Source organism: Photorhabdus australis DSM 17609, assembly GCF_000711895.1.
GTDB lineage: Bacteria > Pseudomonadota > Gammaproteobacteria > Enterobacterales > Enterobacteriaceae > Photorhabdus > Photorhabdus australis.
This window is the reverse complement of record NZ_JONO01000029.1, coordinates 1-57,671: the sequence shown is the minus strand read 5'-3', so window position 1 is coordinate 57,671 and position 57,671 is coordinate 1. Positions and strand designations below refer to the sequence as shown.

Below are 57,671 nucleotides of genomic sequence, written 5' to 3'. Positions count from 1 at the left end.
TAAAGAAAGAATTCAATTGCTTTAATGAAATTGAGATTTTTGGGTTAAATATACTCGCTAGCATTTTAAAAAAACAAAGCCCAATTGAGGATGTGATTTCTTTTTTGAGGATGGAAAGACGTCTTCCTCTGTTTGTACAGCAGTTTTCTCATGCATTAATTTTACAGGCTAAAAAATGAAAGAAATCATAATGTTTTTGAATTTTTCTCAATATGTTCCATATTTTATATCAATATTTAACGGGAAGACAAAGCCATCCGTCAGTGGATGGCTCTGCTTTTCATTATCATTATTGGTAACAATAATAGCGTCTCTTTCTCTTGGAACTTATAGTGTAATTATTTCATGTGGTTTTAGCCTATTATGCCAAATAATTATTATGTGCATTGGCTTACGATATAATATGGCTCTGCGACCAGATAAAACTGAAAGACTTATATTGTTGATTATTTTTATAAGCATAATTGCATGGTTGGGTTCAGGAAGTCCATCATCAGCAATATATATAAACATATGCGTTGATATTATTGGCACAGTTCTTATTGTGAAAAAATTATATCAACTACCAGATACAGAATCATTCTCCACCTGGTTTATTGGCACTATTGGATCTGGACTTGCAGTCTGGTATTTTTCTATTTCTATAGATAGCCTGGTTAGTTATATCTACTTAGTAACCGTTTTCTCTTCTAATCTTATTATTATGGGACTAATAACATTTCAAAAAATAAAGTTTTTAGAGAAAAGAAAAAACGATAAAATTTTTTAAATTCCCCATCACTAAACAAAGCTTTTTTACGGTTTTGTTATGTAGATAACGTCAACAAGTATTATCAATATCCAAAACCAGATTTTCCATTCTGGATTTCACCGCCAAATAAATGGCTCAGGCAGTGTAACGCCAAGGATCTCCTCCCGTGCTATATGCCAGAAAAGACGGATACTGGCTTTAACTTGATGAGTTTCTTGCCCCAGCGCCTTAAAGATCAGGCCGCACTGATTAGGTAAGCGACTAGCGCCGCTGGCTATACCCGTTTCCGCATCGTACTGCGGCACTATGCGCGCCAGAATATTATCGTGATGAATTTGAGGCGTCAGCAGGATTACGTTACCAAACACATGAAATGGTCCCATTACTCCCACGCTATTTAGCGGTTGTTTTTTGGGTTCCAGTACATAACGCTCTGTAAACAATATTTTGTCATCGAAATCAGTTGCCGTAATACATGATGAGTAAACATCAAATTTAAATCCCTGATCCGCAGGGTGATATTTACGGCCAGACATGATTATCTCAGAATAAATTAGCGTTGCCGTTGGATGGATAACTATCTGAGTATCAGTGATAAACCGAGAGCCACTGTGAGGTATCACCGGATCAGGCATCATTTCCAAATAGCCTCCCCGCTCTATCTGGATGGTTTGTGCCTGCGCTGCGTAGTTATTCACCATTGAATGGATCTTGGTCGCTGATTGGGTGGTGACATGACCAAATGCATCCTGAGCGACATGAATATCCAGCGCTAACCTGTCTCCTTGCAATATACATCCCGATGTGGAGATCATAAATATGCATGGCATCTGTGGTAGTGCTTCATCCCAATACAATGCCCGCTGCACCAGATAAGGGACCTGACGCTCCATCTGAGCCAGAATACTGCGCTCATCACGCCGGGCAAACCCTAATCGTAGATAGCCACTTTTACCCACATCACCACTTGCCATCTGTGGAGGTTCATCCTGAAACAATGCAAATTCCGGGGCCTTGACACCAAGATCATGAACGCGTTGACGTGCTTCACTGCCATTTTGCTGCAAGCCGGTAGACGTCATTGTGTCGCCTGTAACGCATGAGTAAACAGGAAATCACGCATAATCATATCTACCAGCGCTTCAACACCCTCACCGGTTTTGCAATTAGTGAGGATATAGGGACGCTGACCGCGTACTACTCGAGTGTCACTCTCCATTACCGCCAAACTGGCACCGACATAAGGGGCCAAATCGATTTTATTGATCACCAGAATATCGGCCTGAACCAAACCGGGGCCATTCTTGCGCGGGATTTTCTCCCCTTCCGCCACATCAATCACATAAATATAAAAGTCTGCCAATGCAGGACTAAAAGTCAGTGTGAGATTATCACCACCACTTTCAATCAACACGACATCGCTGTCAGGAAAACGCGCTTCCATTTCCTCCACCGCAGCAATATTCATACTGGGATCTTCTCGTACTGCTGTGTGAGGGCAAGCACCGGTTTCTACACCAAGTATTTTCTCCTCATCCAAAATGCCTTTCAGTGTCCGCTTGACCTGTTTGGCATCCTCAGTAGTGACAATATCGTTGGTAATAATCAGCGGTTTTATTCCACGCTGGATCAAAATAGGTGTGATAACTTCAATAATGGCGGTCTTACCTGAACCCACTGGACCACCAATACCAATACGGGTAATTTTTTTCACAGAATTTCCTCACACGATTAAGACGTAGTTTAAAGCGATATCAGGGATCAAGTTAGTTACTGAATAGCCGGGTAAAAGCACTAACATGTAATGCTGCCAGTACATCTGTCACGGGTGCATAAGATGTCATCTGCTCAACTCCCCCTTTCTCCGCCTCGTCACAAAACAGCTCAATATCCTGATTCAACAAGAACAAAATACGTTGAATCTCAATATGGGTAATACGCATTAGACGTATGGCCGCACTGAGTATTGTCATTGCAACGCCATATTGATGCATAACGATCACTTCACGCGAAGTAGCGCCCAATGCACTCATGACCACCGCCAGGGTAATCGGATAAGTGCCGGCAGCAATATCGCCCTTTATTTGTGCCAGCCACCATGCAATCAACGACTCACCCGTTACCTCAACAGCCATTTCTGCTAACTTTTTCCCCATCCGCGTTACCATAGTGCGACTTTCTTCATTCAATTTGCGGTTAAGCACTGCCCAATCATGAGAGATAACGGCATCATGCTGGCCACTATTTAATGCCTGACAAGCAGCAGCGACCGCACGACCATCACAGCTAACAGCCTGTAACAGCGCTGTCCGGGTAAATTCGCTTAGCGTCGCCACGTCATAGACGATTTTACTTTGAATCGCTGATTCCAAACCGTTTGAGAAAGAAAACGCGCCAACAGGCAACACTGAATCCGCAAATTGCATGATTCTAATTAAGCAGAGAGCATTCATTTCAGTTTAATCACATGCTGATTGAGAAATGTGTTATCGACATGAACGTGTGTTGCGGAATCCTCTGCACCACCAAATAATAAACGTGCCTCAGCGTTATTAAGAGAAGGTAAGATTTCTTCTCCTTTGACAAAAGAGTAAGGCAATGCATGAAAACCATGAGTTTTCATGACTGAATCCATTACCTTAGTTGATACTGTCAGCGGAATATAAATTTGGTTATTTTTAATCACAGATTTCCAATGTTGATTACCCAAAGCGTGACCAAGTTCAAAACTGGTTTTCATTATCGTTTCTGCATCCATTGACAATAATGACTTCAGATGAATAACCATCACATCACGCAAACTCATCTGCACAACAACAGATAATCCTTTGGCTTCATCCCACAATAAAATATCGCCATCAGACAATACCTGATGACGGTCAAGAGAAATACCCAAATCCAACCCATTAAGCGTGGATTTACGGCAACGGCTTTTCTGAGCTTCCCATTGCGAAAGTACCAGGATATCCGGCGAGATCCCCTGTAAGCGATCTCGCCAGAAAACATCTTTTTTGGCATTACCAAGAATATGTTCAATAATAATCATTAAATAACCCTCTAAACGCGTGGATCGGTTAATCGGGCCAGAAAAATATTCTCTGACCAGACAGTAAAAAATAGATCAACTGAAAAAATAACGCTGATTTAACGCGACTGTCCTGACCGGTTTCACTGTGGCGTATTCACCATTCACCTTGACGGCAAAGGTTTCAGCATCCACTTCAATGGTTGGCGTTTCGGCATTACGTACCATATCTTGCTTAGAGATAGCCCGGCAGTTGCGTACCGCCATGACCTGGCGCGCCAAACCAAGCTGCTCTTTTACCCCTTGTTCCATTGCCGCCTGAGATACAAAAGTGACACAAGTTTCTTGAAGCGTTTTGCCTAATGCGCCAAACATCGGACGATAAAATGTCGGCTGTGGTGTCGGCAATGAAGCATTCGGGTCACCCATCACGGCCCAGTTAATCATACCGCCTTTGATGACTAACTTAGGTTTTGCACCGAAGAAACGCGGCTCCCATAATACAAGATCAGCCATTTTTCCCACTTCGACTGAACCAAGTACGTGGCTTATCCCCTGCGCAATCGCCGGATTAATCGTAATTTTGGCGACGTAACGTAATACCCGGAAATTATCGTTATCCGCTGCATCTTCCGGTAGCTTACCGCGTGCTGCTTTCATGGCATGGGCAGTTTGCATCACCCGTAGCCAGTTTTCTCCTACTCTCCCCATTGCCTGAGAGTCACTGGAGAACATCGACAATACCCCCATGTCATGTAAGACATTTTCCGCTGCAATGGTTTCCGAACGCACTCGGCTCTCAGAAAAGGCAACATCAGCCGGCACATTGGGATTAAGATTATGGCAAACCATAATCATATCAAACAGTTCTGCTTGACTATTGATTCCGTAAGGCAACGTGGGATTGGTGGAGCTGGGTAACACATTCATCTGGCTGGCAACTTTAATAATATCTGGTGCATGCCCGCCGCCAGCGCCTTCTGTGTGGAAAGTATGAATGGTGCGCCCTTCAAAGGCATCAATCGTGTCCTCAACATAACCCCCTTCATTTAAACTATCGGTATGCACCGCCACCTGAATATCCATTTCATCCGCCACTCGCAAGGCATGACGCAATGCAGAATTAGTTGCTCCCCAGTCTTCATGCACTTTTAATCCGGCAACACCGGCCTTAATCTGCTCCACTAATGGCATAGCCACCGCAGCATGGCCTTTTCCCAAAATACCTACGTTAACCGGTAAACTTTCAAAAGCACGTAACATACGGTGAATATGCCACGGACCCGCTGTGACCGTCGTTCCGTTAGTACCATCAGTGGGACCAACGCCACCACCAAAGAAAGTTGTCACACCATTGGACAAAGCATGTTCAGCTTGCTGGGGAGAAATGAAATGAATATGGGTATCAATACCTGCCGCCGTGAGGATCAGATGTTCACCGGATATTGCATCAGTACTGACGCCCACCACCATACCGGGCGTAACTCCATTCATCATACTGGGATTACCACTTTTACCTATCCCGACGATGCGGCCATCTTTTATACCGACATCGGCTTTAATGACACCCTGGCGTGCATCCAAAATAGTGACGTTGGTAATCACCAAATCCAGTACGTTCGCACTGGTCATACGGTTATCTGCACCCATGCCATCACGCAGCGATTTACCCCCGCCGTAGACTGACTCCTCTCCATAACCGCGCAGATCTTTTTCAATTTCAACAAACAGATTGGTATCACCCAAGCGAATCTTATCACCAATAGTCGGACCAAAAAGACCCACATATTCCTGCCGGGAAATGGTTGGCATAGTTTTATTCCTTTGTTCGAAAAATTTTCCGACGTTCGAATCCTACCTTGAATTTATGTGATGATTTTATAACCCAGTTCTATTACCTGGCATTACCCGGCATGTAACCATGTTTCCTCTACATGCTCAGCAGTAGCAACAAGGCGTTTACCTGCCCAACCATCAACTAGGTTATTAAATCCATAAACATTTTGTTTCCCACCAATCGGGATCAGCGACACTTCGATTTCATCACCGGGTTCAAAACGAATTGCAGTTGTTGCGGTGATATTGAGTCGTTTACCGAACGCCGCCGCGCGATTGAATTGCAGGGCTTTGTTCACCTCAAAAAAATGAAAATGAGATCCAACCTGAATAGGACGATCACCTGAATTACGAACTTTCAATTGAATAACCGGGCAATCTTCATTAAAGGAAATTGGGTCTTTAGCTAAGATATATCCCCCTAATGGAATAATGTCTTCTTTATTATTTTTCATCGGAAAATCTCTACGTTATAGACGTGAATCAAGACTATAAATTAATATTTTGTCTGGATAACTTTTCCTGCTATATAATCTATCCCAAAAATCATTGAATAGGATCATGCACAGTTATCAGCCGACTGCCATCAGTAAATATTGCTTCAACCTGCACATGCGGAATGAGATCAGCCACACCATCCATAACATCTTCTTTAGTTAAGACATGCCTTGAATCATTCATGACTTCTTCTAACGTTTTCCCCTCTCTAGCCCCTTCCAGGGCAGCAGCGGTAATAATAGCGACAGCTTCAGGGTAATTGAGTTTTAAGCCGCGAGACTTACGCTTTAATGCAACATCAGCCAGTGTATATACCATGAGTTTCTCAATTTCTCTTGGCGTTAATTGCATAAAACCCCCTAATAATTGGTTATTCCACACAGTTACAATATTATGTCAAAGCGGTTCTGAGTGCTGAGCAATATATCCTTTAGAAAAAAAGTTTTGACATAAGAATCATATTATGTCAATTAAGATATTCTCCTTGAAACAAGTTAGTCCTCTTACCTCTTATTTAAGTTTATCCAAGGTAATATTACAAGTTGACTATTATTATGGTTTAGCAGAAAACCGTACATTATTGCGTACAGAGGATACTGGCTGTTTTTGTCTCTTAGAAATCACCCGCAAACGGGTTTAATATTAATAGGTCTCTTATATGCATAAAAAACGCGCGTTTTCTCTTCTTGTTGTTCTGGTTGCTGCCAATATACTTGCCTGGATGTGGGCATTTATTGCTTTCCGTCATCATACAGTAATGATGGGGGCAGCTTTGTTGGCTTACGGTTATGGTCTACGCCATGCGGTAGATGCCGATCATATCGCCGCGATTGATAACGTCACTCGCAAACTAATGCAACAAGGTAAATCACCCATTGCGGTCGGCGCTTTCTTTTCTCTGGGACACTCGACCATTGTTATTCTGGCCTGCCTTGCCATCGTGCTGACCTCAATGGCTTTTAAAGATCAGATGGGTTGGGTCCATGATTATGGCGGTATTATTGGTACCTTAGTTTCTGCTTGTTTTCTGCTAGCAATAGCGTTGATTAATTTACTGATACTGAAAAGCGTTTATCAGAAGTTTCAGGAGATCAAACGTGGAAGGAATTTAGCTAAAAATAATTTAACCGAATTAGAAACAACGCCAGGAGGAATAATGACCCGTTTGTTCCACTCAGTCTTCCGATTGGTGAATAAAAGCTGGCATATGTATCTGGTCGGTTTTCTATTTGGCTTGGGTTTCGACACCGCTACCGAAGTTGGGTTGTTAAGTATATCCGCTGCCGGCTCTCTCAGCGGACTTCCGCTGTGGTCAATAATGGTCTTTCCTGCCCTATTTGCCAGCGGGATGGCGCTAATCGACTCACTGGATAATTTTGTTATGGTGGGAGCTTATGGCTGGGCTTTTTCCCAGCCAACGCGCAAGATCTACTACAACATGACTATTACCGCCGCCTCCGTCGCCGTAGCGTTATTTATCGGCGGACTGGAAGCACTCGGGCTTATCGCTGACCAGTGGGATTTACATGGCATTTTCTGGGACACCATTGGAGCATTGAACGACAATATGGGTAACGTTGGTTTTTGGGTCGTTGGAATTTTCATTTTGTTCTGGACATTATCAGTGATGAATTATCGCTGGCGGGGATACGACACGCTGGAGATTAAGTAACAAACACGAAATTCTTTACCCAATGCGCCGTAAAACCCCGTCCTTCAGCTGTCTTTCATAGGGTATAAATAAGAACAAAAATGCCGATCTTGAATATCGGCATTTTGCTGTAGAAGGAGAAGATTAATTTAATGCTTTAACGCTTCAATTTTATCCCGGCTCAGCCCGGTACTGGTGACAATAATGTCCAGACTCACGCCATGCCGTAATAAGGCCCGAGCCGTTTCCACTTTACCTTTCTCTCGGCCCAGTTCAATACCTTTCTCTCGGCCCAGTTCAATACCTTCCTCTCGGCCTAGTTCAATACCTTCCTCTCGGCCTAGTTCAATACCTTCTTCTCGGCCCAGTTCAATACCTCGCTCAAGCCCTTTTTGTTCAAGCTGTTCTGCAATAGTCATCAACATCGTTTCATGCTCCGGAGATTGTTCAATCAGTTGATGGACAAATTGGGAGAGATCCAGCGTATGCCCATTCAGTAAAATATAGTGTAACACCACATTGCGCTGCTCGGTTGTATTATACCCTGCATTCAGGAGTTCCACCAATTGGGGGACCCATTCCAGCATATCCCGGCAGCGAATATGTTTTTGCACCAGTTCCATCAGGGCAACGCCTTTATGCGTCAGGATCTCTTCATCGCTGAGTACACTGACGTCCACCAACGGAAACGCCTGACGGTATAAGTGGGTAGCCTGTTCAGGGAGCGTAAAACAATCCAACCACCGGTTTGAGTAAGGATATGGACGAACCTCACCATGATAAAACAGCAACGGCACCACCAAAGGGAGTTCGGTATGGCCTTTTTTCAGGTGGGCCGCCATGGCTGACATGGCATAATACATCAGCCGCCAGGCCATCAACGGGTCAGGGGTGGACTGATGTTCAATCAGACAATAGATATAGCCCTGTCCCCGAGCCGTTTCAACCGAGTACAGCACATCACTGTGCAGTTGACGTAAATGCCGATCCACAAAACTGCCGGGCTCCAGTTTCAATGTGGCTAAATCACACAACAGCTGGATCTCTTCGGGCAGGTAAAGGGATAAAAACTCCCTGGCCGTTTCAGGCTGCGTTAAAAAGTGCTTGAATAACGCATCATGGTGAGGCCGTTTTTCTTTCTTTGCCACAATCTGTTATCTCTGTCTTATCAGGTAATCATTACTACCCATTGTCTATCCCCGTCACCTATCTGTCTTTCAGAGAGTGTCGCAAAAGCTCTCCCTTATCAGCTAAGAACAGGGTTCCCATTCCAAACTCGGCTCCTTTATAACAACATTTAAAGAGAAGTACTTCCTGTCTACTATGCGATCAATAATGCTCTGGCGGAATTTCTTATTTTCATAAATTACACATGCCAGAGAAGCTTCACGATTTTGTTTCCTTTAATAAAAACTTTGATCATGCCTCAGGCACAGAGTTCCCTTCTTAAGCAAATCTCAGTTTAAATTAAAACCCCACAAAATATTTATGTGGGGTTTGTAAGTTACAATGATACGAAATCACAGTGCTCGCAGGATTGCTTCTACACTCACCTTCGCATCACCAAACAACATTTGGCTATTGTCTTTAAAGAATAGTGGGTTCTGCACACCAGCGTAACCGGTATTCATGGAGCGTTTGAACACAACAACGTTCTGTGCCTTCCAGACTTCCAATACGGGCATACCGGCAATCGGGCTGTTTGGATCTTCCTGTGCTGCCGGGTTAACGGTGTCGTTAGCACCTATGACCAATACCGTATCGGTATCAGAGAAATCATCATTGATTTCATCCATTTCCAAAACAACATCGTAAGGAACTTTTGCTTCAGCCAACAGTACATTCATATGTCCGGGCAGACGTCCCGCAACAGGATGAATACCAAAACGGACCTTAATTCCCTTTTCACGTAGTTTAGCGGTGATGTCATGTACCGGGTACTGTGCCTGCGCAACAGCCATACCATATCCCGGTGTGATAATGACAGAAGTTGAATTTTTCAGCAGCTCAGCAACTTCTTCAGCCGTGGTTTCGCGATATTCTCCCATCTCCTGATCATCACCGGTTGAAGAACCATCAGTACCAAACCCACCCGCGATAACACTGATAAAAGAACGGTTCATTGCCTTACACATGATGTAAGACAGAATCGCCCCCGAAGAACCTACCAATGCACCCGTTACAATCAGTAAATCATTGCTCAACATGAAACCCGCTGCCGCCGCTGCCCAACCTGAATAGGAGTTCAGCATTGAAACCACTACCGGCATATCGGCACCACCGATAGAAGCCACCAAGTGCCAACCAAATGCCAATGCAATGGCCGTCATGATCAACAGCGTGAATATTTGTAAACCAGTACTTTCCGTTTTCACAAAGGTAATTAGTAATACAAAAGAGATAACCAATGCCGCAAGGTTTAATTTATGGCGATTTGGCAACATCAGCGGCTTAGAAGAAATTTTCCCACATAATTTACCAAATGCGACAACAGAACCTGTGAAGGTAACCGCACCGATAAATACTCCCAGGAATACTTCTGTCAGATGGATATTTTCCATTACCGGCTCAGCAAAATTATCGTGAGCAATAAAACTGTTAAAACCGACTAATACAGCGGCTAAACCGACAAAGCTGTGCAAGATGGCGACCAGCTCCGGCATTTCAGTCATTTCAACTTTATTCGCCAGACGAATACCAATAACCGCACCAATCACCATCGCCAGAATAACCCAAACAACATTTCCAGTATCTGGCCCAAAGATTGTCGCAATCAATGCAATTGCCATCCCAGTAATACCAAAAATATTCCCGCGTTTGGAGCTTTCATGACGAGACAAGCCTGCAAGACTAAAAATAAATAAGATAGCAGCAACAATATATGCCGCTGTAACTACTCCACTCGACATAAATTACCCCTTAGTCCTTACGAAACATTTTCAGCATGCGTTGAGTCACAGTGAAACCACCGAAGATATTAATGCTGGCAATTAAAATAGCGATAAATGAAAAGAAACTGACCCATCCACCATCACCAATTTGTAATAACGCCCCAACGACAATAATCCCCGAAATCGCATTAGTTACCGACATCAGCGGTGTATGCAAAGCATGGCTGACATTCCAGACCACGTAATAACCCACCACACAGGCCAGTGCAAATACAGTAAAGTGAGACAAGAACTCTTTTGGCGCAACATTCGCTAACCAACCAAACAGAATAATAGCCAGTGCCAGTAAACCATATTTTAACCAAGGTGAAGTAGGTTGAGGTTTTGGCTTTTCTGCTTTGACCGGTGCCGGTTTTTCCTTCGACTGGACAGAAACCTGAATGGGTGGCGCTGGCCAAGTAATTTCCCCTTCTTTTACTACCGTCACACCGCGAATAACAACATCGTCAAAATCAATATCGATTTCGCCATTTTTCTCTTTACACAACAGCTTGAGCAGGTTAACCAGATTAGTACCGTATAGTTGTGAGGATTGTGTCGGCAAACGGCTTGGCAAGTCTGTGTAACCAATGATTTTCACCCCATTTGCTGTAACAACCAACTTGTCTGCTTGTGTTAATTCGCAGTTACCGCCCGTTTGAGCTGCCAGGTCAACAATCACGCTACCCGGCTTCATAGATTCAATCATCGCTTTAGTGATAAGACGTGGAGCCGGTTTTCCTGGGATAAGCGCAGTGGTTACAATAATATCAACCTCTTTTGCCTGTGCAGCAAAAAGCGCCATTTCAGCTTTAATAAAAGCTTCGGACATCACTTTTGCGTATCCATCACCACTGCCGGCTTCTTCTGCAAAATCCAGTTCCAGAAACTCAGCACCCATGCTCTGAACTTGTTCTTTTACCTCAGGGCGGGTATCAAACGCACGAACAATAGCCCCCAGACTACCCGCTGCACCAATAGCCGCTAAACCAGCAACACCAGCACCAATAATCATTACTTTGGCTGGCGGAACTTTTCCAGCGGCAGTGATCTGCCCCGTAAAGAAACGACCAAATTCATGAGCGGCTTCTACTATTGCACGGTAACCGGCAATATTCGCCATAGAACTTAGCGCATCCAGTGACTGTGCTCTGGAAATACGTGGTACCGAATCCATAGCCAAAACCGTGACTTTGCGATCAGACAATTTTTGCATTAGCTCAGGATTTTGTGCCGGCCAAACAAAGCTAACCAACGTACTCCCTTCTTTCATTAATGCAATTTCGTCATCCTCAGGAGCATTAACCTTCAGGATAATATTTGAGCACCAAATATCATGGCGATCAGTAATTTCAACCCCTACTTGTTGGTAAGCACTATCCTCAAAGCTGGCTAAATGCCCGGCTCCACTCTCAACAACGACATTGAATCCCAATTTCAGCAGTTGTTCCACAGTACCTGGTGTGGCGGCAACACGTGCTTCATTAGTCAGTCGCTCTTTTGGTACACCAATACGCATAATGTCCCCTTATTAAGGCTTAAGATTAATGACGATTATTGCTTGTTAAGGTCAATTTATCGACTAAATTAACTTTATTACTGCCATTAGCAAAATCTATCAACGAATATTTTAATAACCAACTGAAAGTACTATCGGTGATCCATCACTAATGAGTTAGGAAAATAGCTAAATAGTATTACTAAAATAAATTGAAATTTTAACCAGGTCATTCACTATGTTGATGAAAACTTATGGTTCCACATTCTATAAGTTTGTATTTATTCATACTGATAGCATAAATTCGTGGGACATTGGCTATTATTACATGTAATAATTGTGAACTATGCGATACACAACTATGTTCAGCAAGTTATAAATATTTAATGCGCAAGGCGGAAGGATTTTTTTATGAAGCTGAAAACAACGATCATCGCAGCCGCGGTGCTCTCATTAACTAGTATTACCGCTGCTCAGGCAGCTCAGGAATTATCCCCGGAGAAAGCAGCAGAACTGAAACCGTTTAAACGCATTACAGTGACAGGTCCTTTTAATGCTATTTATGAAGCTGCCGATGCCGTTTCCCGTCGAGCAGATAAAATGGGAGCGGATGGGTTCTATATCCAGAGCCTTGACGATCTAAATAATAGCGGCAACCTGCGCGTTGTAGCTGACCTGTATCACAAAGATGCAGAGAAATTTGACAATTCAACTAAATATCGCATGTTCCGTGGTATTAAAGAATTACCCAAAACAGAAGCTGTTACACTGGAACCATTCGATACGGTGACCATCAGTGGCTTTTATTCCAGTGAACCAGATTTGAATGACGCTATTGCAAAAGAAGCAAAGAAAAAAGGCGCTGATTCTTTCTTTATTGTGCGTCAGTTCTCAACCAATGATGGCGGCAATCAAACAGTTACAGCTTATGTTTACAAAGCAGATGCGCCAAAACGTCAAATTCAGGCTGATGAAGCCGTTATCCCGGCTGATTCAGACTCAGGACGTGCGGCGCTGGCCTCTGGCGGAGAAGCGGCTAAGAAAGTGGAAATTCCGGGGTTAGCCTCTTCAACATCAACCAGTAATTCTGTTGGCCGTTTCTTTGAAACTCAATATTCTAAAGGCGAGCGTTACACCGTCACGCTTCCTGATGGCACGAAAATCCAGGAATTAAATAAAGTCAGTGCCGCTCAGATGGCGCCTTTTGATTCCATCACTTTTTCAGGCTATTACAACAGCATGACTGATGTTTCTTATGAAGTTGCTAAACGTGCGGCAGCGAAAGGCGCTAAGTATTATCATATCACTCGTGAATGGCAATCCAGTGGTGGAACTTCTACTATTAGTGCAGATCTATTCAAGTAACCGATTCAACCTAAGAAAAAGGCACACATGGTAATCATATGTGCCTTTTTTACTGAAGGATAATCAAATTCTTAGCTAGCAGATTCTAGCTTCTGGCGAATGCAATCAATGGCGTTTTGTATAGTCACCATTTCTTCCGCTTCTGAATCATCAATAGTTATCCCGAAACGCTCTTCCAGAGCCATGATCAACTCAACATTGTCTAATGAGTCAGCTCCCAATTCCTCAAATGTCTGTGTGGTAAGAATCTGGGCTTCGGGTATTCCAAGTTGTTCTGCAACAACGCTTTTAACATGATTCTCTAAATTTTCCACGCTATTATTTTCCTAATGTACTAATACGCGGGGAAACTTATTGTTTCCCCATATCTCATTGATAAGATCAGCTATTTACACAACAGTTAGGTGAATAAATGCCCCTGAGAATCGGGCACTTTCCGGGATATAACATAAAAGACGTTGATCTTTCTTCAGTTTACCCGAATTAATAAGCTCTTCTAGCATGATATAAATAGAAACCGCCCCAGTATTCCCTTTAGTCGTTAAGTTAGTAAACCAGCGGCCCTGATCGATACTGAAATTAATATCATCAAGACCTGCTGACATCTTCATTCGGAAATATTCAGATGATATATGAGGTAAAAACCAATCAATGGAGTCTGCTGATAAATTACGCTTTTCTACAATTCTTCTCAAAGGTTCACTAAGCGTATATTTAACAACCCTCTCATTTAAGTGTCTAACATCTTGTTTGATACAGAAAACAGAGTAGGCAAGCCAGTCAGCTGGATTCATTTGCGACCAACCTCTTAAACTGCCATCCGCTAATTTTTCTGCACCAGCGTACATACATGTATCTAGCTCATTAGCAAAAGAGTACATGTCTATCCAATCAATTCGTAACGAAGTACCATCAGCCCGCGGTTTATTTTCCAGCAAAACAGCGCCAGCACCATCAGAAAGCATCCAACGCAGAAAATCTTTCTCAAAAGCAATTTCAGGACGCAGTTCCAATTCTGCAACTCGAGCGTCACTTTCATTCTGGAAATTACGCGCATGTAGTACAGATGAAACTGTTTCCGATGCTGTTGCAACCGCATTACTTGTCGTTCCCGAAAGCACAGACAAATAAGCATATTTCATCGCTGTCACGCCTACCATACAAGAGCCTGAAGTTGAAACAACTTCACAAGGTTCATTCTTAAGTTCACCATGAACCATAACGGCATGACCAGGTATAATTTGATCTGGGATAGCAGTACCTGCCGCCAGACTTTGCATATCATCTAAAGAAAAGTGTTCATCGACCAAACCTTTTACTGCTTCAGCCGCTAATTCAGCACTTGAATGAGTTGCTTCACCAGTTTCCGGATCCAAAGCATAATGGCGAAACTTGATACCATTATTACGCAGTACTATATGGCGAGATCTTGATGGTTTGTTACCAACAAAACCAAGGACAGATTCCATTGTGTCATTATCTATGGGGTTTCCCGGCATAAAAGCGGAAACTTTAGTGATATAAACGTTATTACTCATTTACTTATCTATCTCCTTTATTATCATAGCGGGCAGAACCGGATGGTTGTTCATAGTATTCTTGTAATTCATCAAGACGTTTCTTAAGTAATATTGTAAGTACACGGCGAACAACGATTGAAATAGGCAAAACAACTAACACCATCAGTACCAAATAGATCACAAACAGAGTTAATAAAGAACGCCTTACCCATTTTCCCCGTTTACCTACACGGTGAATAAAACCGGACCAAACTTTAAATCCTCGGTGTATAGAATGTTCACCGAAAATAAAAGATTTATTTACAAATACCGCTCCTAAACCTTTCAACATTGGGGCATCATCTTTCTCTTTATCCGCCTTAAGGGCTGTTACCAACGCATCCCCAAAACGTTTAGCTCCCTGGATATCTTCCTTTGACACTCCAGCTGGAGGTAAACAAGAAAAAGGTTGTTTTTTTCCAGTCATTAGCCATAGCGGAGTTGTGAATAATGTTATAAAGAAGTTCGTTTTATCAAAAAAAACCACGTTGTCGCGTAAATACGCTCCATTTTCATGTAAAAGTTTTTTGACTGTTTCTTGAGCCATCAACCACAAGTTTCGGCAAGCAATAACCGTTACTACCGGTTTGCCATTAAGCAACCGTTTTCCTTCTTTGCTCTTAAGAAATGCTGTTATTGGAAGAGATGGGGCCGAAAACCAAACCTGATAGCTTAATATCACCAGGTCAAAAGACTCCTCATCTTCCAGATGTAAAGGGGCTATCTCTGGTGAATCTAACTGTACTGTTTCAGGAAAAACATTAACAAACGCAGAAAACGACCAAGGAAATGGAAATTCTGGAATCGGTTTCAGAACAACTTCACGAATGTATATTTCATCAGATTCATGCAGAGGTGAGATCAGACTTTTCACCACCTCGATTAATTGACCACTTTGAGAATACGACACAACCAGAACACGTTTCATATGTTCTAACCTTATGAATATTCAATACTGAGCCATTCATTGGCGCCTAAAAGATAATAATTCTAATTCGAATAACAATTATCCCTAACTATCTGTCTGGGAATTTTTTTTGCATATATACATAATCATTCCAGAAAATTAAAAACATATACAAAAAAATAAGCTAATAAATGACGAGTTAATATTTTCACAAACAATATAAATCAAAGAAGTCTTTGTCAACATAATTTTCTAATTTTTATATAATAATAGTTTTATATCACATTAAAAAAGTTTAATTTGTCACTACTGAAAATAGTTAATAAAAATATATTAACCTCAATCCAAAATTAACAAAATCAATTAAAACAAACAAAATTTAAAAATAAAATCAATTGGTTAGCCCATATTTCCATTTTAAACCAATAAAAGCACAATATTATAACCAGACAATATTTAATGGATAAACCTGACTAATTAACATATAAACATGGAATTATTATTACCTGATTGAAATATTACATGGAAAAATAAAAATCAAATAGGATAATTCTATCTATTACAATTATTTCTATTAAATTTGATATTAATTGAAGAATTAAAATAAAAACTACTTAATTAGTAATAAGATCAATATGCTTTACTTATCATTTATTTCTCTTAACACAATAAGCAGCACTGTAAAGATTACTCACATAAATTTATAAGAGTAAGCCGTATGGCATCACGCTTTGACCATCATCAATTAGTGCATAAATTTTATGGTAATTTGCATAGAAAAGCATTGCATCCAGCACATCCCCTCCGTAAAATCGCCCACTAATTCTAGGTTTAACCAGTCTGTTTTTCCGTTCTGTACAGCTTGGACGCGATGAAAACCCAATACCCAATTCATCTGTTATGATCAGGGTAATGAACTGGCTAATCATGCAGTTTGTGTCATTTTAGGAACATATCTTTGGAAAAAAAACTAGGTCTTACAGCTCTTACTGCCTTGGTACTCAGTTCTATGGTCGGTGCTGGTGTTTTCAGCTTACCGCAGAATATGGCTGAAGTTGCCAGCCCAGCAGCATTAATGATCGGCTGGGGAATAACAGGTATCGGTATCCTGTTTCTGGCCACAACATTGTTACTTCTTTCCCGTCTTCGCCCAGATCTTGATGGGGGAATTTTCACTTATGCCAAAGAAGGCTTCGGTGAATTAATAGGCTTCTGTTCTGCCTGGGGATATTGGTTATGTGCAGTCGTTGCCAATGTTTCTTATCTGGTCATCGTTTTTGCCGCCTTAAGTTTTTTTACTGATAAAGAGGGGGTAGTCATTTTTGGTGACGGTAATACCTGGCAGTCCCTGTTGGGAGAATCTATTCTACTCTGGTTCGTACACTGGCTGGTACTTCGTGGCGTTCAAACCGCAGCCGGAATCAATAAACTGGCAACAATGGCAAAATTATTACCTTTAGGTGCTTTCATCATTCTTGCTGCGATAGCATTTAAGATGGATGTCTTTGATCTTGACTTTAAAGGTATTGACCTGGGTGTTCCTGTCTGGCAACAAGTAAAAGATACTATGTTAATCACCCTTTGGGTTTTTATTGGTATCGAAGGTGCTGTTGTCGTTTCGGCCAGAGCAAAAAAACGCGCCGATGTTGGTATTGCCACCATGCTAGCCGTAATCACTGCATTAGGAATATACATATTAGTTACCCTACTCGCTCTTGGATTAATACCACGGTCTGAGCTGGCAGAAATACGTAATCCATCAATGGCAAATCTGATGGTAGGACTTGTTGGTCCTTTAGGCGAAATAATTATTGCTGCTGGATTGATTATCTCCGTTTGCGGCGCTTACCTGAGTTGGACAATCATGGCAGCTGAAGTTCCATTTATTGCTTCCCAACATGGCTCTTTTCCGAAAGTTTTTGGTCAGCAAAATAACAACAACGCGCCATCATCTTCCTTATGGTTGACAAATGGTGCAGTACAACTCTCTCTCATTTTTATCTGGTTAAATGGAAGCAACTACAATTCATTACTAGCGATTGCATCAGAGATGATTTTAGTACCCTATCTCTTAGTTGGTGCATTTTTATTAAAGATCGCTTTTCATCGTGGTAGTAAAGGAATATTGCTGATTGCCGTTGGTGCTTGTATTTATGGCATATGGCTGCTCTACGCATCTGGTTTAATGAATTTACTATTATCCGTAGTTCTCTATGCCCCAGGTTTTATTGTTTTCTTGTATGCTCGTAGTCAAAATACACAGAAAAACAACCTTTATCCGGTTGAAAAGCTGGCTATTGTCACATTACTGATAACAGCAATCCCCGCAATGTGGCTGTTAATTAAGTAATCCCATCAATTCAGGCCATTACTTTCCTGTGATGGCCTGCTGTGTTTTCATAGAGCAATTTGTTTCGTTTTTGAACTGTTCTGACATATTTCTTGATGATGCATTTAAATGTATGTTGTAACTAATTTTATTAAAGTCACTGAGTTGGATGGTTCTTGCGTCTTTTTATCGAATCCAAAATGCATTTCGTAGGTGAAACAAGGCCGCACTTCCTAAGACTAGTAATCAGCACCGCCTCTGCCCGGAAAATTCGCGCCGAAACAAGCATGGTTCGAATACCCTGACAGAGACTGGATTACCCTTAGTTATTATTCAGCTTGTCGACCCAATCAGCAATCGCATCGGCTGTCTCTATCGGCTTCTCGGCAGGCAGCGCATGGCCGGCCCCTTCGATCACTGCAACAGTAACACGGTTGCCAAACTCGTCTTTTGCCTCCATGCGAGACTTTTCAGGTCGAAACGGGTCAGACCCAGCCTGAAGATCGAGGATCTGCGCCGTCCCACCTGCCCACCAATCCTTACGTTCAGTCAGCTTACGCGCCGCAGACTGACTTTTTATGACATCGGAATGCCAACCCTCAAGCCAAGACGTTGGATCATTATCTTTCGCGAAAAAGGCAAGTCGAAGCCCCGCCAATCGCGCCTCACGAGTAGATTTCGGATCGCTAACCACAGAGATCGCATCCGAGAGTTCTGAGGGCCAGGATTTCGCGGCCCCCGCCAGAAGCACTATGCCACGCGTCATTTCAGGATAGTCCGCAGCGATTGTCTTAGCGATCCAGTGACCATAAGCGTGGCCCACCACAATTGCCTTGCCACCTTCCGCAGTGACCACCGCCGCGAAATCATCGGCAAAGTCGTGGAAGGTCACGTTCTCCATCGGACCGGTCGACCCCAGAATTCCGCGCGGCTCCGGCAGAGCAACTCGATAGCCACGCGCCGCTAGTCGATCCGCAAGCGGCGCAAATTCCGCCGTTCCTCGCCCGGTTGAGGCGATTATCATAATCAGAGGTCCCTCCCCGCGCACTGAATATTCGATTGATGCTGCGCCATTAGTGACGGTTTTCTGCTCTGCTTCCATGGCTGAGACGGGCTGTACGACCACAAATACACTGACCAATAAGCCCAATGCAAAGACGAACTGTTTCATTTTTCCTCCCTTGACTTCGTTGATTACCTATTACGTTGAAGACTATCCAGACACGCGCCATAAATCATAAACCGTACAAGATCCGCATACGCGGCTAGTATCGGTAGTTTTTCAGCTATACCCAATAGATTTCAAGCATTAAAAAAACTATTTGTCTGGTGAAAAGTAAACAAAAGATCAAATGAGAAATATAAACTTGATTAAGCTATATATAACTTAATCTATCATGTATACACATTCTCAATAGAAAAAAATAACCATATGGAATAATGAGGTTGAGATAATAAAACAGACCAAAAAAGAATAAACTTTTCAGACCAATATGTTAATTGTGATACAAATCACAATGGATTTCATAACTAATTATTAATTAATAAATATTTGCATTAGTTAGCACAATAGTTTATTTTATATGATAAATGATAATAAACCATGAAAAAAAATCCTGCTTAGTCTTTAATTATAGATAAAAATCTCAAATACAGAATATTATCGAGTCATTCTTTGGATTCTTACGAATAAATCGCTATTATCACCAAAATCTTATCCTAAATAAGAAACGCCAAAGCAAAACAGTCTGGGATATGATTCTTATTATCGGATAAGAGCTTTGGATCTTTACATACTGTATTAACATTTATACAGTTTCGATAAAATCAACATTTCTGTTTTCCTGACGTAATACGCGTCAGGGTTAGGATCAATTTAAAATGAAAGCTAAACTGATTATTTCATCCTTACTTGCATCTTCTGTATTTATTTCCGTAGCAAATGCAGCTGACGGAAGAATCAACTTTACAGGTAATATCATCGCTAATGCTTGTAAAATCGATACCAATTCCGCAAACCAAAATGTGAATATGGGAACAATTAGCTCAAGTGCATTTAATGGTGTAGACAGCACTGCTGCCGCAACACCTTTCAGCATTAAACTAAGTGATTGCCCACCAGAATACAGTAATGCACAAGTTAAATTTGATGGACAAACAGATAGTAAAAATAGCAGTCTTCTAGCCCTATCCAATGATAAAGGTCAAGATGTCGCTGATGGTGTTGCAATTGGCATTTATGAAGAAGATAATTCAACGTTGATTCCTTTAATCAAGGCATCAAAACTCCAGACGTTTACTGATCAAAAAACAGCAGAATTGAAATTTATTGCAAAATATATTGCAACAGCTCAGACAATTAGCCCTGGCTCTGGTGATGCAGTCGCCAACTTTACTATTGTTTATAATTAAGACAACCAAACTGAGTAACCAAGAAATATGGGCACGGATGCCCACTAATCCCACAAAATAATGTATAAAAATGCGATAAAACGGAGAACTTACCGTGCAATACCACCGCTTATTAACAATGATATTTCTATATATTATCAGCATAAATTTTGCTATCGCAGGCGTCGTCATTGGTGGAACCCGCGTTATCTATATCAGCGACAAAAAAGAAGCATCCATTTCTATACATAACCCAGAAAAAGATGCACCTTATCTGATCCAGTCCTGGATTCAGGATGAAAACGATAATACAAAAACGCCCTTTATTGTTACTCCACCAATTTTCAAGCTCACAGCCGGTAATGAAAATATCCTGCGTATTGTAAAAACAGGAACGAACCTGCCTGATGATCGGGAATCACTTTTTTGGCTCAATGTGAAATCTATTCCTGCCTCAGTAAAATCAGATCAAAATCAATTACAAATTACAGTTAAATCAAAGTTTAAACTATTTTACCGTCCTGTAAATTTAGCAGAAAAGTCAAGTATCGCCTACAAACAGCTCAAATTCAGGGTAGAAAATAATGTATTAGTTGCTGAAAATCCCACTCCTTACTTTATCTCATTTTCATACCTTAAGGCCGATCAACATGAAATAAAACCAGCAGGAATGATTAAACCTTTTAGTCAACTGAATTGGCCTCTACCTGCAAAGAACATAAAACAAGTTAGTTGGAAAACCATTAATGATTTTGGTGGTGTGACTGCCGAAGAAAAAACAATTATTTAACAAAATAATTACATTAATGTGTTCTATGTTAGAAAATTAATTATGGAAAAGTATTCACGGCATAAAATTAATAAAAATCCATACCATATTGAATGCCCGTGGCGCTTATTACCTCTATTTATGGTAATCGGAGTACTTGTTTGTTCTACTAATGTTTATTCTGAAGATTATTTCAACATTCATGCCTTAGAAACAGGTACTCATTCACCCGATAATATTGATCTCTCTATCTTCACACAAGATGATTATCCTCCGGGTATTTATTGGGTAGATATTTATCTTAACAAAGATAAGGTCAATACCAGAAATGTAACCTTCGTTATGATAAACAATAAGTTACTCCCTAAACTGACAGTTCAACAATTACAGGATATAGGAGTAAAAATTGATACATTTCCAGAATTAGTCAGTTTACCACCAGAAACAGAGCTGTCTGATTTGGGACAATATATTCCATCAGCAAGTACAACCTTTAATTTTAGTCAGCAAAGGCTGGATATCAGTATTCCGCAAGCAGCATTAAACAATCAGGCAAGAGGTTATGTTTCACCTGAACTATGGCAACAAGGATTAACTTCATTGTTAGTTAATTACAGTTATAGTGGATCAAATAGTTGGCAAGACAACAAATCGGGCTCTAAACAAACCAACTATCTGAATCTCCGAACAGGTGCTAATTGGCAAGCATGGCGCTTACGTAATTATTCCACCTACACCAGTCGTAATAAGAGTTGGAAAAGTATTAACACCTATTTACAACGGGATATTCACTCACTGAAAGGACAATTAACCTTAGGTGATAGCTTTACACCTTCCTATATTTTTGAAGGTAACCAATTTCGTGGCCTCCAACTAGCTTCTGACGATAATATGTTACCAGACAGCTTAAAAGGGTTTGCTCCTACTGTCCGAGGAATTGCGCAAAGTCATGCTCAGGTTACGATCAAGCAAAATGGTTATATCATTTATCAGGCTTATGTCGCACCCGGCCCATTTGTCATTAATGACCTTTTCTCAACGACATCCAGCGGAAATCTGGAGGTTATTATTAAAGAGGCAAATGGTCAGGAACGTCGATCTACCCAATCATTTTCAACTGTTCCTGTCATGCTACGGGAAGGTGGGATTCAATATTCGATGACGCTGGGTCAGTATCAATCATCAAATAACCGAGGAAGAGAACCTAATTTCACCCAAGGCACATTAATCTACGGCCTTTCTAATAATATCACCACCTATGGCGGTACTATTTTATCAAAAGATTATCAATCAATGGCTTTGGGAGCAGGCTATAATTTAGGTACATTAGGTTCTCTCTCCTTTGATATCACCCACGCAAATACTAATTTACAGTCAAATACAAATGCCGAAGGGCAATCTTACCGTTTTCAATATGCAAAAGATTTTTCATTAATAGGGACTAATTTTACTCTGGCAGGTTATCGCTATTCAACACGTGGCTTTTATGAATTTAAAGAAGCCAATGATATAGGTAATTCTAATAATAGTGACTGGCGTTATCGCACTAATAAAAGAAGTAAGCTGCAATTGCATATTAATCAGTCTCTGGGAAATTTAGGGAGTTTATATCTATCTGCTTTTCAGCAAAATTATTGGCAACAAAATGGCTATGAACGCAGTATCAACGCCGGTTATAGCACCAGTTATAACAACATCAATTACAATCTGAATTACACTTATAACCAACTCCCCAATACCCATAAAAACGAGCAACTTTTTTCATTTAGCATACAAGTTCCATTAAATCGCTGGTTGAAAAATAACTGGGCCTACTACAACTTGAATACAAATAAAAATAAGGATATTTCTCATCAAACAGGTTTAAGTGGTACGGCACTTGAAGACAATAATTTAACTTATAGCTTACAACAGAGTTATGCAAATCACGGTATTGGAGTTGGTGGTCATACTCATGCAGAATATAAAGGATCTTATAGTCAGATTAATGCTGGTTATAGTTATGACCGTCATTCTCGCCAGCTGAATTACGGCCTTCAAGGAGGCATTGTTGCCCACCCATATGGCATCACCTTTTCACAACATTTAGGTGATACTTTAGCATTAGTCCGAACTGATGGGGCTAAAGGAATAAAGATCCATAATAATGTGGGTATTACGACCGATTGGAACGGTCTCGCGATTATTCCTTATGTTAGCAGCTACCGAAAAAACCGAATTGCACTCGATACCCATTCATTAGCCGATAATGTCGATATTGATGTTAATGCCCAAACGGTTATTCCTACTCAAGGTGCTTTAGTTCTGGCGAATTTCCAAACCAGAATAGGTCATAGAGTTCTGATAAACCTATATTATCAGGATAATCCTATTCCTTTTGGGGCAATAGTGACGTTAGAAAAACACCACGAAATTGATGAAACCAATAATGCAATTGTCGGTCATGAAGGACAGGTTTACCTCACCGGTTTACCCGATAGTGGACGATTATTGGTTAAATGGGGTTATCAGGATATTCAGGAATGTAGTGTCAATTATAAGTTACCAGAAAAAAAACCTTTATCTGGCATCTATATAATAGAAGCTCACTGTAAATAACGATTTTCAGGAAAATATGATGCTCAATATTTATAATAGAATTAAACAGTTACTAATGGTCACGCATTTATTTATTGGTTTGGCAATAAGTTCTTATAGTTTTGCCGCTAACTGCCAGTTTGACAAAGAATTTAAACCGGAAATCACTAATCTGTCTTTTGGTACCTTATATGTACCAAGAGATCACGCTATTGGCACAACCATTTATGAATATCGTGCTGATGAATTAGCCAATAAAGGCAATATCTTCTATTGCGATAAAAATGTTAAAACATCATGGGGATATACATCTTATAAAAGTGCAGACTACAACAAGGATGCTATTTACGAATCTGGTATTCCCGGTGTGGGTATAAGAATAAATACCTGGGGTCCCGGCTATGGTTTGGATTGGTTACCCCGTATTGTTCACGACCCTGTAACCTGTGACAATTCAAGTCGTTGGTATTGTGGTAATACATGGGGATATCTAACAATTCAACTGATAAAAATAGCACCAACAACCGGCTCTGGTTTTGTCAGAAACGATCAGTTAATTCAGGCACGAATAAATGATAACGTCGTTCATACCTACCGTTTGGGAAATACCCGGATTATTACTAAAAGCTGTTCGCTGAAAGATACCAATATTGTTGTTCCCATGGGTGATATCAAAAAGAGCGATTTTTCTGGTGTTAATAGCACCGCAGGAGGGAAAGATTTTGAGATTATTTTAGATTGCGATGATGATGTTAATATTCAATTAATGCTTGATGGAAAGCAAGCAAAGAATAATTTATATCATGTCTGGGCACTGGATCAGGATAATAACCACACAACCGCTTCCGGTGTTGGTCTACAAATACTTCACAACAATCAACCCGTAATTATCCATTCACAAATCAATATCGGTAATAGCTATTCAGGCGGGAAGTTCTCTATCCCTTTACACGCCCGCTATTTTCAATTCGATCGCAATATTACCCCCGGACAAGCAAATGTGACCGCGACAATCACATTAACCTATCAGTAATAAATTAATCTGTATCAGTTATAGATTAATTTATTTCTTAGCTGTTTCACTGTTTTTAATTATTTTATTTTTATCAAGATTAAGAACAACAAAACTTAACGTTTAATTAAGAAGTTGGGGGAATATCATTATTTATTTTTCCAGATTTTTTCGACTATAATTTAGATGATCTCTAAGCAATATCAGTTCTTAATTTATTGTTTTAAGTAGCCATATTTACAAAAATATTATCTTTTTTACAAAATAACACTTTAAAAAAATTTTATTACATTTAGATTACCCATCATGATTTATATAAATTATTAATGAGGATAAATATGACTTGGCAATATTCACAAAGCACTGGAGTGCTAACACATAATGGTTCTTTTATCGCAAAGGGCTATAGCGGTCGTGGCGCTGGGATAAACAATTCATCTATGGAGCAAGTTAAAGATGAAGGACCAATTCCTCGCGGTTATTACAGAATCAATGGTTACACTAACTCAATAACCAAAGTTACTGTGACATTAGAGCCTATTATGGGAACTAATACGTTTGGGCGTACTCTTTTTAGAATACACGGAGACAGAAAGGATGGTACATACCGGCAAGCATCACATGGTTGTATCATTATAAATGGCTCCAATCTCAGAAAAAAATAGCCAACTCTAGTGATACAATTCTGGTGGTCAAATGAAAAAACTGATTTTGTTTTTAATGCTGGTATCATTCTATTCACTAGCCGTAGATCGTCATATTATAGCTAAAAATCCATACCCAAATTTAACACCAGAGCAATTAACTCTACAAATAAAGCAGCAGGGTGCAAGAGCGGTAATTGCAAATATGCCAGAAGGAGACAACGGAGAATGGGATTATATAACAGACCATATTGCAAGTGGAGATATGGCATGGCTAAAAGTAGCGCCTTTACTTGCAAAAGGCAGTGACGCCGATATCGGAAACGTTATCAACCGCATTGGCAACCGCATTACCGAAAAACGCAAACGGAGTATTATCTATTCTTGATGATTCCAATGTTCCAATTAGCACTGATTCTGTATGTTCTCTGCCTTTTTATCAAGGAACGGAAGCTGAGTTGAATCAATATGTCGTTGACAGTATTCGTGCACTGTATAAAAACAAAGGCGGTGAAAAATGCTTACAAAAACTTATTTCTACCACTGGTAATTCAAAATCATTTTCTGAAGGAGATTAACGATGGCTATCCTCTCTATATGTATATAAAAGACGATGGCGGATCAGATATTAAAGGTTCCGTCGATGTCTATGGTAGAGAAGGCAGTATTGAGGTTTTAGGTCTTCATCATAGTGTCAGTATCGCCAATGATGATAATACGGGAAAATTGACTGGAACGAGGAAACACCTCCCGTTTATGATTGAAAAAGAAGTCGACTCGTCATCACCCTATCTTTATAAGGCATTAACCACAGGGCAAACATTAAAATCAGCAGAGTTAAAATGGTATAAAATAAATGAACATGGTCAAGAAAAAGAGTACTTCAATACTTTCATGGAAAATGTAAAAGTGGTTAATATTGTTCCTGTTATGCTCGATATAAAGGACGCATCAAAAGAGAAATTCAATCATATGGAAATCGTTGAACTTCGCTACGAAAAAATCACCTGGAAACACAGGGCCGGATCTCATATTTTTAATATGGTTATTATGGGTAAAAATAACTCTTCACATGCTCAACAAACACACAAAAGAGATATCAAAACCTATCAATAAAATCATATTGAATATGCGAAATTATCAATATCAGTGTGACGATTGATTTTTATACAAAGTAGAATCCCGCCCTGCCTGGAAACATAATGATGGAAATATAATTCATTCCGATAGCTGGAATGATCGAGTTTAAATCCTATAGGGCAGAAGGCCAAAAAAATGGCCTTTCCTTATTATCAGAAAGTCACTTTTTACATATCACAAAATTATATAATAATAACTGGCGGATTCGACTAATAAGTGCAATTTTTCAGAAGGGCGGTCAGTTGCTATAGTAGGCATCTTTTCCTGTACTTCCATCTACTCAATGCTCTAATGCCGTCCATAATTTCACCTTATCACCAATTTTCACAGTATACCTTCATTTTAGTCACCAAATGACACACGGATAAGATAATCTCCTCCTTTATATTTCTTATTCTTAATTTCACCTATAAAAAAACCGAAATTAAGTGGCATATATGAAAAAATCCACCGAAGTAGATTTAATTGTATAATTTATCTTTACTTACAACGATATAATGACAGCAATCATTAGATTTTTTCTTTAATACCTGCCTGTCTCAGAACCGCATTAGCGGTATGCTTAGAAGCTATTGTATATGGCACACTAAACGCTTTATTGGTTATATCGCTGCGCCATATTTCATGGCTACCTTTTCCTTGTCTAACAAAATAGCATCCATGCGCCAATAAGATTTCTCTCAGTTGTGGATATAAGCCAGATCCCATATCAGAGCGCTATCCTTGAATCGTAAGATTGTTCCTGAACGAAACTAATTTTTATCGCACCAGGGTTATTACCAAGCCCATTTACCTCGTATAACTCAGGAACTATTTCCCATACTCGTGCTGTCAATTCATCATAGGTTTTGGCTTCAGTTACTACCCCTAATTCATCACATTCAGCAATCCAGACGTTATCATGAGTGACTTTTACAACAAAACTAGTTTGTCGATCACCGAAATGCGCCTTATAAACTGTGTTCATAACTCCCCCTTATCACTTACTACCATTTGGTAATAATAGCCCACACAATAATATAAGAAAAGGTATTATTTAAGCCATCCTAGACTTAGGGATAAAATAGACTACTAAGTATTGACTAATATAATAGTTCAGATAACTCTATATCATATCAGGTATGTCATTGATATAATTAAATATCAGAAAGTCACTTTTTCCATATCACGAAATTAATAACAATAATTTATTAATTACATTGAAAAATCTAAGATTCATTATCTGTATTTTAGTGGTTATAGTTATTCCCACAAAAGAACCTATGAAAGACTTTTACAAAAGGTGAAATCAGGATTAGCATCAAAGTATGAATATCTAAAAAGAGGAGCTTATGTTGTTAAAACGTGCTACAGCAACAAAGAAAACGACGACGCAGGCCGACTATGATCGTAACCGCGAAAGCAAAACTAACATGGTTAATACTTTCATTAAAGTTAATAAAACCAAACATGCAGAAAGCACCTGCCAACTAAAGCGCACATCTTAGTAGAAGCCACCTCTAAACGAGGTGCCCTCTCCCTCTAGTTCATAAAAAATGACCTCGCCGAAACCATGAACAGTCTCTGGCATTTCTTCTCATCAGGAAGCAATTTGCTCCATTGTTTGCAAAATTCGTTTATCAGAGACCGGATATGGCGTACCCAGTTGCTGGGCAAACAAACTGACCCGTAGTTCTTCTATCATCCAACGAATTTCTTGTACCTCAGGTAGCTGTTTCTGTTGCAACGATAATTTCGCTAACCATTGCTGCCATTGTTGCTGAACATTCTCAATACGCCCCATTTGCGTCCGGTCCCGATGTCGATCAACAGCCAATTTTTCCAAACGCCGCTCAATGCCATGCAAATAACGCAAAATATCTAGCAAACGTTTCCAGCCATTAGTGGTGACAAATCCTCTGAAAACCAAACCAGAAATCTGTGCCTTAATATCAGATAACGCCAACGCCAGTGAGATATCAACCCGGCCTTTAAGACGTTTATTAATAGCAAAAACGGCAGTGAGTATCTGTTCTACCTGCTTAGCAATTTCCACCACCGTATCATTCAATTCAGCCCGAACCTTATCCTGTAACTGAATAAAAGCCTGCTCATTCCAAACCAGACCCCCATGCCCTGCCATCAATTTATCAACACCACAGGCAATACAATCATCGATTAAATCCAGCACGTTGCCATAAGGATTAAAATAGAGACCCAATTTGGATTTGTTAGGCAATTTCTCATGTAAGTATTTAATTGGTGAAGGAATATTTAGCAATAGCAGACGACGAGTGCCTTCCCACATAGCAATCTGTTGTTCAAGTTCAGTTTCAAATAGCTTAATACCAATACTCTCTTTTTCATCCACCAATGCTGGAAATGCTTTGACGGAATAGCCCCCGCGCTTTTGCTCATACCGTTCCGGTAATTCACCAAAGCTCCAAATATGCAGACCACTCTGTTCAATACCATCATCAGCTACCGCTGAAAGTGTCTCCTGAACTTTATCTTTCAATCGTAATTTCAGCGCAGATAAATCTTTACCTTCAGCAATAGTCCGGTTCTTCTCGCCTACAACTCGGAACGTCATTTTAAGGTGATCTGGTACTTGTCCTAACTGCCAATCATCACGTGACACCGTCACCCCCGTCATGCGCCGTAATTCTCTTTCAAGACTATCCAGTAAGGTAGATTGTGGCTGAGATACTCGTTCCATAAATGCCTGAGCATAGTTTGGCGCAGGTACAAAATTACGACGAACCGGTTTCGGTAATGATTTAATCAAAGCAACGACAAGATCGTAACGAATACCTGGGATCTGCCAGTCAAATCCATCATCTTTAATCTGATTTAGCACTGGCAGCGGAATATGAACCGTCACACCATCAGCTTCCGTACCCGGCTCAAATTGGTAACTTAGCCGTAATTTCAGTGAATTCTGATACCAGTAATTAGGATAATCCAATGCGCTGATTTTATCCGCGTCACCTCTGATCAACATATTTTTTTCAAAGTTGAGCAGCTCCGGCTGTTGTTTTCCCGATTTTTGCCACCAGCGATCAAAATGACGGGCAGAAACCACACTCTGAGGTATACGTTGATCATAGAAATTGAACAGGGTCTCATCATCCACCAAAATATCACGACGGCGGGATTTATGTTCCAGCGCTTCAATCTCTTCACGTAATTTCAGATTTACGCGAAAAAATGCATGCCGGGTTTGCCAATCACCCTCCACTAGTGCATGACGAATGAATAATTCACGGCAGAGCATCGGGTCTATTTTGCTGTAATTAATCTGACGGCTAACCACAATTGGCAAACCATATAAAGTCACTTTCTCCTTGGCCATTACCGCGCCCTGCGATTTTTGCCAATGAGGCTCGCTGTAATGATATTTCACCAGATGTACCGCTAATGGTTCAACCCAATCAGGCTCTATCCTGGCAGCAATACGTCCCCATAAACGGCTCGTTTCAACCAGTTCCGCCACCATTACCCATTTAGGCGGTTTTTTAAATAAGCCGGAGCCAGGAAAAATAGAAAAGCGAGCATTACGCGCGCCTGTATATTCCTGTTTATCTGTATCTTTCTGGCCAATATGCGATAACAACCCAGAGAGTAACGAAACATGAATACTGCGGTAATCTGCATCCTGGCTATTTACGGGTAAACCAATTTCTTTTACCACTTGCCGTAGCTGGGTATATATATCCTGCCATTCTCTGACTCTCAGATAATTAAGGTAATCCTGACGGCACAATTTACGGAATTGCGCAGAAGATAGCGCCTTTTGTTGCTCTTTCAAAAAATCCCATAATTTCAGGAACGCGATAAAATCGGAGTCTTTATCAGCAAATCGGCGATGCTTCTCGTCGGAAACCTGCTGTTTCTCCAGCGGCCTTTCTCTTGGGTCTTGAATAGACAGCGCAGCAGTAATGACCATCACTTCACGTACACAACCATGATTACGCGCTTCCAATACCATACGCGCCAACCGAGGATCAACAGGAAGCTGAGCAAGCTGACGTCCTATTGAGGTAAGACAGTAATTACCCTGAACAGTTGCTTTCTGGTCAATAGCACCGAGCTCTTCTAGAAGTCGTACACCATCCTGAATGTTACGTTTATCTGGGGGCTGCACAAACGGGAACGCGCTGACATCCCCAAGACCAATTGAGGTCATTTGCAGAATCACCGATGCCAGATTAGTGCGCAGGATTTCTGGATCAGTAAATTCTGGCCGTGAAAGGAAATCGTCTTCTGAATACAGGCGGATACAAATCCCATCAGATACGCGTCCGCAGCGCCCTTTCCGCTGATTTGCCGATGCCTGAGATATTGGCTCAATCGGCAATCTTTGTACTTTCGTCCGATAGCTGTAACGACTGATACGCGCATAGCCGGTATCAATTACATACTTAATTCCCGGTACCGTTAAGGACGTTTCTGCTACGTTAGTTGCCAATACAATCCTCCGGCCAGAGTGTGACTGGAAAATCCGGTTCTGATCACTGTTAGAAAGACGCGCAAACAGCGGCAATATTTCGGTATGACGCAGATTCAGTTTATTCAAAGCATCGGCAGTGTCGCGAATTTCCCGCTCACCACTCATAAAGATCAGGATATCCCCAGGTCCTTCATGCCCTAACTCATCAACGGCATCAATAATTGCTTCAAGTTGATCCCTTTCTCCATCGTTATCCTCTCCCATAACGGGCCGATAACGCACTTCTACTGGATAGGTTCGACCGGAAACTTCAATAATCGGCGCATGATTAAAGTGGCGAGAAAAACGCTCAGGATCAATAGTTGCTGAAGTGATGATGACTTTCAGGTCAGGACGCTTTGGCAGTAACTGACGCAAATAGCCCAGAATAAAATCAATATTTAAACTACGTTCATGCGCTTCATCAATAATCAAAGTGTCATACTGTTTAAGTAGTTTGTCATTTTGCAATTCTGCCAACAAAATACCATCGGTCATCAGCTTAACCAATGTATTATCGCCTACATGGTCACTGAAACGAACTTTATAACCTACAGCTGCGCCTACTGAGGTTTCTAATTCCTCCGCCAAACGATTAGCAACAGCACGAGCCGCCAGTCGCCGGGGCTGAGTATGACCAATTAATCCTTTTATTCCCCTTCCCAGTTCAAGACAGATTTTCGGAATCTGCGTTGTTTTACCTGAACCGGTTTCGCCGGCAATAATCACAACCTGATGGTCACGGATAGCTTTATAAATATCATCTTTCTTCTGGCTGACAGGCAGGTTTTCTGGATATTTAATTGTTGGACAGACAGCCTGACGATTAATGATTTTCTGGAACTCTTTCACCTTACATTGGTCCTTTGATTTCTTATTTTGCTGATTAGCCAGTGTTTATTGATGGCTCAGTTTTTATTGGCAACATAGCTCTTATTGGCAACATAGTAGCACATTCAATTTATTGGAGATAATTTCGGCTAGCACTCATTGAATGGATATTGGTACGAGTAAAGTCATTCAATAAATTTGAATTCTAATCTCTAAATATTGATCTGTTACCAGAATGTAATAGCTCATAGAATGACGATGTCGTGATTAACAAGTGAACTATCAAAAGTTAATTTGAGGAATAAAAATGAGTAAAGTTCTGGTTCTGAAATCCAGCATTATGGCGCAGCATTCACATACCAACCAAATGGCAGATTTCTTGATCGAAAAATGGCAAGCTAACCATGCTGATGACCATATTACAGTACGCAATTTGGCTGCACAGCCTGTCCCTGTTCTGGATAACGAACTGGTTCATGCATTACGTCCAACGGGTAATGAAATGACTGCTCGTCAACAAGAGGCTTTAGCGTTATCTGACGAACTCATTGCTGAATTGCAGGATCATGATGTCATTGTGATGACTGCTCCTATGTACAACTTTAACATTCCAACTCAACTGAAAAACTATTTCGACCTGATAGCTCGCGCTGGTGTGACTTTCCGTTATACCGAGAATGGCCCTGAAGGTCTGATAAACGGCAAACGTGTAATTGTTCTGACCAGCCGTGGAGGTATCCATAAAGACGGCCCTAGTGATCTGTTAGTACCTTATCTACGTCTGTTTCTGGGTTTCCTTGGTCTTACTGATGTGGAGTTTGTGTTTGTTGAAGGCGTAGGATTAAGCCCTGATACTGCCACTCAAGCGCAACAAGCTGCCCGTGAAACTCTGGAAAAAATAACGGCCAGATAGTCATTTTTATTTATCATTCACACGTGACTTTATTATTTTGCGCGCCACCTGGCGCGCTTTTATTTCTTCAGCCACTGACCATTAATACCCAATACATACTCTCCAGGTTCAGCTCTATTCACCAGTTTTTCACCCGCCAGTTTAGCGACTTGCTCCGCAGAAATGTTATTACTGGCAGCAACCTCCGAGTATTTCTTCTCACGAGCCCGATTTATTTTTATCACTAAAGTCTGTGCCTGAATATCAGTTTTCACGCTTGCTAAATTGCCCGGGTAATTCAGCCAAAGGCGCTATTGTCCCTTTTTCTCTAATAGTCAATTTGCCAGATTGTCCCTGCCAGCCTAGTTTCATATTTAACCCCTTTATCTTTCAAGCTACGGAAAACCATACAATTAGTACCAGTAATGCCAACAATATCAATACGATAATGAATATTTTTAGCCCTTTAGTTATCAAATCACTGCCTCTTTTTATTAAGCCTTAGATCGGTTACTTCTAGTATTATTCCATAATTTAGCAGACACGCCTTAAACTAAGACATTGATTAATAAGACAATTGTGTTGAACATATAGGGAAGCAACAAGCAATACACCTATAGAGTTACTTAATTTATTGGTTTATTGGTTTATTTAACCCTTTACGTCAGCAATAATTTAAGCTCTAAACAATTTATTAGCTACTTAAATTATAGCGGAGATAATTCCATGAAATTAGTCGTTTACAGTACCAAACAGTATGACTATAAACATCTGGAGCTGGTTAATCAAAAGCTCGGGTTTGATTATGATTTTGAGTTTTTTGATTTTCATCTCAGTTCACAAACCGCCAAAAACGCCATTGGTGCAGATGCTGTTTGTATTTTCGTTAACGATAATGCTGACCGCGAAGTGCTCAAAGAATTGGCTGAAATGAATATAAAAATCCTCGCATTGCGTTGTGCGGGTTTTAATAATGTCGATTTAGACGCAGCTGAAGAATTGGGTATTCAGGTTGTACGAGTTCCAGCCTACTCTCCTGAAGCAGTTGCTGAACATACCATTGGACTAATACTGTGCTTAAACCGCCGCATTCACCGAGCTTATCAACGCACTCGTGATGCCAACTTCTCTCTCGAAGGATTGATCGGCTTCAATATGCATAATCGCACCGCAGGAATTATCGGAACCGGTAAAATTGGTGTGGCAACTTTACGTATTCTTAAAGGGTTTGGTATGCGCTTGTTAGCTTATGATCCATACCCCAATCAAGCTGCTTTAGATCTCGGTGCTGAGTATGTCGATCTGGATACGCTATATGCACAATCCGATGTCATATCTCTTCATTGCCCGTTGACACCAGAAAACTATCATCTGTTGAATGAAGTTGCTTTCAACAAAATGAAAAATGGCGTGATGATTATCAATACCAGCCGAGGAGCCCTGATTGATTCCATTGCTGCTATTACCGCATTAAAACAGCAAAAAATTGGCGCTTTAGGTATGGACGTTTACGAAAATGAACGCGATCTCTTCTTTGAAGATAAATCTAATGACGTGATTCAAGATGATATTTTTCGTCGTTTGTCTTCATGTCATAACGTGCTGTTTACCGGTCACCAGGCATTCCTGACAGAAGAAGCCCTGACCAGTATCAGTGAAACTACGCTGAGAAATATCCAGCAATTAATCAACGGGGAAAATTGCCCGAATATTGTTAGTAAGTACCCTTAAAATAATATATTAGGAGATAAATATGAAAAAAATACTACCTTTGGCAACAGCAACTTTATTGTTAGCCACATTCCAAGCCTCAGCGGTAGAAAACGTGTCAATTGATGATTTACAACATCACAGATTTGTTCTGGTAAGTGTTAACGGTGAAAGTGCGAAAAATCAAGATGGCCGCGTACCAACCATTGAATTCGGTGAAAAAATGCACGTTTCTGGTTCCATGTGCAATCTCTTTATGGGTCAGGGCAAACTGAAAAATAGTGTATTGACCGTTAAAAATCTGGCCAGCACTCAGATGCTTTGTGCTGATGAGAAATTGAATAAATGGGATTACCTGATTGGTAAGGTATTGGCCGATGGTGTTAAAGTCACATTGAAAAATCAAAAACTGACGCTATCTCACGATGATAATACGCTGGTTTATAAGTTAAAGGATTATGTTCAGTAATCAAAAATTTCAGTTATAAAATTAGTATTAAACATTTGAAGAGTGAAATTCCCTGAACGATTCCGAATTAAACTCTCTTTATCCAGATGTTTTGTGTTTCAGGTGCCGGAAAATATTCTCCGGCACCTCAAAATCAATATCTAAGTTACATCATATTTATTTATGAAAATATTGAACCAAGTTAGAAAAAATAGATATAGATAATGCAGATTATTTTTACCAACTCAAATAAATAACTCTACAATTTTTACATTTAATAATAATTTATTAATAAATACGAGGAAATAATTCATGTCAAATATTGCACTTACTGATATCCAATTTATCGACCTAATGAACGAAATGCGTCAACACGCAAAACGTATGTTAAATGATCCTAAAATTGAACCATTTGTGCCATCGACATCTGAACTCCAGGCATATGCAAATATGCTTGAGGAACAATATGCAAATGTAAATATTACCGAAAATAAAAAAATAGATGGTATTATTAATGAATTGAAAGATTCAGTGAAATCTGGGGCTAATTCAATATCACAAGTTTCTAAGACAAGTGTAACTGACAGCACCCAGAAATATCAAAACGCGATTATCTCTGATCCAGACAATGCGGACCAAGACTGGATCGATAATATGAATAAATCTCGTCAAAGAACCAAAGACGAGAATAACAGACAAATTGATTCAAGTTACGATAAAGCGATTAAATTCGGCTTACAATATCCGGAAGCCAGAGCAGCAATACAAAGCTTTATGGAGAAAACTGGCACATTTTTTTCCAACCTGTTTGGTCGAATTTCCAGTTTTATACTTGATGCAGCCAGGCAACTCACTGAATGGCTAAGTAGAGCATGGGAATCAATTAAATCTTTCTTCGAAAGAATTAGCTCTTGGATTTCCAATTCCTTCTAATTAATTGATAATGGTTCGAGTTATTTCGAACCATTATATTAACCGCAGATATAACATAGTTCAATAAATTACTTATTAGGCAATTTGATCTTGGAAATAATCGCTAATCTATCCATATAATACTCCGCATCACCCCATAACCAACTCTGCTCTTTACCAACATCATCCTCAGTTACGATATTTCTCAATTCACAAGTCATAACATCATAACCGTAAACATAAAGCCCAAACTGTAATGCTTCATACATTCGAGCTTGCCAAAAAGAAATATCGTCGATTATTTGGTTAATGTTTGAAGCAACTACATCATATGTTTTAATTAGATAGTGGAAAAAGATTTTAGCTGCTAAATCACTTAACGCCGCTTTATGTTTTGGTTTTTTCGTTCGCCATACAAGCGTTTGCGACACAGGACTACAGTTAAGCACCAAATCATTCATCACAATGACTTTATTGTAATAAACAACCTCTTTTGCATCGTCACTAAGTAACGCCAATTCAAAATGAGGCTCATCTATATCCAAATCTAATCTGCTATCAACCCTGACCAATCGGTAACCCAATGGAAGAATGAGCTCATTCACATCATGCACAATATCAGTACCAGAGGAATCAAGAACATCATAAAGAGTACGGTTGAGCTCTGGCTCATTCAAGCAACTGAAATCATTGGTAATTTTTTCTATGTTTTCCGAATATCTTGGCATATTTTATGCCTCCTCTAATAAACCACAGGTTTAATTACCTAACAGTAATAGTATAGATGCAATTATATACAATCAACCTTTATACCTGTTATCTTTCAAGTTGCCTCTTTGTTGGCTGCACTCACTCACCCCAGTCACCAAGATCCCAACTATCCCAACTTGGGAAACATAGAAAAATAATTTATTAAATTACAGTTAATTAAACCATTATTCCGGCTTATTCAAAATGTGGTCTTCCCATTCCACAACATCAACTTCCCGTACCGCAATATGCCTGACAGAGATTCTTTCACTATGCATTGCTGATTTAGACCCTCTAATCAGTGGATGCCAAGGTAACAATGTTTTTCCCTCTGCCAGCAAACGATATGCACAAGTCAATGGCAACCACTCAAAAGTCGGCAAATTGTAACGGGTCAGTTTGATACAGTCTGGCTCATATCTAAAACGGTCTTCATAATTTTTACACTGACAGGTTTTTATATTGAGCTGATTACAGGCAACGTTAGTGAAATAAATTTCATCGGTATCATCATCCATCAACTTATGCAAGCAACACTGCCCACACCCATCACACAATGATTCCCACTCTTCATCCGTCATCTGATCCAGAGTTTTTACCTGCCAGAAAGGCTGAGACATAACTTCTACTATTCCTTAATATTATTCAAATCACTCTTGTAGTGAGTAAATTATCATTCAGAGTAACCTTTAACGTATCGCCGGACTCTAATGATCCAACACCTTCCGGTGTACCAGTAAGAATCACATCTCCTGGCCGCAAAGTGAAAAAGCGCGACATATAGCTGATCAAAGGAATGATAGGTGTCAGCATATCGTTGGTATTACCATTCTGCCGCAGTTCGTCATTAACAGTCAGTGAAAGCCGTGCATTCTGCGGATCACCAAAACTACTCGTCCGAATAAACCCGGATATCGGGCAAGAGCCATCAAATGCTTTACTTTTTTCCCACGGCTGACCTGCCTGCTTGAATTTAGACTGCAAATCACGCAAGGTAAGATCTAATGCAACAGCAAAACCGGCAATTGCTATACCAACACGCTCCTCATTTGCTTGTTTCAACTGTGTACCTATCAACACAGCCAGTTCAACTTCGTGATGAACAACACCAAAATCTTTTGGAATTGCAATTGGCTGATGTATATCACACAGTGCAGTTTCCGGTTTAATAAAAATGACCGGCTCTCCCGCCGGTTGAAAGCCCATCTCTTTAATATGTTTAGCGTAATTACTGCCAACACAAACAACTTTGTTAACTGGAAGATCCAGTAATGCGCCCTGCCAGTCTCTGTGCTGATACATACTCATTTCTCACTCTGTCTGGTTTATCAGGTACCTCTGATTATAGCATTTGTTACACTACATCATCAGGAACAACAAACCCGCGGCATTCAGAGGAAATTTATCCTCCGTATTACCCGATGGCCAGATAGGTACAATCTACGCTGTTTTCCCGTGAAAACACTGCACCCAATTAATATTTTGGTGGTTAATAAAACCGCAATCAAAGTTAATTTTACTCATCAAATCCTCAGATTTTTCTTATTCTTTTGTCTGATCCAGATGTTGATTCATTAAATTTTCGACCGGGGGTGGGATTTGTAGGTAAAAGCCCTGTTCAATTAACGATATTTTTACTTTTTCTATATCAGCACCTGCCAGTTTTTTTCTATCTGTCAGAGAGATAGTCATTGCATATTGAGGCCGACCAAAGCTTTTTAGTAACTCTCCAGGAACACGAGAGAAATCATCTCTTTTTTCAATATAAAGGTATGTTTGCTCCCGGTTCGGGCTTCTGTAAATCACACAAATCATTATAATAAACTCTTTTAAATTAAGGCCGCGACTTGCTTGAATAATTCAGTAATTATAACATGCTTATTGTATTTCAAAATATCGCATCCCAGATGTTGTTGCTGGGGATCTCAAATTTGCTGAATCTGAGTCAGGATAGATGTCACAGTCGCCAATTGAGTTAAAAGGCAGTAATTTTACACTTTCAGTCGTTCATTTATACAATGATCAACCTGAAATTATCCTACAGGCCCTACAGGAAAAGGTGGAACAAGCACCGGATTTCCTGAAAAATGCGCCTGTTGTCATTAATATCTCCGCTCTGCCGGTAGAAGCTGATCTGAAAGCTCTGCATCATGCTATTGATTCAGCAGGGTTCCGTATTGTCGGTATTAGCGGTTGCCGTGACGATAAGCAACGTCGAGCAGCACTAAAAGCCTCCTTGCCGCTGTTGAATGAAGGCAAAAAACAAAAAGTTCCGGTACAAGAAAATAAACCGGCAGAACCTGCGGCTAAAAAAACCCGCATAATTAATTTACCTGTTCGTTCAGGCCAGAGAATTTATGCACAAGGCAGTGATCTTATTGTCACTAGCAATGTAAGTGCCGGTGCAGAATTGATTGCAGACGGCAATATTCATATCTATGGCATGATGCGTGGCCGAGCATTAGCTGGCGCATCCGGTGATCAGGAATGCCTGGTTTTTTGTACCCATTTAAACGCTGAGCTAGTCTCTATAGCCGGACAATATTGGCTCGGCGATAAAATCCCAACTGAATTAGCAGGAAAAGCCGCAAAACTTAGCCTGGTAAATAATGAATTAACTATCGAACCTTTAATCTAGCCCTTTTAATAAGGAATTACTTCATGGCACGCATTATTGTTGTTACATCAGGTAAAGGTGGCGTTGGCAAAACCACTTCAAGCGCGGCCATTGCTACTGGCCTTGCCCAAAGAGGTAAAAAAACCGTTGTTATCGATTTTGATATCGGTCTGCGTAATCTCGATCTGATTATGGGATGTGAGCGCCGCGTAGTTTACGACTTCGTAAACGTTATTCAAGGCGATGTGTCTCTTAATCAAGCATTAATCAAGGATAAACGTACAGAAAATCTTTATATCTTGCCCGCATCACAAACTCGTGATAAAGACGCTCTCACTTCCGAAGGCGTTGAGCAGGTTCTACTCGATCTGGATAAACAAGGTTTTGATTTTATTATCTGTGATTCTCCCGCCGGAATCGAAAGTGGTGCATTAATAGCACTCTATTTTGCCGATGAAGCCATCATCACAACTAACCCTGAAGTCTCTTCAGTACGCGATTCAGACCGTATTCTAGGCATTTTGGCCTCTAAATCACGACGCGCCGAACGCGGTGAAGATCCGATTAAAGAGCATCTACTACTGACCCGTTATAATCCCGGACGTGTAAGCCGTGGTGATATGCTCAGTATGGAAGACGTTCTGGAAATTTTATGCATTCCTTTAATTGGTGTGATTCCTGAAGATCAATCTGTGTTGCGTTCATCCAACCAAGGAGAGCCTGTTATTTTAGATACGGAATCCGATGCAGGAAAAGCGTATGCAGATACTGTTGAACGTTTACTGGGCGAAGAACGGCCTTTCCGTTTCATTGAAGAAGAGAAAAAGAGCTTCTTAAAGCGCCTGTTTGGGGGGTAAAACATGGCTTTACTAGATTTCTTTCTGTCGAGGAAAAAGACGACAGCAAACATCGCTAAGGAGCGGCTGCAAATTATCGTAGCAGAGCGTCGCCGTGGTGATTCTGAACCAGCCTATCTGCCTGATATGAAAAGGGATATCCTGGCTGTAATTTGTAAATATATACAAGTAGATCCTGAAATGCTCTCTGTGCAATTTGAACAGAAAGGTGATGACATCTCCGTGCTGGAGCTTAATATAACATTACCTGAGGCAGAAGAAGTTCAGAAATAACGTGGGTGAATAAGGTTGTTTTATCATTAGCCGTTATCAAAATAACCAAGTCGATTATGTAACAACCTGAGATGGGGTAACTCTAAATGAGAACCCCACCCATCCGCTTTAGCCTGATATCGAGCAGGCTAAAGCTATTGCTCTCATCTGATGTGTGTTAATTAGGATAATTCGACAGAATCTCTGCGACTGGTTCTGCCAGCAATTCGCCTCGCCACCCACTGAGCAATTCAGGTTTGCCATTTAATCGCTTCAACTTCCAGTGAGCACTGAGTAACTGATTAATCTGACGACGAGACGCCAATAATTCTGAATTAAATTTATGCCGTTCACTTACCTGACTGATCAGTGTCTTAATATCCTTAAACGCCTGGCGATAACCAGGTTGATCAATCAAGTTTGTCACTGGAGGAGGACACTCGCTTTCTGGAATATTTTCACTTTCAGCCACCATTGCCAACAAACGGCGTCCATGACAACGAATCTCCTGTCCACTCAACCCCAATGCATCCAACTCCGCCAAAGAGGTTGGCATATAACGCGCTACCTGCCACAAGTTTTCTTCACGAATAACAAAATTCACAGCCAAATTACGCTCTCTGGCCTGATTCAAACGCCATGCCGCCAGCTTTTTCAAACATGCAAGCTGTTGGGGACGTAATTGACAAATATTACTTATCTGTTTATAAGCACATTCCGGGGCTAATATCTCCCTACGACGTTGACTGATAAGTTCACATTCCCCGAACGCCGCCTCCATATATCCGGCCTGCCCTGTCGCAGCCATCAAAATATCAGCCAAAGGCAGCAGATAGTAAACATCCGCTGCCGCATATTCGCACTGCTTTTCACTTAATGGACGAGCAAGCCAATCAGTACGAGATTCGCTTTTATCCAGTTCGACATGGATATATTCAGCCACCAATGCGGCAAAACCACATGAAAGAGGATGCCCGATAAAAGCAGCAAGCACTTGAGTATCAATCATCGGTTCTGGCTGACATTGAAAAGCATTCAGAAAGACTTCCAAATCTTCACTGCCAGCATGTAGAAACTTCAATATCTGAGGATTGGTAATTAATTCACGAAAAGGTTGCCAGTCAGTGATATTCAGTGGATCTATCAGAGAAAGTTGTTCGCCATCATACAGTTGTATCAAACCTAATTGGGGGTAATACGTCCGTGTGCGTACAAATTCAGTATCCAATGCTATTTTTGCGTATTCTTTCGCTCTTTCGCAAACTTGTTGCAACTGAGCATCTGTGGTGATCAACTGATAATTCAAAACATAGTTCTCTTAGCCATTCATGGAACAAGCACGACAACGCCGGTTTCATCCGGCGTTGTCGTGCTTATAAGTATTATGAAAAGGGTCAGGCTACAACTGCATTCCTTACTTTTTCCTCTTCACCTCGCAGTTCCCTTCGAAGAATTTTACCTACATTAGATTTAGGTAATTCATCCCGGAACTCAATGATTTTAGGTACTTTATAACCTGTCAGATAACGACGACAATGCGTTTTAAGCTCATCCTCGGTTAAACTGGAATCTCTCCGAACCACAAACACTTTAACGGTTTCACCAGAGCTTTCACTTGGTACACCTATTGCTGCTGACTCTAGCACTTTCGGGTGAGCTGATACAACATCTTCAACTTCATTAGGGTACACATTGAAACCAGAAACCAAAATCATATCTTTCTTACGATCTACGATATGAATAAAACCTTGTTCATTAATATTCGCAATATCACCCGTCGCTACCCAGCCATCTTTCAATACTTCTTCTGTCGCATCAGGGCGATTCCAATAACCCATCATAACCTGTGGGCCACGAACCCACAGTTCCCCCTGCTGGCCTACTGGTACCTCATTACCATCATCATCGGTAAGCTTAATTTCCGTTGAAGACACAGGAAAACCTATACTACCAGTGTAATTTTTCACGTTATAAGGATTACAGGAAACCAATGGTGAACACTCTGTCAAACCATACCCCTCAAGAAGCGTTCTTCCAGTCACCTTAGCCCACTTCTCAGCAACTGTTTTCTGAACTGGCATGCCACCACCAACAACAAGACGCAATGCGGAAAAATCAAGCTTCTTAAATTCTTCATTATTTAACCAGGCGTTAAACAACGTATTCACTCCAGTCACTGAAGTGAACGGATAACGACTCAATTCTTTAGCTGTTCCTGTAATATCACGCGGGTTAGTGATCAGAAGATTACATCCACCCACGTAAATAAGTAACAAACAGTTCACCATTAACGCAAATATATGATAAAGCGGTAGCGCAGTAACTATTAGCTCCTGACCTACCCTTAGTAATGGAGAATAAACCGCTTTTGCCTGCTCAAGATTCGCTAGCATATTACGATGACTCAGCATCGCCCCCTTAGCAACGCCAGTAGTACCGCCAGTATATTGTAGGAAGGCCAAATCATCACCGTTAATATCCGGTTTCACATACTGCATGCGATAGCCTTTATGTATCGCACAACGAAATGAAATGGCATCAGGCAGATGATATTTTGGCACCAACCGTTTGATATATTTCACAGCAAAATCAACCAATGTGCCTTTAGGACGAGATAGCTGATCACCCATGCGCGTCAAAATAACATGCTTAACTCTGGTATTAAAAACAATCTTTTCCAGCGTATGAGCAAAGTTAGAAACGATCACAATGGCTGAAGCGCCGCTGTCATTAAGCTGATGTTCAAGTTCGCGTGGCGTATACAAAGGGTTAACGTTTACGACAATCAAACCTGCGCGCAAAGAACCAAACAAAGCAACAGGGTATTGCAACAAGTTTGGCATCATCAGTGCAATACGATCCCCTTTGCTTAATCCCAAACCATTTTGCAAATAAGCAGCAAATGCCCGGCTACGCTCCTCCAACTTACGGAAGGTCATAACCTCACCCATATTTATATACGCAGGTTGATCTGCATAGTGCGCTACGGCATTTTCGAACATTTCAACCAATGATGCATAACGATCCGGGTCAATTTCCACAGGGATATCTGCCGGATAATGTTTTAGCCAGACTTTCTCCAAGGTAATACTCCTGAAATTTTAATTGCTATGTTATCACTCGCCTAATAAATAACGCACGCTTTGTTTTAACAAATTATTAACTCAGCATACCAGTTTAAAAAAGAAACATTGCTCAGGTTGAGATACACATCACTAATTTCATGTTAATCCTTACACATAAAAACAAAGAGAATTGTGTAGTCTATAAATTATTTTTAATTATCAGTATATTATTGCTATAGTTAATATTTAATCTGGTAGCTATTGATTACACATTAACCGATACATTTTCGCTTAAGATAGCATTTTTAGAATAGCATTTATTGCTTTCATCTATTCCAATACATTATTAAAAAACCAAAAATAATGAAAAATGATTATGAATAACATTACGATCAGAGTGGCAAACGATGAAGATAGTGCTGCTATCAGCGATATAGAACTGCAAGCTGCTTCTCTTTTTCCTGATGAACTACTGCCAAAAGCACTCTGTAGTCAAACCCTGCCTGTGTGTGAAATTGAATCAAGCATCCAAGAACAACGGCTTTGGGTTGCAGAGAGTGATCAAAACTTAGTCGGATTCGCGCTAATCCGTTCTTTAAATCAATTAACTCTGTTAGCTGAGATTGATGTACTACCGGAATATAATGGTAAAGGCATTGCCAGTGCTCTTCTTAATTTAATCATCGAAAAATTAAAACAACGTAACAAAACAGCGCTTTATCTCACAACTTTCCGCGATTTTACACCAAGTCGGAGATTATATGACAAATTTGGCTTTGTAGTACTAGAATCGGATAATATTCCGCATGAATTACGGAAAATTTTGGTTGAGGAAGCAATCATTGGCTTAGGTATAAGGATTGCAATGAAGTTAACAATACAACCACATAAATAGTAATATGGATTCCGCCACATAAATGCGGCGGTTACAACAAAAAATTAGATTATGGTACTAAGCAGTTTCGGTTATTGGAATTAGTTCACTTGGTCAAAATAGTTTCAATAGATGCTGGGTCAGGATAATACCAATTCCATCCCCAACCTGAATAATATGGAGAACCATAATAATTCCAGGACCCCGGACCATAAGGCATCAATACCCGCTGAACGCTCCTCCAACGTTGATAGCCCGTTGCATTAATCACAACATAAGAGTGATCCGCCTGACCAATTTTGCCCTTTTCCAGGCCCATTATCGGGCCAACAACAGTGACATAATTTCCTTTAAAATCGTTAGGCTCAAGAAAACTATTAACATAAGCATAGATTCGACCGATAGAAGGCTCATTCAGTTCTGGACTGGCATCTGATGCTAATGGCAAGGATGATATTTCCAGACGAGTACGATGATTTTCATTCACTACATCAAGTACCTTACCGCCAAATCGCCCTTCCTGACCGATAAACAACTCAGGTGCATTCTTAACAGAAAGCAGATCTTGCACTGGCGATGGTGACGTCCCTTTTACTGAATCAGGAACGGAGATACAACCTGTGAGCATAACAACAGCTAATACGATCAGCACTTGAATACTCGTCCGGCAGTTTATTACTTTTAACATAACCACCTTCTCCTGAAAGTTGACCCAATAATATGTTTAAAATAACTTTATCTATTTGATACTTTGTTTTACTACAAGTTTCATCAATCAATGCTTAACGGCCCGGTAATTTTTTCCAGGTAACTTCATTACGTAAGTACACTGGTTCTGCATGTTCTACAGCCTTCATCTCGCCGTTTTGCCACATCTGTACAGCCAGAGGTAACATATCTTCAGCATGGGGTAATGTAATATCACTATCACTCAGCGTTAAATGACTTGTCCTCAATTGAGGATAAGCCTGCCAGCCAGTACCCGCCACTACCCAAGCGCCATTCAATGAAGCCATGATCTCCTGTATCCGTTCCGGTTTCATCACTGCTTCAGTTTCATTTCCCTGCCATTCACCCTTCTGATTACGAACATATTGTCCCCAATAAATTTCTCCCATTCGAGCATCAATAGCCGTTAATACCTGAGTTGATCCTGTCAGGCGAAAAACACCTTGCGCCATTGTATTGAGCGTTGAAACACCAATGACTGGCAATTCAGCTCCCAAAGCCAACCCCTGAGCAATACCAACACCAATACGTACACCCGTAAAGCTACCCGGCCCACGGCCAAATGCCAGGGCATCGAGTTGCTGTAAACTGATACCGGCTTCTGTCAGAACAGATTGAACCATGGGTAAAATACGTTGTGTGTGTTCACGTGGAGAAATTTCAAACTGTGCCAAAACGGCACCATCATTCCAAAGAGCAACTGAACAGGCTTCCGTTGCAGTATCAATAGCCAGAATTCGTGTGGACATGCCTTAACCTCGGCAAGCAATATAATTCGAAATAAGGCGCTATCTTATCATAACTTTGTCTATTTTATCCAAATCGCCACCGGAGATTATCACAGATAGATAATAAACCGGATTTCCGTTCTGTGATGTCTTAACCTATCTAAACAATACTTTTCGCTTCTATTTTTTTTCTCTCTCATTTAGCATTCTTAACCAACCATATACCCGCTGATTTTTCACTCTCCACATCCCCTCGGTTTGTTGCAGTTCGAAACGTTCACGTGATGAACTAAATGGCCCCGGATTTTGCTGAACAATTTCAATTGACGTTGGCTCAACGACAGAAATAATCGCAACATGACCATAGCGATTAAATAATGTTGGGGCAAAAACAATAATATCGCCTGTTTCTGGTGCCGAAATACTGCCATTGGTGAATTGTAACAATGCCCGTTTTTTATTTATTCCACCATCAGCAACAGAATGATCAAAAAAGTCTTTTGCATGCCCATAAGTATCTGGCATTTTATGGTGATAAAACTGAAAATAAAAACGTTTTATGAATTCAACACACTGATATTTTATTCCCAAATTATAACCATCTTCCGACAAATTACGCCCCAATGACGTATCAACCCCACCATTATAATAGACTACAACATTCTTATAGTTATCAATGGCATCACCTACTTGATGTGCTGGATTTAGATTAGTTTTTGTTGTTACCGAAAAAGCCAAACAACATAATAAGCCGATAACAACTACCCCTGTAACTATCTTCTTTTTCATGCAAGACCTTTATTACTTCGGTTAAAATCCTTTATTTTTTTAAGCTTGAAATCCGGTTAATGTATTTCCTCTGGAGATAATGATTCTATGGGAGTCAAACAGGCGGCATCAAACTCACGCATAGTTTGCTTATTGACACTCCCTATTTCACTCAATGCCTCCATCGTTTCGTGAATTGCAGCAAATGCCTCACTACGATACTTTTAACCATATTTAATCACCTCTGAAAAATGCCCCTTTTCAATTAACCTATCTTTTTCCTCTTTGATTCAAGAAGATTGCCGAGCCTCAAGGAAAGCAACGGCTTTTGTTAAATCACGAGTTCGTGGCGAAGGGGGTAAACTATTAAGAAACACTTCACCATATGGACGCATTACCAAGCGGTTATCACAAATCACAACCACACCATAATCATCAACATCACGAATAAGCCGCCCGACACCTTGTTTTAGGCTGATAACCGCATCTGGCAACTGAACTTCATTAAATGCATCACCACCTTTAAGCTGACAATCTTCAATACGCGCTTTTAATAATGGATCATCCGGCGCCGTAAATGGCAACTTATCGATAATGACACAGGAAAGCGCATCACCCCGCACATCTACACCTTCCCAAAAACTGCTGGTTGCCACTAATAACGCATTGCCGGTAGAAATAAACTGCGAAAGTAGCTGACTTTTATTCGTTTCGCCCTGAACTAAAACCGGCAATGTCATGCTAGCACGAAACTCTTCAGCCAAACTGCGCATCATCTGGTGTGAAGTGCATAAAAAGAAACAACGGCCTTTATTAGCTTCAATCAGCGGCTTAAGCATCTTCGCCAACCATTTTGCACCACCAGCCTGATTCGGGGACGGCAAATGACGAGGAACACAAAGTAATGTCTGACTCTGATAATCAAATGGACTCGGTAATAATAAAGTTTTTGCTTGTTTTAACCCAAGCCGTTCTGTGAAATGTGAAAGCTGTTCGTTAACAGATAATGTGGCTGACGTAAAAACCCAACAACCGGATTGTTCATGAATAATTTCGCTGAATTTGTCGGAGACGGACAGAGGTGTCAGCGCCAGAAGAAAATGACGACCATAACTTTCAAACCAATAACTGTAATCAGGGATAGTCACATCTTTCAAACGTTTAAGACGATTACGATAAACTGTCGCCCTTTCAAATGCAGCATCCAACATAATTGAACGCCCTAAAGATAACTTCATCACGTCATAACAAAGCTCAAGTGCATCATCAAGTAATACGAGCGCCCGTTGTACATGTGAATTTTGCAACAACTCTCGCAAATTGCCACGATAACCATTCTCCCCTAATACCAGCCGAAAATCCTGTGTACTCTGACTCAGACGATCCGCGCTCTTTTTTAGCTGAGCCTGATCCCGGACTTCCGTGTGATACGCCATAATAATGTCTCTGGATAGATCCATCAGTTGCCGGCTACTTAATTGCTGACCAAAATATTGACTAGCAATATCGGGGATTTGATGCGCTTCATCAAATATCTTAATTTCTGCTTGCGGGATTAACTCACCGAATCCCGTTTCTTTTACCACCATATCCGCCATAAATAGATGGTGGTTGACAACGATGATATCCGCATCCATGGCCCGACGACGAGCTTTCAGAACAAAGCATTCCTGATAACGCGGACAATCACTGCCAAGACAATTATCGTTAGTACTGGTTACTAACGGCCAAACCTGACTATCTTCCGCTATCTGATGACAAGTGCTGATATCCCCCTCTTCAGTTTGTGAAGACCAGCTTCTCAATCGAACAATATCTGCCAGAACTTCCGCTTCCAATTGACCACCACCAAAAGAGTGTTGTTCCAATCGCTCCAAGCAAAGATAATTTGAGCGGCCTTTTAACAACGCCAGTTTACCCGTGAAATTAATCGCTTCAACAACAGTCGGCAAATCACGATTATAAAGCTGATCCTGTAGTGCCTTGGAGCCAGTGGAAATAATCACTTTCTGCCCAGAACGTAATGCGGGGACCAGATAAGCAAATGTCTTACCTGTCCCTGTGCCCGCTTCTACCACCAGTTGCTGATGGTTTTTAATTACACACTCAATAGCAGCCGCCATTTCTCTTTGGGCATTACGAGGTTTAAAACCTTTTATTGCTTTAGCAAGCGCGCCGTTTTTCGCAAAATCGTCTGACACAAACTGTCTCTTTTAATAAAATAGATGGAGATTATGCCAATACTATGTTCTGATCACCACCTAAAATCAGGTAGATAGCAGTTATTAAAGAGGTATTCATGACAATTGAACGTATTGATCCACAAGATCGCTGGTCCGAAGCTGTGATCCACAATAAAACTATTTATTACACCAGCGTACCGGAAGAAAAGCTGGATGGTGATATTACTGAGCAAATGGCTGACACACTGGCTGCTATTGATATCATGTTGCAGCGCCTCGGATCTGATAAAAGTAAAATTATCGATGCCACTATTTTTCTGGCTGACAAAGAAGACTTTGCTGGTATGAACGCCGCCTGGGATGCATGGGTTGTCGCAGGAAGTGCGCCTGTGCGTTGTACTATTGAAGCTAAGCTAATGAACCCAAAATATAAAGTCGAAATAAAAATTATCGCGGGAATTTAATATTAATTTCGGGATATTCTTCACTATCCGTATTTATATTTTAATTATCTGGAAGTTATTAAGAATATCCCAAAAAGTCTTATGATATTTATTAAATAGATAAAAAATCGCACTAACAGAGACCGTTTTTAAATCCGTTTCCTATAGATTTCTGAAAATTTCAGATAGTAATCTGATAACAAAAATTTGTTACAAACCAATCTCTCAAGCCAAAACACCTATTTTTAACAACGACCCTTTTTAGAAATAATCTTAAATTATGCCATATTTAAATAACTAATAAGACTTTGATAATAAATTTAAAAAAATAATCACCACTATTATTTATAATAAATAGAGTTTATTTCATCTGACAAAGTTAATACACCAAACGTATCTTCTATATTTACACTTACAATATTGAATTATGCTTATGAGTCATCCATACTTTCTAATAAGCACATAAGTGCCTGGCCATTGTTTAATGAATATCAACGTGGTCTAACCTTTAATAACTCTTATTACTTGGTGTGGAGCATTCTATGGATGTTTGTTCAAGTTGTAATTGTTCTTTTCATGATTCAGTTGTTGCGGAAGTAGAAGGCAAGCTCTACAAAAGTTGCCCATCTTGTTCCGCCTCAATTGGTCAACATGTTTTCTATCGCTATGAAGACTTTGGCATGAGGGATATGGGTGATGGTCGCCATATCGTTCAATCTTGGTGCCCTGGCTGTCGTTCGAAAGATGGTCATACACCAGATATATGTTTTACCTGTTAAAAGTCACCTTATCTCTATCTGCTGGCTATTATGCAAAACAGTTGCAAGCGCCAGCAGATATAACCTGTTATCTTTCAAGTTGCCTCTTTGCTGGCTACACTCACTCGCCCTGGTCACATCGCGGTCACCATAGTTATCTATGCTCCCAGGGACTCGCCCCCTTGCCCACACTCCCGCGGATTAAATTACGCTGGCTTAAGCCATCTTGATCATCACCATTCCCAACAGCAATAAGACAATTCCACCCCACCCTTTACAATTCAAGCGTTGATTAAACATAATCCAGCCAGCTGCAACTGTTGCGATAATGCCGAAAGCACCCCATAAAGCATAAGCAATGGAAAGCTCAATCCCCTTCACTGCCTGAGCAAGCGCACTGAATGCCCCAAGGACGGCCACCAGTGAGAGAATGCCCATCCAGGGACGCCGGAAACCATCAGAAAATTTCAATAAAATATTCGCTAAAATTTCTAACACTACGGCAAGAAACAGAAACGCAGCATGCCACCATTCAAATTGTTGCAACATGTTATGCCTCCTTTATCTTACTGTTTTTAGTGGTTGCGGCACTGACAGCCTTGCTTGCCATCTGTTTCATTGCTTCTGCTGATTTTTTGACCGCAGATTTTTTAGTACCGGATTTAATCAGCATAATCCCTGTCACCAACAGAGCTAAACCGCCTACTTTCATCAATGACAATGATTCATCAAACCACATCACACTAAAAACAGTAATAAATAGAATGCCAACGCCTTCCCACAAAGCATACGCAACGCCGAGTGCAACTTTTTTTACTGCCATTGCCAGCAAGATATAGGATGTGGCGATCATGACATACATAACTGCCATGCCAGCTGCACCACCGGAAACGCTGGCATGTTTCATCGATAAGGTACCGATAACTTCGGTAACAATTGCCATTGCAAGGAATAACCAATAAATCATTTTCTTTCTCCTGAACATGCAAATACGCACGTCAAGACGCAAGCCATAAATGAGCCAAATCACCTACGTATGAGATGAGGAAAATAAGCTAACGTTTTGACGAAACAGAAACGCCGGTTGAAAACCGGTTAACAGGAGTCAGACGCTACAATGCACCGCACCAGTAATGTTCACTGGATAAAATGGCAGAAAGGAAAAGTACATGGGTGGAACTTTGAAACTTGACGCTTTTGGCGCTGTTCATGATATCTCATTCTTTCATCGCAACGATATTCCGCGCGATATACTAAGAATCCTCATAGTTATAGTGTTGATTGCCTTAATACTTCTATCATATGGAATAATAGAAAGCAACTATTCAATTTTATTCTTTTCTTGTCTGACATCACAAATGAATAAGAAAAACAAAGCAAATATCAGTATGAGCCAACAAGACCAAGCCGCCCATCCTGCGGCTTGAGCCTCAATGGAGGTATACCCTTCATCTTTCAAGTTGCTGCTTTGTTGGCTGCGTTCACTTACCCCAGTCACATAGTTATCTATGCTCCTGGGGATGCGTTCTCTTGCCGCCGCGCTGCAAATTGAAATCTATTGGGTATATTGCTCCCGGGGATTCGCTCCCTTGCCGTCGCGATCCATCTTGAAATCTATTGGGGTTATGCGTTCCTCATTTATTGCCGGTTACTCAAATTCATTCCACGAACGGCCATCACGGGTGATCATAGCAACAGAAGCAACGGGTCCCCACGTTCCCGCCTGATAAGGCTTAGGTGCATCATTATCCGCCGCCCATGCATCCATAATGGAATCAACCCACTTCCAGGCTTCTTCCACTTCATCACGACGAACGAATAGCGCCTGAATACCACGCATCGCTTCCAGTAATAACCGCTCATAAGCATCTGCTAGCGGAATATGATTAAAAGTTTCAGAGAAACTCAAATCCAACTTAGTTGTTTGCAAACGGTGCTTATGCTCAAGCCCCGGTGCTTTGTTCAGCACTTCAATATCAATACCTTCATCCGGTTGCAAACGAATAGTCAGCTTGTTCTGCGGTAACTGTTGATAAGATTCAGAGAACAGATTCAGCGCCGGTTTCTTGAAATAAACCACCACCTCAGAACATTTAGTTGGCAAACGTTTACCTGTTCGCAGATAAAAAGGAACCCCTGCCCAACGCCAGTCATCAATATCGACACGGATAGAGACAAAAGTTTCTGTTCTACTGGACTGGTTAGCCCCCTCTTCCTCCAGATAACCCGGCACCTTACTGCCCTGAACAAAACCAGCAGTGTACTGACCGCGTACCGTTTTCTCTCGCACATTCGTGTGATCAATACGACGCAGAGAACGCAATACTTTCACTTTTTCATCACGAATATGGTCTGTTGTTAAATCTGCTGGAGGAGACATCGCGATCATGGTCAATATTTGCAACAAATGATTCTGAATCATATCGCGCATCTGCCCGGCCTGATCAAAATAACCCCAGCGGCCTTCAATGCCAACTTCTTCAGCTACCGTAATTTGTACATGATCAATTGTCCGGTGATCCCAGTTATTCACGAATAAAGAATTGGCAAACCGCAACGCCAACAAATTCAATACTGTTTCTTTACCCAGATAATGATCGATACGATAAACCTGGCGCTCATTGAAATATTTTGCCACTTCATCATTAATAGCTTTGGATGATTCAAGATCGGTCCCTAAAGGCTTTTCCATTACAACCCGGTTTGGCTCTTTATTTAGTCCTGCAAGACCCAACCCATGACAAACTGCGCCAAAAGTACTTGGTGGCATCGCAAAATAGTGGATTGCAGGCCGATTCTCCTGTTTAAGAATTGCTTTCAGTTTGGCAAAGTCTTCCTTTTGATTAACATCCAGATTGCAGAACGCCAAGCGTTCACTCAGTGTTTTCCATAATTCTGGATCTAATTCTTCCGATAAGAACGTATTCAGAGCTTCTTCAACAACTTTGATATAAGCCTTTTTATCCCAATCAGCTCGCCCGACACCAATAATTCGTGTTTCAGGATGGATATAACCCGCTTTCTCAAGCTGATAAAGGGAAGGTAATAATTTCCGACGAGCCAAATCCCCTTTAGCGCCAAAAATGACTAAATCACAAGCTTGAGCCGTGGAAGTAACCGCCATATTGTATCTCCTTGTTGCGGGATATTGTAATTTTGTTACAGCTTTAGCCGATAATGTACTCTTTTGGCTATAGCACGTAAACAGCTATAGCGAATAACTCTAATCTTCTATTAGCAATAGGTGCTACCACCACTGAATAATTATATTACCAGGTAATTTTACAACTTATATGAAAGAGAATTACCAATGTGAAAGTTAGACACTTGTCATATTTTTATGAAAAATATTAGATTATTGTAACTTCCTGCTGCCAGCTTCAATTTACTAGTAGTATATTTTCATAAAACTTACATAGATCTCTTTTTTGAATGAAATCATTAAAACCATAGGTAACTACGTTTTATGAACACACTGGAACGGGTGCAAAACAGTATTGAGTTTTTAAGTAAATCAGAAAAAAAAGTGGCGCAGATAATCCTGGCTTCACCGCAAACGGCGATTCATTCCAGTATCGCAACACTCGCAAAAATGGCACAAGTCAGTGAGCCAACCGTTAACCGTTTTTGCCGTCGTCTGGAAACCAAAGGTTTCCCCGATTTCAAACTCCATCTGGCCCAAAGCCTTGCTAATGGAACACCTTATGTAAACCGCAATGTTGAAGAAAGTGACACCGTTGGCGCCTATACTAATAAGATATTTGAATCAGTAATGGCGACGTTGGACACGGTAAAAAACAATTTGGATATTACCGCCGTTAACCGAGCCGTCGATTTACTGACCCAAGCGCGGAAAATCTCATTTTTTGGTTTAGGGGCTTCTGCTGTAGTTGCCCATGATGCAATGAATAAATTTTTCCGGTTCAATATTCCGGTTATCTATTTTGATGACATTGTGATGCAACGGATGAGTTGTATTAACAGTACCGAAGGTGATGTAGTCGTGTTGATATCCCATACTGGCAGAACAAAAAGCCTGGTTGAAGCGGCACAACTTGCGCGTGAGAATGATGCGACAGTCATCGCAATTACCTCCCGCAACTCCCCACTTGCCCACGAAGCAACGCTCTCCATTCTTCTGGATGTCCCAGAAGATACCGATATCTATATGCCAATGGTATCAAGAATCGCACAATTAACCGTCATTGATGTTCTGGCTACCGGTTTTACTCTGCGACGAGGTACGGCATTCAGAGACAACTTGAAAAAGGTCAAAGAAGCACTACGAAATTCACGCTTTGATAAGATTGGCTTCCCCCCAGCCTGAAGCCCTGTTGTAGGCTGACTCGCAACGATTGCGTAGTCAGCGATTGCCTATTGCTCATTGAGTGCCTGTAAATAATCTGCGCTGGTTCACCATGGTTTTCCCATAAATCGCTAATGAGCACAAATACCTGCCCTTGCAGGGCGTAATCAGAATGGAACCAAGCCTCAAGTAAATGATGACCAAGACAAAGGGCTTTTCATTCTCACTTTGACTACAATTCTCAGGGTGGTAATAAATCTGTGGCTCAGGTGCGTCGATCATTAATTCACTCACCGGCGTTAGAAATCCTGACCAATCGCTGACAATCATTACCGGCATGTTAACCTCTCTCATTTATTAAATTTTTAAAATGCATGAATAACAACGCTATAAAAACAGTATCGTATAAAACATAGCCTATCTCTCTGATTTTACTTCATCTCCGAATATAGAGGTAAAATACCTAAATCAGCCAGAATGATTTCAAGGTCATTAGATGCCTGTTGATCTGCCTTATCTAAGCAATGATATTCATTTTTACTAACAATAATCGTTCCGGTATTAAGTTCCGTCGACACCGGTATAACATCTTCGGCAATATTCAGATAACCTTCCTCTATATGCACAGGCAAATAGATCATCCAACCAACTGCTGGGCGATCGGGGAAGACTTTATCTCCAGTTCCCTTTCCATTGAAAGATATTGAACAATATTGCAGGGTATATTTATCTGCAACGGATTTTATAAAATCAACTAAGTTATTTTTATTATAAACTATATGATTTTCGGCGCCAATTAAGATATAAGTCTCAATTCTATCAACCTCATCCATTATCATGATGGATAGCCCTTTATCAATATCTCCATTCCATAACCCTACCGCATACGGCAAATTTTTACCTATCAATTTTTCTGCATCCGAATGTATTACACCAGTAAGATCAATTATTTTATGTTGTAGTGCATCTTCTAACGTTTCGCCTTTTGCATATAGAGTTGTTATACTTTTATTACATTTATTTATTTCTTTAAGAAAAAAACTGAAAGCGCCACAAAGAATAGTAAAATCTTTTGCCACATTTTCTTTAATTTGAATAGAAAAACTAAGTTCTGACATTTTATAATACCTCAGATTTATAAAGAGTATGGGATATGGTAAACGCTTATTATATAACTTCTAGACATAAATAGACGGCTAAAAAACGTAAAACTCAGCCTCTCCATAAAATACCAGCTTAATTTATTTGGTGGTGTGGCAACGACAACTGCATTTTGTGTTCTTGCCTGAGTAACAATACCTTCAACTCCTGTCCAAAAATATTTTATCATTTCCTCATCCAGGAAAAATTGATCATAAGCCCCCTTCGTTTCCTGCAATAGACAAACAGATCGCTGAAAACCGTCAAAAGATACCGTGGCGAAATCCCATTCTTCTATCCATCCTGGTCCATGTTTAGCCCCGGTAATATATATTTGATATTGTAAATTAATATCATTCCCAAAACTCCTTTTTTCCCGTGTAGGCGTGCCTGTATTGGCGGGACATAATTCACACTTTTCTGTCGAGCGCGCTAATACACCTGATTTTGTGATCCGTGCAATCCGCTCATTTGCCTTTGCCTCTCCCAACTTAACATCATTGCTAATATCGCGACCTCCGGCAGCAACAGAAGCATGAGCAGTGTCATCAAGTATTTCTTGCTCCGGATTGTCCGTAATTCCTATACCAATTAACAGTCCTGCACATGCAGAAACGACATATTCAGCGGCAGTCAATAATGGGTAAACCGCGAGCATTACCGGCATGTTAATCCCCTCTGTTTATTAAGTTTTTTGTAACATGAAGAAGATCCTGATATTGTTTTTCAGGATTTTTCCCCGGTACTTCAAGAAGACATTTTACTTCCGGCGAATTATGAAAATTAACATTAAATGCCGTCAAATAGAGATAAGATCTCACCAAAGTTTCATTCTTAAAGTTTAACTCCATTAAGTAGTTATAAGCCTCTTTCAGCCGATAAATCAGATTTTCCCTCTCCACAACCTGATCGGCATATTTTGACAAGATATTATTCTTTATTTTTTCAATATAATCATTGTCTTCTGCATCAATAAATTTATCAAATTGCTTTTGAGTCAATTTAATCATAATGTTGTTCCTGATACTGAATGATAAGCCCCATTATGCTGATAGATCCATTTAGTTATTCCACGAGTCAGCTCTGCCAATTGTTCGTCACTGAAAATATCATTAATTCGATGTAAAATACGGGGATCATAAAAACGGAAAAGCACTGTCTCTTTTGTCGACAACTGCATATTTAAATAAGGTACCAGATGACGAGTCAAGTGATCTAACGATAAAGGCGTTAATATCCATGATATAGAGGGGTAAGTTTCTTCCAATACTGACAGTTTGTTACTCCATTGATCCCCATATTCCATATCAAATAGCCAAGGACCAGCAAACGCAATTTTTGAGTCGGGATATTGCCGGAATAACGGATTATTTATCCCTGCAATATATTTAATTTCTTCCTGAAAACAGCGCTCATACTGCAAGCCACTCACTAATGCATAAAGCCGAATATCAGGATGGCTTTGCTGATAATTAACCAATTCTTCATTTAAATCCGGGGTCATGATTGTTGTCCTCGCATTATCATTGCTAACCCTGCCAGTTCCGCATTGATCAGGCAACTAATACACAACTCCTTAACAGGTATTGTTGGTATCGCTACAGGCATGTCAACGCTAACCTTATTTATTTTTTGTAGCATGTCAGGCAATTTCCCACCCCAACCAGAACCTATACCCGGTGTTCCACTACCGAAATTAATTCCTGAGCTACTGGTGATGCCACCAGCATCAATTTTGATAAAATGTCCCGCCGCTTGGAGAGTTAATTCACTACCAGCATCAATAACTAAGGTAGTTCCTGAACTCAGGTGAATTTCATTTTCCCCCAGCATGAAGAGTGCATCATCGGCCTTGACATGCAATTTTTTTCTGGACGAAACGGATATGTCATTATTAGCCAGAACGCGATATTCATTATCAACACGTAAATGAGCATCGTGCTTAATATGGTGGATTCGGTCATGTTCAATATTGATTGTTTCGTCATTTAAGATTTGAGTCTTCATGTTTTTCTGAGCATGAATAAATATTTCTTCCCGATCTTTTTCATCCTC

General features: G+C 40.5%; 62 protein-coding genes and 2 pseudogenes (1 of these 64 running past the window's edge). 26 read left to right on the top strand and 38 right to left on the bottom strand.

Features of this window, described 5'->3' with window-relative positions; translation table 11 throughout:
* Both BO26_RS21550 and BO26_RS24850 read left to right on the top strand, forming a co-directional pair.
* Positions 1-179, top strand: the end of a protein-coding gene (locus BO26_RS21550; RefSeq protein ID WP_051690935.1) for a class I SAM-dependent methyltransferase. The gene continues 562 nt to the left of window position 1, outside the view; 179 of the gene's 741 nt are visible here — the last part of the coding sequence; the start codon falls outside the window, past its left edge; it ends in the stop codon at positions 177-179.
* Between the two features lie 224 nt (positions 180-403).
* Positions 404-769 (top strand): hypothetical protein, encoded by a 366-nt coding sequence (locus BO26_RS24850; RefSeq protein ID WP_477707019.1) that lies wholly within the window; start codon positions 404-406, stop codon positions 767-769.
* A gap of 98 nt (positions 770-867) precedes the next feature.
* Here the strand turns inward: BO26_RS24850 and BO26_RS09960 are convergent, their stop codons facing one another.
* The 7 genes from BO26_RS09960 to BO26_RS09930 form a co-directional block, all read right to left on the bottom strand.
* Positions 868-1,833, bottom strand: a complete 966-nt coding sequence (locus tag BO26_RS09960; protein WP_036771123.1) for an urease accessory protein UreD — start codon at positions 1,831-1,833, stop codon at positions 868-870.
* On the bottom strand, positions 1,830-2,465 hold the full coding sequence (ureG, locus tag BO26_RS09955) for an urease accessory protein UreG (RefSeq protein WP_036771122.1): 636 nt from the start codon (positions 2,463-2,465) through the stop codon (positions 1,830-1,832). The genes BO26_RS09960 and ureG overlap by 4 nt, the downstream gene beginning before the upstream one ends.
* A gap of 52 nt (positions 2,466-2,517) precedes the next feature.
* Positions 2,518-3,204 (bottom strand): urease accessory protein UreF, encoded by a 687-nt coding sequence (locus BO26_RS09950; protein ID WP_036771121.1) that lies wholly within the window; start codon positions 3,202-3,204, stop codon positions 2,518-2,520.
* Positions 3,201-3,797 carry an urease accessory protein UreE gene (locus tag BO26_RS09945; RefSeq protein ID WP_036771120.1) on the bottom strand — a complete coding sequence of 199 codons (597 nt, stop codon included), beginning with the start codon at positions 3,795-3,797 and terminating at the stop codon, positions 3,201-3,203. The genes BO26_RS09950 and BO26_RS09945 overlap by 4 nt, the downstream gene beginning before the upstream one ends.
* A gap of 75 nt (positions 3,798-3,872) precedes the next feature.
* Positions 3,873-5,588, bottom strand: coding sequence for an urease subunit alpha (locus BO26_RS09940; protein ID WP_036771119.1), 1,716 nt, complete (start codon positions 5,586-5,588; stop codon positions 3,873-3,875).
* A 92-nt stretch (positions 5,589-5,680) separates the two neighbouring features.
* Complete coding sequence (locus BO26_RS09935; protein ID WP_036771118.1) at positions 5,681-6,067, bottom strand: urease subunit beta; 387 nt, start codon at positions 6,065-6,067, stop codon at positions 5,681-5,683.
* A gap of 91 nt (positions 6,068-6,158) precedes the next feature.
* Positions 6,159-6,461, bottom strand: a complete 303-nt coding sequence (locus BO26_RS09930) for an urease subunit gamma (RefSeq protein WP_036771117.1) — start codon at positions 6,459-6,461, stop codon at positions 6,159-6,161.
* A gap of 307 nt (positions 6,462-6,768) precedes the next feature.
* Here BO26_RS09930 and BO26_RS09925 point away from each other — a divergent pair, with 307 nt between their 5' ends.
* Positions 6,769-7,782, top strand: a complete 1,014-nt coding sequence (locus BO26_RS09925) for a HoxN/HupN/NixA family nickel/cobalt transporter (protein WP_036771116.1) — start codon at positions 6,769-6,771, stop codon at positions 7,780-7,782.
* A gap of 128 nt (positions 7,783-7,910) precedes the next feature.
* On the opposite strand, the gene BO26_RS09920 is transcribed toward BO26_RS09925, so the two are convergent.
* The 3 genes from BO26_RS09920 to pntA form a co-directional block, all read right to left on the bottom strand.
* On the bottom strand, positions 7,911-8,909 hold the full coding sequence (locus tag BO26_RS09920) for an Rpn family recombination-promoting nuclease/putative transposase (RefSeq protein ID WP_036771115.1): 999 nt from the start codon (positions 8,907-8,909) through the stop codon (positions 7,911-7,913).
* A gap of 372 nt (positions 8,910-9,281) precedes the next feature.
* A complete protein-coding gene (gene pntB, locus BO26_RS09915; RefSeq protein ID WP_036771114.1) occupies positions 9,282-10,670 on the bottom strand; it encodes a Re/Si-specific NAD(P)(+) transhydrogenase subunit beta in 1,389 nt (462 codons plus the stop codon).
* 10 nt (positions 10,671-10,680) lie between these two features.
* Complete coding sequence (gene pntA, locus BO26_RS09910) at positions 10,681-12,210, bottom strand: Re/Si-specific NAD(P)(+) transhydrogenase subunit alpha (protein WP_036771113.1); 1,530 nt, start codon at positions 12,208-12,210, stop codon at positions 10,681-10,683.
* Between the two features lie 390 nt (positions 12,211-12,600).
* Between pntA and ydgH the strand changes: the two genes are divergently transcribed.
* Entirely contained in the window at positions 12,601-13,554 is a 954-nt protein-coding gene (gene ydgH / locus BO26_RS09905) for a DUF1471 family protein YdgH (RefSeq protein ID WP_036771112.1), read from the top strand.
* A 71-nt stretch (positions 13,555-13,625) separates the two neighbouring features.
* Here the strand turns inward: ydgH and stlE are convergent, their stop codons facing one another.
* The 4 genes from stlE to BO26_RS24845 form a co-directional block, all read right to left on the bottom strand.
* Positions 13,626-13,868 (bottom strand): stilbene biosynthesis acyl carrier protein StlE, encoded by a 243-nt coding sequence (gene stlE, locus BO26_RS09900; RefSeq protein ID WP_036771111.1) that lies wholly within the window; start codon positions 13,866-13,868, stop codon positions 13,626-13,628.
* Positions 13,869-13,943: 75 nt separating this feature from the next.
* The gene (gene stlD / locus BO26_RS09895) at positions 13,944-15,092 is read right to left on the bottom strand and encodes a beta-ketosynthase StlD (RefSeq protein WP_036771110.1); all 1,149 of its coding nucleotides are present in this window, start codon (positions 15,090-15,092) and stop codon (positions 13,944-13,946) included.
* 4 nt (positions 15,093-15,096) lie between these two features.
* On the bottom strand, positions 15,097-16,041 hold the full coding sequence (locus BO26_RS09890) for a hypothetical protein (protein ID WP_036771109.1): 945 nt from the start codon (positions 16,039-16,041) through the stop codon (positions 15,097-15,099).
* A 680-nt stretch (positions 16,042-16,721) separates the two neighbouring features.
* Positions 16,722-16,949 carry a hypothetical protein gene (locus BO26_RS24845; RefSeq protein ID WP_036771108.1) on the bottom strand — a complete coding sequence of 76 codons (228 nt, stop codon included), beginning with the start codon at positions 16,947-16,949 and terminating at the stop codon, positions 16,722-16,724.
* Positions 16,950-16,978: 29 nt separating this feature from the next.
* Between BO26_RS24845 and BO26_RS09880 the strand changes: the two genes are divergently transcribed.
* Complete coding sequence (locus BO26_RS09880) at positions 16,979-18,370, top strand: basic amino acid/polyamine antiporter (protein WP_036771107.1); 1,392 nt, start codon at positions 16,979-16,981, stop codon at positions 18,368-18,370.
* 301 nt (positions 18,371-18,671) lie between these two features.
* Here BO26_RS09880 and BO26_RS09875 read toward each other — a convergent pair whose 3' ends face one another.
* Positions 18,672-19,520 carry an alpha/beta fold hydrolase gene (locus tag BO26_RS09875; protein ID WP_036771106.1) on the bottom strand — a complete coding sequence of 283 codons (849 nt, stop codon included), beginning with the start codon at positions 19,518-19,520 and terminating at the stop codon, positions 18,672-18,674.
* Between the two features lie 710 nt (positions 19,521-20,230).
* On the opposite strand from BO26_RS09875, the gene BO26_RS09870 reads away from it, so the two are divergent.
* The 8 genes from BO26_RS09870 to BO26_RS09840 all read left to right on the top strand — a co-directional run bounded on the left by BO26_RS09870 (position 20,231) and on the right by BO26_RS09840 (position 26,858).
* Positions 20,231-20,761 (top strand): fimbrial protein, encoded by a 531-nt coding sequence (locus BO26_RS09870; RefSeq protein ID WP_036771105.1) that lies wholly within the window; start codon positions 20,231-20,233, stop codon positions 20,759-20,761.
* Positions 20,762-20,855: 94 nt separating this feature from the next.
* Positions 20,856-21,530 carry a fimbrial biogenesis chaperone gene (locus BO26_RS09865; RefSeq protein WP_051690934.1) on the top strand — a complete coding sequence of 225 codons (675 nt, stop codon included), beginning with the start codon at positions 20,856-20,858 and terminating at the stop codon, positions 21,528-21,530.
* Positions 21,531-21,572: 42 nt separating this feature from the next.
* Positions 21,573-24,107 (top strand): fimbria/pilus outer membrane usher protein, encoded by a 2,535-nt coding sequence (locus BO26_RS09860; protein WP_036771103.1) that lies wholly within the window; start codon positions 21,573-21,575, stop codon positions 24,105-24,107.
* A gap of 16 nt (positions 24,108-24,123) precedes the next feature.
* Positions 24,124-25,119 (top strand): fimbrial protein, encoded by a 996-nt coding sequence (locus BO26_RS09855; protein ID WP_236637419.1) that lies wholly within the window; start codon positions 24,124-24,126, stop codon positions 25,117-25,119.
* A gap of 317 nt (positions 25,120-25,436) precedes the next feature.
* Complete coding sequence (locus tag BO26_RS09850; protein ID WP_036771101.1) at positions 25,437-25,763, top strand: tlde1 domain-containing protein; 327 nt, start codon at positions 25,437-25,439, stop codon at positions 25,761-25,763.
* 31 nt (positions 25,764-25,794) lie between these two features.
* Positions 25,795-26,130, top strand: coding sequence for a hypothetical protein (locus BO26_RS24025; RefSeq protein ID WP_036771100.1), 336 nt, complete (start codon positions 25,795-25,797; stop codon positions 26,128-26,130).
* A complete protein-coding gene (locus BO26_RS24840) occupies positions 26,081-26,320 on the top strand; it encodes a hypothetical protein (protein ID WP_339374648.1) in 240 nt (79 codons plus the stop codon). Before BO26_RS24025 ends, BO26_RS24840 begins: the two co-directional genes overlap by 50 nt.
* Before the next feature lie 19 nt (positions 26,321-26,339).
* Entirely contained in the window at positions 26,340-26,858 is a 519-nt protein-coding gene (locus BO26_RS09840) for an Hcp family type VI secretion system effector (protein ID WP_051690936.1), read from the top strand.
* 534 nt (positions 26,859-27,392) lie between these two features.
* Here BO26_RS09840 and BO26_RS09835 read toward each other — a convergent pair.
* Both BO26_RS09835 and BO26_RS09830 read right to left on the bottom strand, forming a co-directional pair.
* A complete protein-coding gene (locus tag BO26_RS09835; protein WP_036771099.1) occupies positions 27,393-27,590 on the bottom strand; it encodes a type II toxin-antitoxin system HicA family toxin in 198 nt (65 codons plus the stop codon).
* 1 nt (position 27,591) lies between these two features.
* Positions 27,592-27,849 carry a DUF1902 domain-containing protein gene (locus tag BO26_RS09830; protein WP_051690933.1) on the bottom strand — a complete coding sequence of 86 codons (258 nt, stop codon included), beginning with the start codon at positions 27,847-27,849 and terminating at the stop codon, positions 27,592-27,594.
* A gap of 364 nt (positions 27,850-28,213) precedes the next feature.
* Here BO26_RS09830 and BO26_RS23465 point away from each other — a divergent pair, with 364 nt between their 5' ends.
* Entirely contained in the window at positions 28,214-28,369 is a 156-nt protein-coding gene (locus tag BO26_RS23465) for a hypothetical protein (RefSeq protein WP_157835542.1), read from the top strand.
* Positions 28,370-28,461: 92 nt separating this feature from the next.
* Here BO26_RS23465 and hrpA read toward each other — a convergent pair.
* Positions 28,462-32,193 (bottom strand): annotated as a pseudogene (hrpA, locus tag BO26_RS09825) (ATP-dependent RNA helicase HrpA); the annotation flags it as partial.
* 298 nt (positions 32,194-32,491) lie between these two features.
* Between hrpA and BO26_RS09820 the strand changes: the two are divergent.
* Positions 32,492-33,097, top strand: a complete 606-nt coding sequence (locus BO26_RS09820; RefSeq protein WP_036771097.1) for an FMN-dependent NADH-azoreductase — start codon at positions 32,492-32,494, stop codon at positions 33,095-33,097.
* A 59-nt stretch (positions 33,098-33,156) separates the two neighbouring features.
* Here BO26_RS09820 and BO26_RS09815 read toward each other — a convergent pair.
* Positions 33,157-33,366, bottom strand: a pseudogene (locus tag BO26_RS09815) (YdbL family probable chaperone protein); the annotation flags it as partial.
* Between the two features lie 436 nt (positions 33,367-33,802).
* Between BO26_RS09815 and BO26_RS09810 the strand changes: the two are divergent.
* The 3 genes from BO26_RS09810 to BO26_RS09800 all read left to right on the top strand — a co-directional run bounded on the left by BO26_RS09810 (position 33,803) and on the right by BO26_RS09800 (position 36,167).
* Complete coding sequence (locus BO26_RS09810; RefSeq protein ID WP_036771096.1) at positions 33,803-34,807, top strand: 2-hydroxyacid dehydrogenase; 1,005 nt, start codon at positions 33,803-33,805, stop codon at positions 34,805-34,807.
* Between the two features lie 22 nt (positions 34,808-34,829).
* A complete protein-coding gene (hslJ, locus tag BO26_RS09805; protein ID WP_036771095.1) occupies positions 34,830-35,255 on the top strand; it encodes a heat shock protein HslJ in 426 nt (141 codons plus the stop codon).
* Between the two features lie 291 nt (positions 35,256-35,546).
* A complete protein-coding gene (locus BO26_RS09800) occupies positions 35,547-36,167 on the top strand; it encodes a hypothetical protein (protein ID WP_036771094.1) in 621 nt (206 codons plus the stop codon).
* Between the two features lie 68 nt (positions 36,168-36,235).
* Here BO26_RS09800 and BO26_RS09795 read toward each other — a convergent pair whose 3' ends face one another.
* The 4 genes from BO26_RS09795 to BO26_RS09780 form a co-directional block, all read right to left on the bottom strand.
* On the bottom strand, positions 36,236-36,874 hold the full coding sequence (locus tag BO26_RS09795; RefSeq protein WP_036771093.1) for a hypothetical protein: 639 nt from the start codon (positions 36,872-36,874) through the stop codon (positions 36,236-36,238).
* Positions 36,875-37,081: 207 nt separating this feature from the next.
* Positions 37,082-37,516 (bottom strand): YcgN family cysteine cluster protein, encoded by a 435-nt coding sequence (locus tag BO26_RS09790; protein WP_036771092.1) that lies wholly within the window; start codon positions 37,514-37,516, stop codon positions 37,082-37,084.
* Between the two features lie 25 nt (positions 37,517-37,541).
* Complete coding sequence (locus tag BO26_RS09785; RefSeq protein WP_036771091.1) at positions 37,542-38,198, bottom strand: fumarylacetoacetate hydrolase family protein; 657 nt, start codon at positions 38,196-38,198, stop codon at positions 37,542-37,544.
* Positions 38,199-38,438: 240 nt separating this feature from the next.
* Positions 38,439-38,711, bottom strand: a complete 273-nt coding sequence (locus BO26_RS09780) for a YcgL domain-containing protein (RefSeq protein ID WP_036771090.1) — start codon at positions 38,709-38,711, stop codon at positions 38,439-38,441.
* A gap of 139 nt (positions 38,712-38,850) precedes the next feature.
* Here BO26_RS09780 and minC point away from each other — a divergent pair, with 139 nt between their 5' ends.
* From minC to minE, 3 genes are read left to right on the top strand one after another with little or no spacing between them, the layout of a single operon-like run.
* Positions 38,851-39,534, top strand: coding sequence for a septum site-determining protein MinC (gene minC / locus BO26_RS09775; protein WP_036771089.1), 684 nt, complete (start codon positions 38,851-38,853; stop codon positions 39,532-39,534).
* A gap of 23 nt (positions 39,535-39,557) precedes the next feature.
* The gene (gene minD, locus BO26_RS09770; RefSeq protein WP_036771088.1) at positions 39,558-40,370 is read left to right on the top strand and encodes a septum site-determining protein MinD; all 813 of its coding nucleotides are present in this window, start codon (positions 39,558-39,560) and stop codon (positions 40,368-40,370) included.
* Between the two features lie 3 nt (positions 40,371-40,373).
* Positions 40,374-40,643, top strand: a complete 270-nt coding sequence (minE, locus tag BO26_RS09765; RefSeq protein ID WP_015834567.1) for a cell division topological specificity factor MinE — start codon at positions 40,374-40,376, stop codon at positions 40,641-40,643.
* Positions 40,644-40,800: 157 nt separating this feature from the next.
* Here minE and rnd read toward each other — a convergent pair whose 3' ends face one another.
* Positions 40,801-41,928, bottom strand: coding sequence for a ribonuclease D (rnd, locus tag BO26_RS09760; RefSeq protein WP_036771087.1), 1,128 nt, complete (start codon positions 41,926-41,928; stop codon positions 40,801-40,803).
* Between the two features lie 88 nt (positions 41,929-42,016).
* Entirely contained in the window at positions 42,017-43,705 is a 1,689-nt protein-coding gene (gene fadD / locus BO26_RS09755) for a long-chain-fatty-acid--CoA ligase FadD (protein ID WP_036771086.1), read from the bottom strand.
* 358 nt (positions 43,706-44,063) lie between these two features.
* Between fadD and BO26_RS09750 the strand changes: the two genes are divergently transcribed.
* Positions 44,064-44,582: a GNAT family N-acetyltransferase gene (locus tag BO26_RS09750; protein ID WP_036771085.1), complete on the top strand. Its 519-nt coding sequence runs from the start codon at positions 44,064-44,066 to the stop codon at positions 44,580-44,582.
* 85 nt (positions 44,583-44,667) lie between these two features.
* On the opposite strand, the gene BO26_RS09745 is transcribed toward BO26_RS09750, so the two are convergent.
* The 4 genes from BO26_RS09745 to BO26_RS09730 all read right to left on the bottom strand — a co-directional run bounded on the left by BO26_RS09745 (position 44,668) and on the right by BO26_RS09730 (position 48,987).
* Complete coding sequence (locus tag BO26_RS09745; protein ID WP_036771084.1) at positions 44,668-45,249, bottom strand: Slp family lipoprotein; 582 nt, start codon at positions 45,247-45,249, stop codon at positions 44,668-44,670.
* Positions 45,250-45,343: 94 nt separating this feature from the next.
* Entirely contained in the window at positions 45,344-46,039 is a 696-nt protein-coding gene (gene tsaB, locus BO26_RS09740) for a tRNA (adenosine(37)-N6)-threonylcarbamoyltransferase complex dimerization subunit type 1 TsaB (protein ID WP_036771083.1), read from the bottom strand.
* A 159-nt stretch (positions 46,040-46,198) separates the two neighbouring features.
* Positions 46,199-46,807, bottom strand: coding sequence for a CHAP domain-containing protein (locus tag BO26_RS09735; protein ID WP_036771082.1), 609 nt, complete (start codon positions 46,805-46,807; stop codon positions 46,199-46,201).
* A 269-nt stretch (positions 46,808-47,076) separates the two neighbouring features.
* Positions 47,077-48,987 carry a DNA repair helicase YoaA gene (locus BO26_RS09730; protein ID WP_036771081.1) on the bottom strand — a complete coding sequence of 637 codons (1,911 nt, stop codon included), beginning with the start codon at positions 48,985-48,987 and terminating at the stop codon, positions 47,077-47,079.
* A gap of 98 nt (positions 48,988-49,085) precedes the next feature.
* Between BO26_RS09730 and BO26_RS09725 the strand changes: the two genes are divergently transcribed.
* Both BO26_RS09725 and BO26_RS09720 read left to right on the top strand, forming a co-directional pair.
* The gene (locus tag BO26_RS09725) at positions 49,086-49,433 is read left to right on the top strand and encodes a RidA family protein (protein ID WP_036771080.1); all 348 of its coding nucleotides are present in this window, start codon (positions 49,086-49,088) and stop codon (positions 49,431-49,433) included.
* 521 nt (positions 49,434-49,954) lie between these two features.
* Positions 49,955-50,191 (top strand): hypothetical protein, encoded by a 237-nt coding sequence (locus tag BO26_RS09720; protein WP_036771079.1) that lies wholly within the window; start codon positions 49,955-49,957, stop codon positions 50,189-50,191.
* Between the two features lie 195 nt (positions 50,192-50,386).
* On the opposite strand, the gene mdtI is transcribed toward BO26_RS09720, so the two are convergent.
* A complete protein-coding gene (mdtI, locus tag BO26_RS09715; RefSeq protein ID WP_036771078.1) occupies positions 50,387-50,719 on the bottom strand; it encodes a multidrug/spermidine efflux SMR transporter subunit MdtI in 333 nt (110 codons plus the stop codon).
* 1 nt (position 50,720) lies between these two features.
* Positions 50,721-51,137 carry a multidrug/spermidine efflux SMR transporter subunit MdtJ gene (gene mdtJ, locus BO26_RS09710; RefSeq protein WP_036771077.1) on the bottom strand — a complete coding sequence of 139 codons (417 nt, stop codon included), beginning with the start codon at positions 51,135-51,137 and terminating at the stop codon, positions 50,721-50,723.
* Between the two features lie 202 nt (positions 51,138-51,339).
* On the opposite strand from mdtJ, the gene BO26_RS23460 reads away from it, so the two are divergent.
* On the top strand, positions 51,340-51,597 hold the full coding sequence (locus BO26_RS23460) for a hypothetical protein (protein WP_036771076.1): 258 nt from the start codon (positions 51,340-51,342) through the stop codon (positions 51,595-51,597).
* Positions 51,598-51,818: 221 nt separating this feature from the next.
* On the opposite strand, the gene zwf is transcribed toward BO26_RS23460, so the two are convergent.
* Complete coding sequence (gene zwf / locus BO26_RS09700; protein ID WP_036771075.1) at positions 51,819-53,294, bottom strand: glucose-6-phosphate dehydrogenase; 1,476 nt, start codon at positions 53,292-53,294, stop codon at positions 51,819-51,821.
* A gap of 342 nt (positions 53,295-53,636) precedes the next feature.
* On the opposite strand from zwf, the gene BO26_RS09695 reads away from it, so the two are divergent.
* Positions 53,637-54,497, top strand: coding sequence for a MurR/RpiR family transcriptional regulator (locus tag BO26_RS09695; RefSeq protein WP_036771074.1), 861 nt, complete (start codon positions 53,637-53,639; stop codon positions 54,495-54,497).
* Positions 54,498-54,551: 54 nt separating this feature from the next.
* Here the strand turns inward: BO26_RS09695 and BO26_RS22715 are convergent, their stop codons facing one another.
* From BO26_RS22715 to BO26_RS24020, 6 genes are all read right to left on the bottom strand, one after another.
* The gene (locus BO26_RS22715) at positions 54,552-54,815 is read right to left on the bottom strand and encodes a hypothetical protein (RefSeq protein ID WP_201771260.1); all 264 of its coding nucleotides are present in this window, start codon (positions 54,813-54,815) and stop codon (positions 54,552-54,554) included.
* A gap of 92 nt (positions 54,816-54,907) precedes the next feature.
* Positions 54,908-55,594, bottom strand: a complete 687-nt coding sequence (locus BO26_RS21545; protein WP_051690932.1) for an Imm52 family immunity protein — start codon at positions 55,592-55,594, stop codon at positions 54,908-54,910.
* Between the two features lie 17 nt (positions 55,595-55,611).
* Complete coding sequence (locus BO26_RS09685; RefSeq protein WP_051690931.1) at positions 55,612-56,283, bottom strand: restriction endonuclease fold toxin 5 domain-containing protein; 672 nt, start codon at positions 56,281-56,283, stop codon at positions 55,612-55,614.
* Position 56,284: 1 nt separating this feature from the next.
* Positions 56,285-56,626, bottom strand: coding sequence for a hypothetical protein (locus tag BO26_RS09680; RefSeq protein WP_036771073.1), 342 nt, complete (start codon positions 56,624-56,626; stop codon positions 56,285-56,287).
* Positions 56,623-57,120, bottom strand: coding sequence for a DUF4123 domain-containing protein (locus tag BO26_RS09675; protein ID WP_036771072.1), 498 nt, complete (start codon positions 57,118-57,120; stop codon positions 56,623-56,625). The genes BO26_RS09680 and BO26_RS09675 overlap by 4 nt, the downstream gene beginning before the upstream one ends.
* Positions 57,117-57,671 (bottom strand): bacteriophage T4 gp5 trimerisation domain-containing protein (locus BO26_RS24020; protein WP_036771071.1); only part of this gene is annotated, 555 nt, incomplete at its 5' end. The genes BO26_RS09675 and BO26_RS24020, both read right to left, overlap by 4 nt.

What these genes read in the sequence shown, in the direction of transcription:
- ydgH (WP_036771112.1), top strand. Translation starts at nt 12,601, where the DNA reads ATGAAGCTGAAAACAACGATCATCGCAGCCGCGGTGCTCTCATTAACT.
- pntA (WP_036771113.1), bottom strand. Translation starts at nt 12,210, where the DNA reads ATGCGTATTGGTGTACCAAAAGAGCGACTGACTAATGAAGCACGTGTT.
- BO26_RS09935 (WP_036771118.1), bottom strand. Translation starts at nt 6,067, where the DNA reads ATGAAAAATAATAAAGAAGACATTATTCCATTAGGGGGATATATCTTA.
- minD (WP_036771088.1), top strand. Translation starts at nt 39,558, where the DNA reads ATGGCACGCATTATTGTTGTTACATCAGGTAAAGGTGGCGTTGGCAAA.
- BO26_RS24845 (WP_036771108.1), bottom strand. Translation starts at nt 16,949, where the DNA reads ATGATTAGCCAGTTCATTACCCTGATCATAACAGATGAATTGGGTATT.
- BO26_RS09830 (WP_051690933.1), bottom strand. Translation starts at nt 27,849, where the DNA reads ATGAACACAGTTTATAAGGCGCATTTCGGTGATCGACAAACTAGTTTT.
- BO26_RS09925 (WP_036771116.1), top strand. Translation starts at nt 6,769, where the DNA reads ATGCATAAAAAACGCGCGTTTTCTCTTCTTGTTGTTCTGGTTGCTGCC.
- BO26_RS09800 (WP_036771094.1), top strand. Translation starts at nt 35,547, where the DNA reads ATGTCAAATATTGCACTTACTGATATCCAATTTATCGACCTAATGAAC.
- BO26_RS09685 (WP_051690931.1), bottom strand. Translation starts at nt 56,283, where the DNA reads ATGCCGGTAATGCTCGCGGTTTACCCATTATTGACTGCCGCTGAATAT.
- mdtI (WP_036771078.1), bottom strand. Translation starts at nt 50,719, where the DNA reads ATGTTGCAACAATTTGAATGGTGGCATGCTGCGTTTCTGTTTCTTGCC.
- BO26_RS09870 (WP_036771105.1), top strand. Translation starts at nt 20,231, where the DNA reads ATGAAAGCTAAACTGATTATTTCATCCTTACTTGCATCTTCTGTATTT.
- BO26_RS09875 (WP_036771106.1), bottom strand. Translation starts at nt 19,520, where the DNA reads ATGAAACAGTTCGTCTTTGCATTGGGCTTATTGGTCAGTGTATTTGTG.
- BO26_RS09780 (WP_036771090.1), bottom strand. Translation starts at nt 38,711, where the DNA reads ATGATTTGTGTGATTTACAGAAGCCCGAACCGGGAGCAAACATACCTT.
- BO26_RS09695 (WP_036771074.1), top strand. Translation starts at nt 53,637, where the DNA reads ATGAACACACTGGAACGGGTGCAAAACAGTATTGAGTTTTTAAGTAAA.
- BO26_RS09680 (WP_036771073.1), bottom strand. Translation starts at nt 56,626, where the DNA reads ATGATTAAATTGACTCAAAAGCAATTTGATAAATTTATTGATGCAGAA.
- stlD (WP_036771110.1), bottom strand. Translation starts at nt 15,092, where the DNA reads ATGAGTAATAACGTTTATATCACTAAAGTTTCCGCTTTTATGCCGGGA.
- BO26_RS21545 (WP_051690932.1), bottom strand. Translation starts at nt 55,594, where the DNA reads ATGTCAGAACTTAGTTTTTCTATTCAAATTAAAGAAAATGTGGCAAAA.
- BO26_RS22715 (WP_201771260.1), bottom strand. Translation starts at nt 54,815, where the DNA reads ATGCCGGTAATGATTGTCAGCGATTGGTCAGGATTTCTAACGCCGGTG.
- BO26_RS09835 (WP_036771099.1), bottom strand. Translation starts at nt 27,590, where the DNA reads ATGGGATCTGGCTTATATCCACAACTGAGAGAAATCTTATTGGCGCAT.
- zwf (WP_036771075.1), bottom strand. Translation starts at nt 53,294, where the DNA reads ATGGCGGTTACTTCCACGGCTCAAGCTTGTGATTTAGTCATTTTTGGC.
- BO26_RS09930 (WP_036771117.1), bottom strand. Translation starts at nt 6,461, where the DNA reads ATGCAATTAACGCCAAGAGAAATTGAGAAACTCATGGTATATACACTG.
- BO26_RS09720 (WP_036771079.1), top strand. Translation starts at nt 49,955, where the DNA reads ATGGATGTTTGTTCAAGTTGTAATTGTTCTTTTCATGATTCAGTTGTT.
- BO26_RS09810 (WP_036771096.1), top strand. Translation starts at nt 33,803, where the DNA reads ATGAAATTAGTCGTTTACAGTACCAAACAGTATGACTATAAACATCTG.
- BO26_RS09790 (WP_036771092.1), bottom strand. Translation starts at nt 37,516, where the DNA reads ATGTCTCAGCCTTTCTGGCAGGTAAAAACTCTGGATCAGATGACGGAT.
- mdtJ (WP_036771077.1), bottom strand. Translation starts at nt 51,137, where the DNA reads ATGATTTATTGGTTATTCCTTGCAATGGCAATTGTTACCGAAGTTATC.
- BO26_RS09735 (WP_036771082.1), bottom strand. Translation starts at nt 46,807, where the DNA reads ATGAAAAAGAAGATAGTTACAGGGGTAGTTGTTATCGGCTTATTATGT.
- BO26_RS09750 (WP_036771085.1), top strand. Translation starts at nt 44,064, where the DNA reads ATGAATAACATTACGATCAGAGTGGCAAACGATGAAGATAGTGCTGCT.
- BO26_RS09725 (WP_036771080.1), top strand. Translation starts at nt 49,086, where the DNA reads ATGACAATTGAACGTATTGATCCACAAGATCGCTGGTCCGAAGCTGTG.
- pntB (WP_036771114.1), bottom strand. Translation starts at nt 10,670, where the DNA reads ATGTCGAGTGGAGTAGTTACAGCGGCATATATTGTTGCTGCTATCTTA.
- BO26_RS09860 (WP_036771103.1), top strand. Translation starts at nt 21,573, where the DNA reads ATGGAAAAGTATTCACGGCATAAAATTAATAAAAATCCATACCATATT.
- tsaB (WP_036771083.1), bottom strand. Translation starts at nt 46,039, where the DNA reads ATGTCCACACGAATTCTGGCTATTGATACTGCAACGGAAGCCTGTTCA.
- BO26_RS23465 (WP_157835542.1), top strand. Translation starts at nt 28,214, where the DNA reads ATGTTGTTAAAACGTGCTACAGCAACAAAGAAAACGACGACGCAGGCC.
- BO26_RS24850 (WP_477707019.1), top strand. Translation starts at nt 404, where the DNA reads ATGGCTCTGCGACCAGATAAAACTGAAAGACTTATATTGTTGATTATT.
- BO26_RS09820 (WP_036771097.1), top strand. Translation starts at nt 32,492, where the DNA reads ATGAGTAAAGTTCTGGTTCTGAAATCCAGCATTATGGCGCAGCATTCA.
- BO26_RS09785 (WP_036771091.1), bottom strand. Translation starts at nt 38,198, where the DNA reads ATGTATCAGCACAGAGACTGGCAGGGCGCATTACTGGATCTTCCAGTT.
- minC (WP_036771089.1), top strand. Translation starts at nt 38,851, where the DNA reads ATGTCACAGTCGCCAATTGAGTTAAAAGGCAGTAATTTTACACTTTCA.
- BO26_RS09945 (WP_036771120.1), bottom strand. Translation starts at nt 3,797, where the DNA reads ATGATTATTATTGAACATATTCTTGGTAATGCCAAAAAAGATGTTTTC.
- BO26_RS09795 (WP_036771093.1), bottom strand. Translation starts at nt 36,874, where the DNA reads ATGCCAAGATATTCGGAAAACATAGAAAAAATTACCAATGATTTCAGT.
- BO26_RS23460 (WP_036771076.1), top strand. Translation starts at nt 51,340, where the DNA reads ATGGGTGGAACTTTGAAACTTGACGCTTTTGGCGCTGTTCATGATATC.
- BO26_RS09960 (WP_036771123.1), bottom strand. Translation starts at nt 1,833, where the DNA reads ATGACGTCTACCGGCTTGCAGCAAAATGGCAGTGAAGCACGTCAACGC.
- BO26_RS09675 (WP_036771072.1), bottom strand. Translation starts at nt 57,120, where the DNA reads ATGACCCCGGATTTAAATGAAGAATTGGTTAATTATCAGCAAAGCCAT.
- BO26_RS09890 (WP_036771109.1), bottom strand. Translation starts at nt 16,041, where the DNA reads ATGAAACGTGTTCTGGTTGTGTCGTATTCTCAAAGTGGTCAATTAATC.
- minE (WP_015834567.1), top strand. Translation starts at nt 40,374, where the DNA reads ATGGCTTTACTAGATTTCTTTCTGTCGAGGAAAAAGACGACAGCAAAC.
- BO26_RS09855 (WP_236637419.1), top strand. Translation starts at nt 24,124, where the DNA reads ATGATGCTCAATATTTATAATAGAATTAAACAGTTACTAATGGTCACG.
- BO26_RS09745 (WP_036771084.1), bottom strand. Translation starts at nt 45,249, where the DNA reads ATGTTAAAAGTAATAAACTGCCGGACGAGTATTCAAGTGCTGATCGTA.
- BO26_RS09840 (WP_051690936.1), top strand. Translation starts at nt 26,340, where the DNA reads ATGTATATAAAAGACGATGGCGGATCAGATATTAAAGGTTCCGTCGAT.
- BO26_RS09850 (WP_036771101.1), top strand. Translation starts at nt 25,437, where the DNA reads ATGACTTGGCAATATTCACAAAGCACTGGAGTGCTAACACATAATGGT.
- hslJ (WP_036771095.1), top strand. Translation starts at nt 34,830, where the DNA reads ATGAAAAAAATACTACCTTTGGCAACAGCAACTTTATTGTTAGCCACA.
- BO26_RS09950 (WP_036771121.1), bottom strand. Translation starts at nt 3,204, where the DNA reads ATGAATGCTCTCTGCTTAATTAGAATCATGCAATTTGCGGATTCAGTG.
- BO26_RS24025 (WP_036771100.1), top strand. Translation starts at nt 25,795, where the DNA reads ATGAAAAAACTGATTTTGTTTTTAATGCTGGTATCATTCTATTCACTA.
- BO26_RS09940 (WP_036771119.1), bottom strand. Translation starts at nt 5,588, where the DNA reads ATGCCAACCATTTCCCGGCAGGAATATGTGGGTCTTTTTGGTCCGACT.